42 protein-coding genes and 2 pseudogenes (1 of these 44 only partly in view) are annotated in these 57,671 nt (G+C 45.3%); 33 read left to right on the top strand and 11 right to left on the bottom strand.

All coding sequences use genetic code 11. The annotated features are described in order from the left end of the window. The first annotated feature begins 115 nt into the window (after positions 1–115). The 5 genes from ABTV53_RS18700 (at position 116) to glsA (ending at position 5,820) form a co-directional block, all read left to right on the top strand. A complete protein-coding gene (locus ABTV53_RS18700; RefSeq protein WP_433754278.1) occupies positions 116–1,768 on the top strand; it encodes a LytS/YhcK type 5TM receptor domain-containing protein in 1,653 nt (550 codons plus the stop codon). A gap of 10 nt (positions 1,769–1,778) precedes the next feature. Then, on the top strand, positions 1,779–2,579 hold the full coding sequence (locus tag ABTV53_RS18695; protein WP_433745173.1) for a LytR/AlgR family response regulator transcription factor: 801 nt from the start codon (positions 1,779–1,781) through the stop codon (positions 2,577–2,579). 180 nt (positions 2,580–2,759) lie between these two features. Next, on the top strand, positions 2,760–3,995 hold the full coding sequence (locus ABTV53_RS18690) for an L-lactate MFS transporter (protein WP_433754276.1): 1,236 nt from the start codon (positions 2,760–2,762) through the stop codon (positions 3,993–3,995). Between the two features lie 260 nt (positions 3,996–4,255). Beyond that, positions 4,256–4,738 carry a GNAT family N-acetyltransferase gene (locus tag ABTV53_RS18685; protein WP_433745170.1) on the top strand — a complete coding sequence of 161 codons (483 nt, stop codon included), beginning with the start codon at positions 4,256–4,258 and terminating at the stop codon, positions 4,736–4,738. Positions 4,739–4,878: 140 nt separating this feature from the next. After that, the gene (gene glsA / locus ABTV53_RS18680; protein ID WP_421886108.1) at positions 4,879–5,820 is read left to right on the top strand and encodes a glutaminase A; all 942 of its coding nucleotides are present in this window, start codon (positions 4,879–4,881) and stop codon (positions 5,818–5,820) included. Positions 5,821–6,031: 211 nt separating this feature from the next. On the opposite strand, the gene ABTV53_RS18675 is transcribed toward glsA, so the two are convergent. Together ABTV53_RS18675 and ABTV53_RS18670 are read right to left on the bottom strand one after the other, a co-directional pair. Beyond that, positions 6,032–6,373, bottom strand: a complete 342-nt coding sequence (locus ABTV53_RS18675) for a YolD-like family protein (protein ID WP_421886111.1) — start codon at positions 6,371–6,373, stop codon at positions 6,032–6,034. After that, positions 6,370–7,614, bottom strand: a complete 1,245-nt coding sequence (locus ABTV53_RS18670) for a DNA polymerase IV (protein ID WP_433745166.1) — start codon at positions 7,612–7,614, stop codon at positions 6,370–6,372. The genes ABTV53_RS18675 and ABTV53_RS18670 overlap by 4 nt, the downstream gene beginning before the upstream one ends. 857 nt (positions 7,615–8,471) lie before the next feature. Between ABTV53_RS18670 and ABTV53_RS18665 the strand changes: the two genes are divergently transcribed. From ABTV53_RS18665 to ABTV53_RS18640, 6 genes are all read left to right on the top strand, one after another. Beyond that, complete coding sequence (locus ABTV53_RS18665) at positions 8,472–10,697, top strand: hypothetical protein (RefSeq protein WP_433745164.1); 2,226 nt, start codon at positions 8,472–8,474, stop codon at positions 10,695–10,697. Positions 10,698–10,723: 26 nt separating this feature from the next. Further along, positions 10,724–11,932 carry a HEAT repeat domain-containing protein gene (locus tag ABTV53_RS18660; RefSeq protein WP_433745161.1) on the top strand — a complete coding sequence of 403 codons (1,209 nt, stop codon included), beginning with the start codon at positions 10,724–10,726 and terminating at the stop codon, positions 11,930–11,932. A gap of 22 nt (positions 11,933–11,954) precedes the next feature. After that, positions 11,955–13,355 (top strand): glycosyltransferase family 2 protein, encoded by a 1,401-nt coding sequence (locus tag ABTV53_RS18655; RefSeq protein WP_433745158.1) that lies wholly within the window; start codon positions 11,955–11,957, stop codon positions 13,353–13,355. Positions 13,356–13,424: 69 nt separating this feature from the next. Then, a complete protein-coding gene (locus ABTV53_RS18650; protein ID WP_433745155.1) occupies positions 13,425–14,228 on the top strand; it encodes a response regulator transcription factor in 804 nt (267 codons plus the stop codon). Between the two features lie 81 nt (positions 14,229–14,309). After that, positions 14,310–15,677 carry a nucleotide sugar dehydrogenase gene (locus ABTV53_RS18645; RefSeq protein ID WP_150364294.1) on the top strand — a complete coding sequence of 456 codons (1,368 nt, stop codon included), beginning with the start codon at positions 14,310–14,312 and terminating at the stop codon, positions 15,675–15,677. 8 nt (positions 15,678–15,685) lie between these two features. Continuing rightward, positions 15,686–16,612: a hypothetical protein gene (locus tag ABTV53_RS18640; protein ID WP_433745152.1), complete on the top strand. Its 927-nt coding sequence runs from the start codon at positions 15,686–15,688 to the stop codon at positions 16,610–16,612. 327 nt (positions 16,613–16,939) lie between these two features. On the opposite strand, the gene ABTV53_RS18635 is transcribed toward ABTV53_RS18640, so the two are convergent. Next, entirely contained in the window at positions 16,940–17,554 is a 615-nt protein-coding gene (locus ABTV53_RS18635) for a hypothetical protein (protein ID WP_433745149.1), read from the bottom strand. A 252-nt stretch (positions 17,555–17,806) separates the two neighbouring features. Between ABTV53_RS18635 and ABTV53_RS18630 the strand changes: the two genes are divergently transcribed. From ABTV53_RS18630 to yaaA (ABTV53_RS18575), 12 genes and pseudogenes are all read left to right on the top strand, one after another. Continuing rightward, the gene (locus ABTV53_RS18630) at positions 17,807–19,024 is read left to right on the top strand and encodes an MFS transporter (protein ID WP_433745146.1); all 1,218 of its coding nucleotides are present in this window, start codon (positions 17,807–17,809) and stop codon (positions 19,022–19,024) included. A gap of 281 nt (positions 19,025–19,305) precedes the next feature. Further along, positions 19,306–20,376 (top strand): cell wall hydrolase, encoded by a 1,071-nt coding sequence (locus ABTV53_RS18625; protein WP_433745144.1) that lies wholly within the window; start codon positions 19,306–19,308, stop codon positions 20,374–20,376. A gap of 320 nt (positions 20,377–20,696) precedes the next feature. Further along, positions 20,697–21,371, top strand: a complete 675-nt coding sequence (locus tag ABTV53_RS18620; RefSeq protein ID WP_433745142.1) for a hypothetical protein — start codon at positions 20,697–20,699, stop codon at positions 21,369–21,371. A gap of 68 nt (positions 21,372–21,439) precedes the next feature. After that, positions 21,440–21,829 carry a hypothetical protein gene (locus ABTV53_RS18615; RefSeq protein WP_433745140.1) on the top strand — a complete coding sequence of 130 codons (390 nt, stop codon included), beginning with the start codon at positions 21,440–21,442 and terminating at the stop codon, positions 21,827–21,829. Between the two features lie 63 nt (positions 21,830–21,892). Further along, on the top strand, positions 21,893–22,177 hold the full coding sequence (locus ABTV53_RS18610) for a hypothetical protein (RefSeq protein ID WP_433745138.1): 285 nt from the start codon (positions 21,893–21,895) through the stop codon (positions 22,175–22,177). Between the two features lie 117 nt (positions 22,178–22,294). After that, positions 22,295–23,047 (top strand): annotated as a pseudogene (gene yaaA, locus ABTV53_RS18605) (peroxide stress protein YaaA). A 396-nt stretch (positions 23,048–23,443) separates the two neighbouring features. After that, a complete protein-coding gene (locus tag ABTV53_RS18600; RefSeq protein ID WP_433745135.1) occupies positions 23,444–24,322 on the top strand; it encodes an SPFH domain-containing protein in 879 nt (292 codons plus the stop codon). 214 nt (positions 24,323–24,536) lie between these two features. Then, positions 24,537–25,289, top strand: coding sequence for a peroxide stress protein YaaA (yaaA, locus tag ABTV53_RS18595; RefSeq protein ID WP_433745132.1), 753 nt, complete (start codon positions 24,537–24,539; stop codon positions 25,287–25,289). A 360-nt stretch (positions 25,290–25,649) separates the two neighbouring features. After that, positions 25,650–28,946 carry a hypothetical protein gene (locus tag ABTV53_RS18590; protein ID WP_433745129.1) on the top strand — a complete coding sequence of 1,099 codons (3,297 nt, stop codon included), beginning with the start codon at positions 25,650–25,652 and terminating at the stop codon, positions 28,944–28,946. A 31-nt stretch (positions 28,947–28,977) separates the two neighbouring features. Beyond that, a complete protein-coding gene (locus tag ABTV53_RS18585; RefSeq protein WP_433745126.1) occupies positions 28,978–33,783 on the top strand; it encodes an RHS repeat-associated core domain-containing protein in 4,806 nt (1,601 codons plus the stop codon). Positions 33,784–33,794: 11 nt separating this feature from the next. Next, positions 33,795–34,166, top strand: coding sequence for a DUF7674 family protein (locus ABTV53_RS18580; RefSeq protein ID WP_433745124.1), 372 nt, complete (start codon positions 33,795–33,797; stop codon positions 34,164–34,166). A 1,052-nt stretch (positions 34,167–35,218) separates the two neighbouring features. Beyond that, on the top strand, positions 35,219–35,842 hold the full coding sequence (yaaA, locus tag ABTV53_RS18575; RefSeq protein ID WP_433745122.1) for a peroxide stress protein YaaA: 624 nt from the start codon (positions 35,219–35,221) through the stop codon (positions 35,840–35,842). Between the two features lie 320 nt (positions 35,843–36,162). On the opposite strand, the gene ABTV53_RS18570 is transcribed toward yaaA (ABTV53_RS18575), so the two are convergent. Further along, the gene (locus ABTV53_RS18570) at positions 36,163–36,729 is read right to left on the bottom strand and encodes a DUF4879 domain-containing protein (protein WP_433745119.1); all 567 of its coding nucleotides are present in this window, start codon (positions 36,727–36,729) and stop codon (positions 36,163–36,165) included. A 609-nt stretch (positions 36,730–37,338) separates the two neighbouring features. On the opposite strand from ABTV53_RS18570, the gene ABTV53_RS18565 reads away from it, so the two are divergent. The 4 genes and pseudogenes from ABTV53_RS18565 to ABTV53_RS18550 all read left to right on the top strand — a co-directional run bounded on the left by ABTV53_RS18565 (position 37,339) and on the right by ABTV53_RS18550 (position 39,650). Beyond that, complete coding sequence (locus ABTV53_RS18565; RefSeq protein ID WP_433745117.1) at positions 37,339–38,481, top strand: WXG100 family type VII secretion target; 1,143 nt, start codon at positions 37,339–37,341, stop codon at positions 38,479–38,481. Positions 38,482–38,502: 21 nt separating this feature from the next. Further along, positions 38,503–38,919, top strand: coding sequence for a hypothetical protein (locus ABTV53_RS18560; protein ID WP_433745115.1), 417 nt, complete (start codon positions 38,503–38,505; stop codon positions 38,917–38,919). A gap of 40 nt (positions 38,920–38,959) precedes the next feature. Next, positions 38,960–39,209, top strand: a pseudogene (locus ABTV53_RS18555) (hypothetical protein). Positions 39,210–39,368: 159 nt separating this feature from the next. Next, positions 39,369–39,650 carry a DUF6809 family protein gene (locus ABTV53_RS18550; protein ID WP_433745112.1) on the top strand — a complete coding sequence of 94 codons (282 nt, stop codon included), beginning with the start codon at positions 39,369–39,371 and terminating at the stop codon, positions 39,648–39,650. A 166-nt stretch (positions 39,651–39,816) separates the two neighbouring features. On the opposite strand, the gene ABTV53_RS18545 is transcribed toward ABTV53_RS18550, so the two are convergent. Beyond that, positions 39,817–41,178 (bottom strand): right-handed parallel beta-helix repeat-containing protein, encoded by a 1,362-nt coding sequence (locus ABTV53_RS18545; protein WP_433745109.1) that lies wholly within the window; start codon positions 41,176–41,178, stop codon positions 39,817–39,819. A gap of 552 nt (positions 41,179–41,730) precedes the next feature. Beyond that, entirely contained in the window at positions 41,731–43,323 is a 1,593-nt protein-coding gene (locus ABTV53_RS18540) for a catalase (protein ID WP_433745106.1), read from the bottom strand. Between the two features lie 200 nt (positions 43,324–43,523). Between ABTV53_RS18540 and ABTV53_RS18535 the strand changes: the two genes are divergently transcribed. After that, positions 43,524–45,488, top strand: a complete 1,965-nt coding sequence (locus ABTV53_RS18535; protein ID WP_433745104.1) for an ATP-dependent DNA helicase — start codon at positions 43,524–43,526, stop codon at positions 45,486–45,488. Positions 45,489–45,677: 189 nt separating this feature from the next. On the opposite strand, the gene cysK is transcribed toward ABTV53_RS18535, so the two are convergent. From cysK to ABTV53_RS18515, 4 genes are all read right to left on the bottom strand, one after another. Continuing rightward, a complete protein-coding gene (gene cysK, locus ABTV53_RS18530; protein WP_433745101.1) occupies positions 45,678–46,634 on the bottom strand; it encodes a cysteine synthase A in 957 nt (318 codons plus the stop codon). 211 nt (positions 46,635–46,845) lie between these two features. Beyond that, positions 46,846–47,229 (bottom strand): hypothetical protein, encoded by a 384-nt coding sequence (locus ABTV53_RS18525; RefSeq protein ID WP_433745098.1) that lies wholly within the window; start codon positions 47,227–47,229, stop codon positions 46,846–46,848. Between the two features lie 466 nt (positions 47,230–47,695). Then, the gene (locus tag ABTV53_RS18520) at positions 47,696–47,929 is read right to left on the bottom strand and encodes a hypothetical protein (protein ID WP_091018200.1); all 234 of its coding nucleotides are present in this window, start codon (positions 47,927–47,929) and stop codon (positions 47,696–47,698) included. After that, positions 47,926–48,963 (bottom strand): nucleotide-binding protein, encoded by a 1,038-nt coding sequence (locus ABTV53_RS18515; RefSeq protein ID WP_433745095.1) that lies wholly within the window; start codon positions 48,961–48,963, stop codon positions 47,926–47,928. Before ABTV53_RS18515 ends, ABTV53_RS18520 begins: the two co-directional genes overlap by 4 nt. Positions 48,964–49,823: 860 nt before the next feature. Here ABTV53_RS18515 and ABTV53_RS18510 point away from each other — a divergent pair. Beyond that, a complete protein-coding gene (locus ABTV53_RS18510) occupies positions 49,824–50,558 on the top strand; it encodes a YitT family protein (protein WP_347386666.1) in 735 nt (244 codons plus the stop codon). Between the two features lie 116 nt (positions 50,559–50,674). On the opposite strand, the gene ABTV53_RS18505 is transcribed toward ABTV53_RS18510, so the two are convergent. Then, positions 50,675–51,145: a DUF2188 domain-containing protein gene (locus ABTV53_RS18505; protein WP_433745091.1), complete on the bottom strand. Its 471-nt coding sequence runs from the start codon at positions 51,143–51,145 to the stop codon at positions 50,675–50,677. A gap of 200 nt (positions 51,146–51,345) precedes the next feature. On the opposite strand from ABTV53_RS18505, the gene ABTV53_RS18500 reads away from it, so the two are divergent. The 4 genes from ABTV53_RS18500 to ABTV53_RS18485 all read left to right on the top strand — a co-directional run. Further along, positions 51,346–52,146, top strand: coding sequence for a lipid II flippase Amj family protein (locus tag ABTV53_RS18500; protein ID WP_433745089.1), 801 nt, complete (start codon positions 51,346–51,348; stop codon positions 52,144–52,146). Positions 52,147–52,720: 574 nt separating this feature from the next. Continuing rightward, positions 52,721–53,326, top strand: coding sequence for an anthranilate synthase component II (locus ABTV53_RS18495; RefSeq protein WP_433745086.1), 606 nt, complete (start codon positions 52,721–52,723; stop codon positions 53,324–53,326). A gap of 27 nt (positions 53,327–53,353) precedes the next feature. Then, on the top strand, positions 53,354–55,150 hold the full coding sequence (gene pabB, locus ABTV53_RS18490; RefSeq protein WP_433745084.1) for an aminodeoxychorismate synthase component I: 1,797 nt from the start codon (positions 53,354–53,356) through the stop codon (positions 55,148–55,150). Between the two features lie 17 nt (positions 55,151–55,167). Beyond that, positions 55,168–57,671 carry the 5' portion of a condensation domain-containing protein gene (locus tag ABTV53_RS18485; protein ID WP_433745081.1) on the top strand. Its footprint extends 1,273 nt past the window's final position, so the window shows 2,504 of its 3,777 coding nt (coding positions 1–2,504); its start codon is at positions 55,168–55,170; its stop codon lies off the right edge, out of view.

Here is a 57,671-nt window from a genome sequence, read left to right as displayed (position 1 = left end):
GTTGCATACGAGCATACGGATAATGGTCCCGGATGTTAGGTGAAAAAGGCGTGACTGTGTTGGTATTCATTTATTTCAGACAGATGTGGAGGAAGTAGGGTTGGAGATGTTTACGATGCTGCTGGGTTTATTTGAACGGGCGGCGCTGCTAATTATATTTTTATTCTTTCTGTCGAGGGTGCCGAGATTTAGGCAGATTCTGCAAAAGGGAAAATTAAGGTGGCAGGAGTATATTGCGGTTACCTTGTTATTCTGTGCTTTTGCCATTTTTGGGACGTATACGGGCATTAATGTTGAAGGTTCACTGGTGAATGTGAGGATTATCGCCGTGTTATCGGGTGGTATTTTGTTCGGAGCGCCTGTGGGTATTATTACGGGGATTGTATCTGGGGTGCATCGGTATTTGATCGATATGGATGGAGTCACAGCTATACCGTGTCTAATCACGAGTATCCTGGCAGGTCTGGTCTCCGGGTATATACATAAGTACACGCCCAAGCCTAAGCGATGGATTATCGGTATTGGTGCCGGAATGATCTGTGAAGCGCTCACGATGTTATTGATCCTGCTATTTTCCTATCCCGATCCACTGGGTGCCGATATTGTTTCGAAGATTGCGCTGCCTATGATTCTGGGTGAAGTCAATATTGGGCTGATTGTGCTCCTGGTGCAGAGTGTTGAAGGGGAAAAGGAAATGATTGCAGCCCGTCAGGCGAAGCTGGCACTGGAGATTGCGAACAAGACTTTGCCGTATTTTCGTTCCATCGATGAGGATTCTCTGCGCAAGATCTGCCGGATTATTCAAGAGGATATTCAGGCTGATGCGGTTGCGATTACAGATACTCGGAATGTACTGGCTTATGTAGGATTTGGCGAAGAACGCTATCATATTGGTAATGAAATTATAAGTGAGATGACCAAGAAGACGATCTCCAGCGGGGAGATCACGATCAGTAATGATGTTATTGATGAAAAAACACCGGATATCCACTCGCTGTTAATCATTCCGCTCAAAGAACGAGGAGACATTACGGGTGCGCTCAAAATCTATTATCGCAAAGCGTACAAAATTACGTATCCTTTGCAAACGATGGCTGTAGGTCTGTCGCAGATCATTTCGACCCAGATGGAGGTATCACGTGTGGAAGAGATCAAGGCTGCTGCCAACAAAGCTGAACTGCGTGCATTACAGACAACCATCCATCCTCATTTTCTGTTTAATGCGCTAAATGCGATTGCTTCATCCATCCGAACCAAGCCGGATCGTGCGCGGGAGTTGATTGTGAATCTATCCGGTTATATGCGTTACAATCTGGAACTGTCGGATGAGTTAATTGATATTCATAAGGAACTGGAGCAGGTCCGTAATTATGTAGAGATTGAGAAGGCACGCTTTGGGAGTCGACTTAACGTGATCTATGAGATTGATGAGGTCGCGGTGCATATTCCAAGTCTTGTCATCCAGCCGCTCGTCGAAAATGCAATTATTCATGGCATTCTCAAGGTCAAAGGACCCGGGACTGTTCGAATTCGGGTACAGGATTATCCGGAGTTTGTGCGAATCAGTGTCAGTAATACAGGGGCAGGTATCAGTGCAGATATTATTGAACGTGTCTACCATGACCGTATGCCTGGTAACCAGATCGGGCTATATAATGTGCATCGCCGGGTCAAGCTGATTTACGGACAAGGTGTGACTATTACAAGGCTGGAACAAGGAACCGATATTTTATTTGATGTGCCCAAAGGAGATGTCGTAACAAGGTGATGATGGATCAATGAGAGCTCTTATTGTGGAAGACGAGATTCTGGCAAGTGAAGAATTGAATTATTTAATCCAGGAACATAGTCAGATTGAAGTGGTGGATCGCCTTGAAGACGGGCTGGATGTACTGAAGTTTTTGCAGGAACAAGAAGTGGATGTTATTTTTCTCGATATCAATATTCCCTCGCTGGAGGGCATGATGCTGGCCCATCATATTGGGAAATTTGCAACAAAACCCTATATTGTTTTTACTACGGCGTACAAGGAACATGCAGCAGAAGCCTTTGAGTTGGAGGCATTTGATTATATTTTGAAGCCTTATGACGAGAAGAGAATCGCTGCGATGCTCCATAAGCTGGAGCTCGCATTCAAACGTGATCATACGCCAGTGGAGCAACATGTTGAGGATGGACCAGTTACTATGGTGGACGGATCTGCTGCACAGGGAGATCTGTTACGAGAACGAGATACGAATTCTCATACGGACAGAAGAATTAATCTGCTGCGGAATGACAATATTATTGTTACGGATACGGCAGATATCTACTATGCGGAAGCACAGGAGAAAGTGACGAAGGTATATACCAAAAATGGGGAGTTTACCATGCCAGTGAGCATATCGGATTTTCACAGCCGTCTGCCACAGGATACGTTCTTTCGCTGCCACCGTTCTTACGTCGTAAATCTGTCTCAAATCCGCGAAATTGTACCTTGGTTCAACAATACGTATCTGCTCCGTCTGCGCGATCTGGAGGCTGAAGTACCTGTAAGTCGCGGGAAGGTCAAAGAATTCAGGCAACTCATGCGCATCTAGAAGCATTTCATTCCGCATCTGATGCAACTCATGCTCAAATCGGTGTAATGAATCCCCTTTCATGTATGATTAGCTTGTGAACGCATTCATGCATATGACATCGGCAAAGGGGAGATTACGATGAAAGCAACCATTTCATCCGTTTCATCAACACCTGAATCAACATTTGCACCTACAAAAATGAACCGCTGGCTTATTGTTTTGGGGACCATCATTGTACAAATGGGTCTTGGAACCATCTATACTTGGAGTTTATTTAATCAACCGTTGTCTGATCGTTTCGGATGGGACGTTAGCTCGGTCGCGATAACTTTTTCAATTACCAGTTTTGCTCTGGCATTTGCCACATTGTTCGCAGGACGGTTGCAGGAACGTTGGGGCCTTCAGCGTCTGATCCGTGTAGCCGGGGTTGTGCTTGGACTGGGTCTGATTCTAAGTTCCCAAGTTACTTCGCTATCACTGCTTTACATTTTGGCTGGATTTGTCGTTGGTTTTGCAGATGGTACGGCGTATATTACGTCGCTGTCCAATCTGATCAAATGGTTCCCGGAGCGTAAAGGTCTGATCTCGGGGATCTCGGTCGGAGCCTTCGGTACCGGTAGTCTATTGTTCAAATATGTGAACTCGGCGTTAATTGGTGCCGTGGGTCCTGCTCAGGCATTTATGTACTGGGGCATTATCGTTCTGGTTCTGGTCGTTGCGGGATCATTCCTGATCCGTGAAGCGGTTGTTCGTGAACAGGCTCCGGCAAGCAAGGAAGGATCCAAACAAGTCGTAGCCCGTCATGACTATACAGTGAAAGAGATGCTGCGTACAAAAGAAGCGTATATGCTGTTTGTTATTTTCTTCACGGCGTGTATGAGTGGTCTGTATCTGATCGGTATTGTGAAAGATATCGGTGTACAGCTTGCAGGTCTTGATGTAGCTACCGCTGCGAATGCAGTGGCCATGGTTGCGATCTTTAACACGGCAGGACGTATTATTCTCGGTGCGCTGTCGGATAAAGTAGGACGGATGAAAGTCATCGCTGGTGCGCTGCTGGTTACAGCCGTAGCTGTCATGACACTGAGTCTGGTTCCACTAACCTTCGGGATTTTCTTCGCCTGTGTCGCGGCCGTTGCATTCTGCTTCGGTGGTAACATTACGGTATTCCCGGCGATTGTAGCTGATTACTTCGGACTGAAAAATCAGAGCAAAAACTATGGTGTGATCTATCAGGGATTTGGATTTGGTGCTTTGGCAGGATCATTCATCAGCGCCCTGCTGGGCGGATTCCATCTAACCTTCATTGTGATTGCTGTACTCTGCGCTGTTTCGTTGTTGCTCGCACTGATTATCACCCCTCCAGGTCAAGGTCGTCGTGCACGTCAACGTGAAAAACAGATGAACCTTAAGCCTTCATCACGAGCAAGCTAACAACATGCACCGGAAGTACGGAACAGAGAATATTTCTTCATCTTAAATAGCAAATTAAAAAACAAAGTAAACAAAGCGGTCTCCAGTTGAGGCCGCTTTTTGGTATCTAGGGTATCAGATTGCCAGTCGGTTGACCTATTGGACGATCTGGTTGCCTGCAAGCGTGGTACCTTGTGTGCATTCCATCATTCGCTTCTGTTATACTCTAGGTGAATTCAACAACACCAAGACCAAGTTATGTACCCCAGAGGAGGCATATCATGAAATTCATTAAATACACACAACCTGATTTTGATGATTATTATGCACTGGTATCCAATATGGAAGTGATGAAACAGATTACAGAACGTGTAATGCCGGAGCAAGAGGCGAGAACGCAATTCGAGTCCATGCTGGATTTTAATGAGCGTTCCACTTGTGGCCATTACCGGGTATTTAGTGAAGATGGTGCAGGTGTGGCGTATGCCAAATTGATTCCAGATCAAGAGGACCCGACCAGAGCAGAGATAGGGTACATGATCCTGCCTGAACATTGGGGCAAAGGCCAAGGCACGTCCATAGCGTCGCGGTTGATTATCCAGGCACAAGCCGCAGGCATTGGATCGCTCTATGCCGTTATCGATCCGGCTAACGCTGCTTCCCGCCAGATCTTGACCAGACAGAACTTTGTATCCACCTGGACAGGTGATTACGATGGTCTTCTTGGTGAGATTATGGAGTTAGATCTTCAAATGAAGCGATAAAGGAAGGGTTCTGAGGGTAATCAGATCATATAGGGCATCTTGCATGGATGCAGATGGGACGCATTATCATGATGCATAAGCTCACCATGCACATTACATGCAAGATGTTTGCTTAGATAGAGATGTGGAGGAGATGACATATGAGCAATTCGACCATGGAACGTCTGAATGCATTGCTGCCGGAGTGGCTGGAGACCAGTCGTTTGCACACCGGGCAGGGTAAGGTGGCTTCTTATATCCCGGAGCTTGTCAAAGCCTCTCAGGATGAGCTGGGTATACATATCATGGACGCTGAAGGGAACCATGTGTCGGCAGGGGATTGCGGTGTGCCATTTACGATGCAAAGTATCTCCAAAGTATTTACCCTTATTCTGGCCCTAATGGATCATGGGGAAGAAGCGGTCTTCTTTAATGTAGGAAAAGAACCTACAGGCGACGATTATGATTCGATGATCAAGCTTGAACTAGTCGAACCCGGTATTCCATTTAATCCTTTGATTAATGCAGGTGCGATTACGGTGTCCTCCCTCATTGCAGGTGATTGCAAGGAAGAGAAATCACGCCGCATTCTGGAGTTTTTCCGCAAGCTGGCGAATAATGATCAGCTGGGCTATAACGAAGAGGTATTCCAGTCCGAATCGGAGAGCGGTCACTTGAACCGTTCACTGGGTTATTTCCTGAAGCATAATGGCGTGATCAAGGATGACGTGGAAGATGTACTTGCCGTGTATTTCCGTCATTGCTCCATTGAAGTCACCTGTGCTGATCTGGCACGAATGTCACTTGTTCTGGCTTATGATGGAACAGATCCGATTACGGGCAATGAACTGATTCCTCGCCGATATGTACAGATTGCCAAAACCTTCATGACGACCTGCGGGATGTACAATGCGTCAGGCGAATTTGCCATTGAGGTCGGTTTGCCTGCTAAGAGTGGTGTATCCGGAGGGATTTTGACTCTTGTACCGGGACAATTCGGCATTGGTCTTGTCGGCCCGGCTCTGAATCGCAAAGGAAACAGTATTGCTGGCGTGCACCTGCTCGAGCGTCTGTCCAAGGAATTCGACTGGAGCTTTTTCTAAAAGTTTTCGAAAAAAAGTCATACCCTAAGATGTAGCCGATGAATCACTTATCCGATATTTTGCTTCTTTAGAACGAAGTGAATGGTCAGGATATGTCTCGTCGGCTGCTTTTGGTATTCACCAGAAAGTGTAGGAAGACAGTCCTGCATGGCAACGGCAATGCTGCATCTATCATGGAATATCCACAAGATCGGGGTGGGGATATATCCCTTCAGTCATTGGCTAGGGCCACGTCTGTAATGAGGTTCATCTGAATATCCCGGGACCCATCTTCCATCAGTAGTCTGAGGGTACGGGCAGGACGGTCCAGCCGAAGCACCTGACCGGTGTAACGGATATCATCATGTTCGTGAAACAAGGCAATGGTGACCTTATCTCCAAGCATCATCGAGTTGCTGAGTAACCGGGACATTTCTTCCGCCGCCTGGGCATCCAGGGATGGGCGGGTGCGGGGAGCAAGTTGTTCCTGATGAAGAATGTAGGCTTCCCGGTGTTCGGGGAGCATCATACGTGAGGATTCGAAGATACCGTTTTGCTGCAATTTTTTACTCATTTATAATGACCTCCAATTTTATGAGAACGTTCATGGGCTTGCGCGGACGAGCAGAGGGAGGATGCCCGCATGATGGCGGTCTCTCCGTACCTGCGCTTGATATCATCTGTCGCACGTTCCAGTTCTCTTTTGCGTTCGCGGTCATCGAACCAGGACAGCTGCACTTCGGAATCGGGTACAAGTCCGGTCAGTGACACGCTGATGCGGCGGATGGGTAATCCGTCCCAATGGCGCAGGAACAGAGCTGCTGCCGCATTGTATACTTCATCCGTAATGTTCGTGGGTTCATTCACCTTCATCTGGCGGGAGAAACCGGTTGGCCGATCATAATCCTGTCCGCGACATCCAACCGAGACCACATGGCCCATGAGTGATTTGTCCCGGGAACGCCGACTGACGAGTTCCGCCAGTTCGAGTAGTACGACTTTGATATCTTCCCAGGAGTCATAGTCCCGGGGCAGCGTCATCTGATGTCCGATTCCCTGCTGCTGATGAGCATACGTCCCGGGTTTGACCGGGGAATCATCAATACCACGGGCGATACGCCATAGTACCTCGCCATTCACCCCCCAACGTTCTCTTAGCCGTGACAGTGGGGTCTGGGCCAGATCACCGATCGTATGGACCCCCATCTTATAGAGATGCTGCGCCATGCGGGAACCGACCATGAACATGTCTCGGACGGGTTTCTTCCAAATGGTAGATGGCAGATCGTTGCGAGGCAGCGTGCAGATGCCTCCAGGGACTTTTTTGGCATACAGATCACAGGCCATCTTGCTTACCACCTTGGTGTCACTGATGCCGATCCGAATGTAAACACCCGTCTCATCCATCACCCTCGATTGAATGCTGCGGGCAATCGTCTCGGGACTGCCGAACAGATCCAGGCTTCCGGTGACATCGAGAAACTGTTCGTCAATACTATAGGGTTCCACCAGATCGGTGTAAGACTGAAGGATACGCGTAATATGAAGGGACACCCGAATGTACTCAGCCATCCGCGGGCGAACTACAACAACATCCGGGCATTTGGCGAGTGCTTCGCCCAGTCGTTCTGCTGTTGTAATTCCATAGGACTTGGCGAGTGGGCAGGCCGCAAGAATAATCCCCGAACGGCGCGCCGGATCTCCCGCAACAACGAGGGGGCGGTCTTTGTATTCGGGATGTGCAGACTTCTCCACACTGGCATAGAATGACTGGCAATCGGCCAGCATGATGACACGTCTGTCTTGGCGGGGCATAAGACTTCTCTCCTTATTCGTGATGCTAAGCTCTTCTGTTAAGAAGCAATTAATTTCATTTGAACATTGATAATTAACAGTTTATTTACAGTATGGAACAAGTGTTCTTGTTTTATAAGCATATCCGACAATTCGAAATGCAGCAACCGGAATTATTTTGCAAATTGGACACAATTATGGGTTAGTTATATTAGAGGCAAGAATTAGGAAATAAGATGTGCTTTTTTACATTTAATGTGAGAGATCCATGACCTCTGGGTGATGACCGGGCGTTCATTTAGGTTTTTGTAAAAGGGTTATAAATGGGCACAGTCCTATAGAGGGGGACTGATGTCCTTTTTTGGTTTTCTGCATTTTTCAGAAAACCTTGATGTGACGCGGAATATCGCTGATGCGTTATCGGACTATAGTATCAATTTTGTAATCTTTATGGTTAATACTGTAAAAAGGTCCGCAACTTTAAAATATAACTCGCGTTTAATGGGGTATGTGTTCAATCGGCAAACGTTGCCTGTACCCGCGTTGCACATAACAATAAAGGTTCCAGAAGTGCAAGATCAGCAGGGTATCTAATCCATGCAATTCCAGCAGATATTAGTGTTTGGGAATCAGACGTATCCTGGAGGCTTTCGGATGCTAGTTGATGGCGCTTTTTACGAATTATGGGCAGAATGTTCCATTTCATGTTTGCTTCCATCAGCCTAGTTACAAATGCAGAGTCTTAGCGCTATAGTGAGAACTACACCGCTGACATCTCTACCAAGCGGACATCCGAAGCGGAATGATTCGTAAACTTCATGTTGGACCATTCGATGTTGAAGCAGGATGCATATTAGAGAGGTGAGCAATCTAACGACATGAGCAGACAAAGACGAAGACGCTGGCTATTAACGGTGTTGACAGGAGCTGTGGTGGTGACCGGTGGGATATTTGCCGGATGGCACTATATGCAACCCAAGCTCGTTACGTACACAGCGGAGAACGGCACGGAGATGAAATTCAAGACCGATGGAGACCGGTTCATGGAATACGGGCCAGATGGAACGTGGAGGGAGATGTTCGTCAAAGGTGTGAACCTGGGCGCAACTTCACCGGGGCATTACCCGGGAGAATTCCCGCTCACCAAAGAGGATTACTTGCGGTGGTTCCAGCAGATCGAGGATCTGGGAGCCAATGTAATCCGGGTATACACGGTTCACGAACCGATTTTTTACTCCGCATTGGTCGAATATAATCGCGGCCGGGAGCAACCGTTATATTTTATACAGGGCATATGGTCACCTGAAGAAGAGCTGATTGAGAAACAGGATGCCTACGCGGCCCATATTGAGCAGACGTTCAAGCAGGAGATTGAAAAGGCCGTATCTGCTGTCTATGGCGATGCGGACATTCCTGCCAAGCAGGGAGAGTCCAGCGGCAAATACAAAACGAATGCAGGAAAATATCTGATGGCCTGGCATGTGGGGACGGAATGGGACCCGGCGATGGTAGACAACACAAACGCAAAACATGCGGACGTGCCGCAGTACAAGGGAGTTCATTTCTCGGCGAGTCCAGAAGCGTCACCGTTCGAGAACTGGCTCGCAGAGCTGTTGGATCATACGGCGGTCCTGGAGAAGAAGTATGGATGGGAACATCCGATGACCTTCACCAACTGGGTAACGACCGATGTGCTGGATCATCCCGGCGAGCCGCTGTATGAAGAGGATCTCGTCAGTGTGGATGCCCGACATATTCAGCCGGAGGCGTGGCAGGGAGGTTATTTTGCAGCCTACCATGTGTACCCTTATTACCCGGATCTGTTCCATATCGATAAAACGCTCCAAACGATCAAGGATGAGAACGGGGAGTACAACACGTACAAAAGTTATCTGCGCAAGTTAAAAGCCAAGTTTTCCGATATGCCTGTAATGATTACAGAGTATGGCGTACCCTCTTCTCTTGGTATTTCCCATCTGGGTATGGGAGGACGGAATCAGGGTGGACATAACGAAGTAGAGCAGGGAGATATTGACGCGTCACTGACGCAGGATATCTATGATGAAGGATACTCGGGAGCCATTGTATTCATGTGGCAGGATGAATGGTTCAAAAAAACATGGAACACCATGCCACTGGAAATCCCGGCTGATCGCCGTGCATATTGGCTGAACGTGCTGACAAACGAGAAGATGTTTGGTCTGCTTGCCATGGACCCGGGTAAACAGGAACAGTTGACCATCGACGGATCACTGGATGATTGGCAGGACCTGAAGGATGAAGAAGTCACCACCTGGCAGGGCCAAGTGGATGGCATTCAGGAAATGAAGATGACCCATGATGAAGCCTATCTGTATATTGGGCTGACCTTGGATCAACCTTTTGACCCGGATCAGACGGTGCTGCGAATTGGCACAGATACACTTGCTGGAGGCAGTCAGCCTGATACGTTACTCCCGGGCCGGACGCTCAGTGATGGTCTTGAGACAGTGATTACACTGGGACAGGATGAGGAATCTCAGGTGGAGATCGCCAAGGACTATGACTTTAACCAGCGACTGTATGGCAAGAAAGGATACGACATGCTGCCAGATCAGCAGTCCAATTCCTCAGATCCGTTCCACCCATGGAATCTGGCCGTCAGCCTGAGGATGACACCGCCGGATACCCGATCTGCTCATCCATTCATGAATGAAAAGGTCGGAACATTAAAACGGGGGACGACGGCTCCCGGCCAGTCCGATACGGATTCATTGACGGCATGGCAGTATAACGGCAATCAGGTGGAGATGCGAATTCCCTGGATGCTGCTTGGGTTCGGTGATCCAAGTTCACTGCATGCGATCAACTATGGACCGCTCAAGAATGGACGTGAGTTTTCCACAGTTGCTGTGGAAGGTGTTACCCTCATTCCATGGTTAACGGACCGTGCCACGAAGAACGTATCCTGGCCTGGGGGTGAACAGACGACACTGGACCTGAAGACGTTGCCGATATATAGCTGGCAGCCTTGGGAGCAGGTACAGTATAGTGAGCGGCTCAAGCTAAGCTACGAAAAAATGAAGAAGAGCTATGAAAAAATTCCTAGTTTTCAGATCGAATAAATGAGTATAAAGGAGGACCTTTTCACATGTTTCCAAGTTTGGCTTTGGCCTATCTGTTTTTGTACATCTGTATCGCACTTGTTGTTGTAGGCGTCATTGTATTGTTTGCCATGAAAATGTCCCACAATGGCAAACGACGCAAGACGGCGTTTTATGAATTGAAGCAGCGTGACTACTTCACCTATCTACAAACAGCCTTGACGGAGAATAGTCCGCTCAAATTACCACCAGGCAAACTGGCTCCGCTGGAACGCAGAGTCATTCAGGACAGACTGATTGAATGGATTGACCAGTTCAAGGGTGAATATCGCGACAAATTAATTGCACTATGCCGTGAAGCAGGATTCGTAGAGCATGATCTGAAGGAATTGGGCCGTTTGCGTTATGGTCGCCAGATTGATGCAGCTTATCGCTTGGGTGGCATGCGTTGTCCCGAAGCCGTTCCAGGTTTGATGGAATTGCTGAAGGATGAGAAACCGGGCCCGATGGCCATTATGATTGGTCGTTCCATCTCCAGATGTACGACTCGGCAAGGTGAACTGAAAGACATGCTCGCGTTGCTGTTAACCAAAGGCAAGTCCATTCATCATCTGGCAGCAGATATTCTGCTTGAAACAAGTCTGGATACGAGCAGAATTCTAATTGAATTGCTGGAAGACCGGAATCCTGATTTTGTCAAAGTCGGACTGGTTGCCATGTGGGGACAGGCTGTACCCGAAGTGATGCCTGCACTCGACAGACTGGTAGGCGCCGAACATCAGGATGTACGTGCCGAGGCGGTGAAGCTGTATCTTAGCGCAAGTCCGGCACTCCGGGATGAGACCATTCTGAAGCTGATCCAGGACCCCGATCCGGAAGTTCGCGCCGAAGTGGTACAAGCGCTTGGTTCGAAGCATGCATCTGGAAGCATTCCATTGCTGCGTAAAGCGCTGCGGGATGAGGACTGGAGAGTTCGCTATAACAGTGCGGAGAGTCTGAGCAAGCTCGGCGAACCGGGATTCGAAGCACTTTGTCAGGCTGCGGTGCAAGGTACAGGTGCTGAACGCGAGATTGCGATGCAGCAGATTGAGAGTACCATGCAGCACACGAGAACCGATGACAGAGCTGTAGAGCAGATGATTGCACATAACAAAAAAAGACTGCTGTACGATCGCTATTTTGGCCCTGTCCGAGAGAACAGAACCAGCAAGAAACGCACAGGTGTCGCTACGGTAGGAGGGGATTACACTGCTTAGGGATCTACTATTAATCTACGGCATGGTCGCAATCTACTATGTTGTTTTTGTAAATACGCTCTATTTTTCCATTCTGGCCTTATCGTTCCGTAACATCTGGACGATCTTCCGGCGGTCGCATTATTCCAAATACAATACATTGTCAGGATCGGAACTGGTGCCTTCCGTTTCTCTGCTGGTTCCGGCGTACAACGAGGAACTGACGATTATTGAAAATGTGAACTGCCTGATGACGCTGAATTATCCAACGTATGAAGTCATTGTTGTAAATGATGGGTCCAGTGATGCCACGCTGAAGATCCTGTTGGAGGAATATCGTCTGAAGCCAGTACCCAATACGAAGATTCGAGGTAAGATCGCCTGTCAGAAAATTCGCGGGATCTACCATAATCCGGAGTTCCCGGATCTGTATGTCATTGACAAGGAAAATGGCGGGAAGGCCGATTCCCTCAATGCAGGAATCAACCTGTCCCATTATCCATTGATCTCTTCCATCGATGCCGATTCGTTGCTGGAGAAGGATGCCCTGATCCGCATGGCACGCATGTATATGGAGAATCCGGAAGAGACAGTAGCCATCGGTGGCGATGTAAGGATTGCCAATGGCTGCAAAATTGAAAACGGGGCAGTGCAGGATGTGTCGCTGCCACGCAAGATTTGGCCCATGTTCCAGTCGATTGAATATCTCAAAGCCTTCCTGGGCGGACGGATTGGCTGGAGTCACATGAACGGTCTGATCATTGTCTCCGGTGCCTTCGGTATGTTCCGCAAGGACGCTGTTATCGCCGTAGGTGGATATCGGGATGGTTATCCCGGGGAAGACATGAACATCATCATCAAGCTTCACCGTTATATGCTGGAAAACAAATTGAAGTACCGCGTTGCCTTCTGCCCTGAGGCGGTGTGCTGGACACAGGCACCGGATTCCTACCGGATCCTGTCCAGTCAGCGCAAGCGCTGGGGCCGCGGGAATCTGAAGAACATGCTGGAGAATCGAGGCATGCTGTTCAATCCCAAATACAAAGTGATGGGTATGGTAACGATGCCGTATAACGTCATTTTTGAAGCACTGAACCCGTATTTCCGAATTACCGGACTGCTGGCTCTCGCTGGATACGTCCTTCTGGATATGACCCAGTGGCCGATCCTGCTCCTGTTCGGACTGTTGAACTTCGTGAGTGGTTATCTGCTGAGTGTAGGCGCACTTGTCCTGGAGGAGATTGCGTTCAAACGTTACAACAAACTCTCCGACCTGGTCAAAATGCTGGTTTACTCTGCGCTCAAATTCGTGGGGTACCATCAGCTGGGCGTACTGTGGAGATTGCAGGGACATATACAGTTCATGCAAAACAACAACTCATGGGGAACCATGACACGTCAAAGCTGGTCCGAGGATGAGAAGAAACCAAGCGAAGCCGCTTGAGTACAGAGATCGTGGTAATACAAAAACAGCAACTTGTATAGATAATCGAGGAGAAGGGTGGAAAAGAACATGCCAAATACGGCGACATTGCAGCGTGAGGCTGCCGTTAATGTGTACCGAAGTGTAGAACAGGGATTAAAGGAAACGGGTGCCGAAACATGCGGCTTAATGTTCATCCATTGTGCAGGACACGCTCAACCTGAGCAGCAGGTCAGGACACATCTGGAACAGACGAGCGAGTCTGCCTTCCAGGTGTGGAAGGATGGGGCCACACAGGCGATTGCCGTCCTGCTGCCAGGGTTGTCACTGGATGAGGTTCATTATAAAGGACTTCGGATCAAGCATGAGCTGCAAGAGACCGTCCCTGGTGCCGATCCACAGATTACACTAGCCAGTTTCGCAGAGGGAGAGCGCCCTTCGAAAGCAACCATTCAGCATATGGCTGAATCCTCGAAGCTCGTGGATTCGTCGGAGATTCATATCTACACGCTGGACAATACGGCGGACGAGCCGGAACGCATTTTGATTGTGGACAACGATCCGACGGTACGCGAATTCCTGCAGTTGCGACTGAAGATGCAGGGATACGAAACCTATGAAGCTGTCGATGGACTGGCTGCACTGGAGTTGATCGAGAAGGTCACACCAGACTTGGTGCTCACGGAGCTGAATCTGTATGGCATCGACGGTCTGCCGTTCATCCATCATATTCAGAAGCTGGAGATGGAGCAGCCACCCAAAATTGTCGTGTTGACCGAGCAACGTGTGGAGCAGACGATCAGTCAATGCTTCCGCAGCGGAGTGGATGATTACATGACCAAACCGTTCTCGCCTGTAGAGCTGGATGCCCGAATCAGACGCTGCCTGCATTAGAAGATTAAAAAAAAGCAATAGACAACCATCTATTTACACGGATTTGAAGCACCATCAAATACACTACCCGGAGGGAATATCATGGAGAATCAACAATTCCACACATTACTGAATGCGATTGAAAATAAAGAAGCTGTACTCGGCGTTGTCGGGCTCGGTTACGTAGGACTTCCACTTGCTGTGGAAATGGTCAATCAGGGTTTCACGGTAATCGGAATTGATCTGGATGCGTCCAAAGTAGAAAGTATCTATCAAGGAGATTCCTATATTCACGATATTTCGTCTGATGAGTTGAAAAAAGTCATGCAAAGCGGTCGTTTCCAGCCAACGACAGATTACAGCATGCTGCGTGTGATCGACGCACTCAGTATCTGCGTACCAACACCGCTTAGTGAGAATCAGGACCCGGATACGTCTTATATCGAGACCGTTGTGGATCAGATCAAACTGCATATGAAACCAGGCATGCTAATTACGCTGGAGAGCACCACTTATCCGGGTACCACCGAAGAACTGATCCAGCAGCAGCTGGACAAGATCGGACAAGAAGCAGGTAAAGACTATTTCCTTTGCTTCTCGCCTGAACGTGTGGACCCGTCGAACGGACGTTTCACCACATTTAATACACCGAAAGTAATCGGGGGCACGACTGAAGCTTGCTTGAAACTCGGAACAGCACTGTATAGCAAATACGTAGAAACCGTAGTACCGGTATCTTCACCAAAAGTGGCGGAGATGTCCAAATTGCTGGAGAACACATTCCGTAGCGTGAACATTGCCTTTGTGAATGAAATGGCGATGATGTGCGACCGCATGGGCATCGATATCTGGGAAGTTATTGATGCTGCGGCGACGAAACCATTTGGTTTCATGCCATTCTATCCAGGCCCAGGTATCGGTGGACACTGCATTCCGCTTGATCCGATGTACCTGTCATGGAAGGCCAAAGGCTTCCGTTTCTATAGCAAATTCATTGAGCTGGCGCAATCCACCAATGACAACATGCCATATTATGTATTGAACAAAACATCAACAATTCTGAACGAATACGCCAAATCCGTACGTAAATCCAATATTCTGCTCCTCGGTATGTCGTACAAACCGAATATTGCCGACCTGCGTGAATCACCAGGACTGGAAGTGTATGAACTGTTCAAGGAAAGTGGAGCTAACGTAAGCTACTACGACCCACATGCGGATTCCTTCAAGGACAAACATGGCGAGACCGTACACAGCGAAGTGTTCAATCTGGAGCAATTCAAGAAGTACGATTGCATCGTGCTGATCACCAACCACAGCGATTTGCCTTACTTTGATATTGCCGAGATGGGTGTACCGATTCTGGATACACGTAATGCATTCCGTTCGTATACTCATCCGCATATCTACAAGATTGGTCACTCGGTACAGCATCCTGTGCTTGAACCAAGTGAAGCGTTGCTCGTCTGAGGAAATATATGAGGCAACGGGGCAAACTGGTGGGGATGGCGAAATGGGCCATTCTGGCTGTGGTGTTGTGCCTGCTGCTTCTGTCCTGGATGTTTAAGTGGTTCTCCACCGAGGAACACAAAGCGACCTGGCTGTGGGACGCGTCCATTATTGCGGAGCAGACGCCGGAGATTATTGCTTTTTCCAAAGAACAGGGCGTAGATACCATCTTCCTGCAAATTCAGGATGAGGTGCCTGATGCAACATACCGTAAATTCATTGCGGCTGCAGGACAGGCTGAGATTGAAGTGCATGGACTTAATGGTCATGCCGACTGGGCTTATGATGAGAAGCGGGATGAAGGTCTTGCTTTTATCGAGCGAGTACGAGCATACAATGCAGCATCGGCCAAGAATGAACGCTTCCAAGGCATTCAACTGGATGTAGAGCCGTATCAGCTGAAGCGCTGGGAGAACGAGGAGAGCAGCGTCATTGCAGAGTGGCAGAACAACATGAAGGCCTGGACGAAAGCCGGCGAGGATGCCGGACTGTACATGAGCGCTGCGATTCCGTTCTGGCTTGATGCCCGTCAGTCGGCTGAAGGTGAGGGTACATTCAGTCGCTGGGTCATCTCCCACTTCGATGCGGTCGCCATTATGGCGTACCGGGACAGTGGGCAGCAGATGTATGATTTGTCCAAGGAAGAACTGGACGAAGCGGATGATCTCGGCAAAAAAGTCTGGATCGGAGCGGAACTCGCGGATACACACGAGGGGGATCACCTGACCTTTTTCCGTAAACCGGTTAGTAATATGAATGAAGAGATGGCAAAAGTGTTTGATCTGGGTTCCTCTCATTCCTCTTTTGCAGGTGTGGCTGTGCATCATTATGAAGCATGGTATGCCAAGGAGAATGGTATTCCGCTTGCGCGCAAGGATGAGAAGAAGGAAAGGTAATAAGCAAGGATATAAATATCGTACAGGAAGATATAGCTACCGAATCAAAGGTGTGTTTCAAAGGTTAGGGTATCATCCCTTTTGAGTCAGAATCGCAGGCATTAGTCCTTTGCTGTCTGTATCTCAGGAGGGATTTTTACATAGGACAAGAGAATTAGAGTGTTAAAGATTGTCATTAGTCATATGAGCCTGAGCTTGCTCAAAGGATATTACCTGTTATTTTAATGGCGGTACATTCATGGTAGCAGTTATTCCAGTTGTTTAACATCATTTCAGCGTCAAAAAAAGAGGCATTTTCATTTCATCTGCCTCTTTTTTGATCTTTAGTTACTTCGGTTGTGAGTACTCTTTATCAAGATCCGATGAATTGGGAGCCAAATGATTACTATAGTTCCATCCAGAAGGTTGGAATAATACATCTACATCTTTTCCCCATTCTCCATAATACTTCATTAAACCCAAATCAGTTTCTTTCAATTCGCCAACATGGTCTGCACTTACCCACTTCCCTTTATGAAATAATAGGCCATGTTGTCCTTCGGATCTTGTACCTTTAGCCCTGTAGTATATTTTTAGTTCCCAATCTCCTTTTTTGTCCATATAACCTGGGTTGTGGTAATCGATTTCTTTCTGAATTGTTATTGTATCGACCGAAACATCATTCACAAAAATTTCTAGTTCCTTATGGGAGTCGTCCGGAATCTCCGCTTCTAAAAACCATGTTTCTCCCAGTACCTGTATGCAGGGATCATCTGGTTTTAAATCTGGCTTTCTGGATTCTTTAATAAAAATTTGAGCAGTCCCTGGATCTTTGACATATATAATATTCCCACCTGGGTATTGATCAACTATTTTAGCTTCATCGCACGGGTCAGGAAGTTGACCTAAGATTACCGCATGAATAACCCCATTTTTCGCGAAAGCATTTGCAACTGTATACACAAGTATTCCTCCTTTGTTGTTCTCTATAATAAACTTAACTAAGATGGGAGTTTCTATTCAAAATAGGACTCCTGTTCAATACAGAAAATGGATGGTGATTTGGTTAGACCGTCTTACAGCGGGTTCACTCAAGGGGTAAGGTATCGCAGAACTCGGAAGGAAAAGCTTATTTTGCATTGATTTCTGGAGCATTCTGCATAATAATGATCTAGTGTCAGAATGACTACATAGAGATCAAGGGAGCTATAAGTGATGAGCAAACTGGAAGTGTTGCGGAATCCCAAGCAGCGCAAGCTGCTGTTCAGTGCCGGCATGAGCTGGCTGTTTGATGCAATGGAAGTTGGTATGATCTCCTTTATCGTGGCTGCACTCGCCAAGGAATGGAGTCTCAGTCCCGGACAAGTCGGGGTGCTTACAAGTATTAACTCGATCGGTATGGCACTTGGTGCTTTGCTTGCAGGTGCACTTGCGGACCGTTTTGGACGGAAAGCCATTCTGATGTGGACCTTGCTAATCTTTACGATTGCAAGCGGTCTGTCTGCATTGGCGACCGGATTTGCCGTATTGTGTGCACTGCGTCTGGTTGCAGGTATTGGACTGGGCGGAGAGTTGCCCGTGGCATCCACACTGGTATCGGAGTCGATGCCTACTGCGGAACGGGGACGTGCCGTTGTATTATTGGAAAGTTTCTGGGCTGGGGGCTGGATCGTATCGGCGCTCATTGCCAACTTTGTCATCCCGGAGTACGGATGGAGAATTGCCTTTGCCATCGGTGCACTTCCGGCGTTCTATGCACTGTATCTGCGTCGTGCCATTCAGGACCCGCCGCGCTACAAGAATCATACGAAGCTTCATAAAATCACGTTCCGCGAGAAAGTCGCTACCGTCTGGTCAGCACCACATCGCCGTACAACGTTGATGCTCTGGATTTTGTGGTTTACCGTCATTTTCTCTTATTATGGCATGTTCCTGTGGCTGCCTTCGGTTGTAATGGCAAAAGGGTATACGTTGGTTAAAAGCTTCCAGTACGTGCTGATCATGACGATCGCACAGCTGCCAGGTTACTTCACCGCGGCGTACTTCATTGAACGTTACGGTCGCAAGTTTGTACTAGTGGTGTATCTTACGTTGACTGCGTGCAGTGCGATTGCATTCGGACTGGCTACAACGGAAGCGACGATCCTGGCCGCAGGAATCTGTCTTTCCTTCTTCAATCTGGGAGCCTGGGGTGGTCTGTACGCCTACAGCCCGGAATTGTATCCGACTTCCGTTCGTTCGACAGGTGTGGGTCTTGCCACATCGGTTGGCCGCATCGGTGGCGTACTTGCCCCATTAATGGTCGGTATGCTGGTTCAACGTGAAGTGGCGATCAGCCTGATTTTCACGATTTTCTTCGTGACCATCCTCATTGGCGCAGCAGCTGTACTGTTCTGGGGACGGGAAACGAAGGGTCAAGAGCTGGCTGAGTAATTGTCAATATATACTACGCAACTTTTGTACGGGTCTGCCTGCCTACGGAAATAACGGGTTGGATAAGCGATATAAGGTTGATACAAGAAGAGGTATGAACATGGTGTGACCATGGGCTCATGCCTCTTTTTGCTATGTTCAGCATCGATTTTTTACTGCGTCATCGGTCCGATAGACTTCATTTTTTCTATATCCTATAATGACACTCGGGATGTAGGACCGCGAGGATTCAGGGGGAAGAAGTGGGATCTGGATTCAGAAAAGTGGAGGGTAACGAAAAGATGCAGATCAAGCGTGAAATGGATCAGATGCATGAATTCAATGAAAACAATACGATGGGTGAAGCGACTCGTGCGAACAGCATAAATGGAAGCCGCAACAACGTGATTGACATGGTGCGAGTACATGGGGATAACAACATACATGTAACTTACAGTGATAATAACAGTAAACAACTGAGTGAGATGAACGGAATGTATGATGTGTATGTTGTGGATAAAAGTAAACCTACGAAAGAGATGGAGGTCACTAATATTATGAATAACATGACGATTACGAAAAATATGGAGTACACGGGCAGTGAGGATGTACGGATTAGAGCCGGTAGCACAAATGAGGGGTCTGATATGCAGTTGGGTGCTGACTTTATAGAGCCTATTACCGTTAGCCGAAAAGTAACCCATCGGAAAGGGAGAAAGGCAGGCAAGAGAGCAGGACGAGTGGGTATGCTTCTCGGTACTTGTGCAATGGCTGTCGGGTTGACGGTAGCAGCGCCTTCTGCGGGAGCACAGAAGCTGGAACAGGGCGTTCGCAGTGAACATGTGCTGCAATTGCAGGAGCAATTAAGTGATCTGGGGTATTTTGACGCTGGAATGACCGGTTATTACGGTTCGATTACCAAAAGCGCTGTCCGCGAGTTCCAGCAGGCGCAAGGACTGAGTGCCGATGGTGTTGCAGGTCCGGCAACATTGAACAGGTTGAACAAAAAGGCCAAAGCCGAAGGCGAGACCTTGCGCCAGTTGGCGAAGCTGATCCATGGTGAAGCGCGCGGAGAATCTTTTGAAGGGCAAGTCGCTGTTGGTGCGGTTGTTCTAAACCGGGTGCATTCAAATGAATTCCCGTCGTCTATTTCGAAGGTTATTTTCCAGAAAGGGCAATTCACGGCTATAGACGATGGGCAGTTTAATACCAAGCCAACCCAGACCTCATACAGGGCTGCTCGCAAGGCATTAAATGGCGCTGATCCGACGAATGGAGCGCTGTATTATTACAATCCGAAGATTGCTACTTCGGTGTGGAGTAAGAGCAGGCCGACGTTGCTGACCATTGGGCAGCATGATTTTACGAGATGAGATAAGTAGAGATAGGTAGTGTAATATTTGGAATGATAATGATGAACCTCGGCTGTACACTGCTGAATGCAGACGGGCTACCGGGGTTTGTTTTATGTTTTGTTTATACAGTGAAGATTGTAGGGATTACTTATTGAATGATAGGTTCAGTTCCCAAGCGATAAAGAAGAAGTTTCTGTTCCTTAATAACCAGGGTCGGATATGAGTTGATGCATAGAACCGTATTAGTGAAATATATATAAAATGGATTTGAGGAACAGATCGAATAGGCTGGATCGAATGTGTTAGAATATAGGAATTATGGAAGTTGGAGGAGTGCAGTGGGAATACATAATGAGTTAAGTCAAATTAGAGTCGAAAACCAATCAACTACTAAACAAAAAGTTTTTTCAATTGTATGTGCGATAACGATCGGAGTAATTTTAGGTTTAGCGGCAAAGCTTGTGGATGCTCAGGGAGTTCACCCCGTATTTGACGCGATTGGTGGGCGTCTAGGTATTTGGATTTTTGTTGCCACACTTATATCTGTTTTTAGCTATTCTCCTAAATTAGCAGCAGTTAAGATATGCTCCTTTTTTGTTTCACTGCTAACTGTGTATTATCTATACACCGTGTTTGCTCTACATTTCGTTCCAATGAGAGAAATTGTTTTTTGGGGGATATGTGCAGTAGTATCTCCGGTGTGTGCTTATGTGATGTGGTATGCACGTGGGAATGGATGGGTATCTAGTTTAGTTTTGTCCACTCCAATCACAGTGCTACTTTCCGAAGGGTATCAATTACGAGACGCTTACTTGCCAGAGCATACTCATTATTATTTGATCCCAATACTTATGGGAATATATCTGATCATGGTCATTGTTTTACTATTAATAGTTCCTACGAGCAGACTTAAATTTTTGATTATACTACCAATATCCATAGTGTTGTCTTTCATCATGATATACTTTAATGTTCTACGGCGGTTATTCGGTGGATTGAACGGAGTGTTATAGATCGCCATAACAGGATTAACATTTGAAAAGATGAGAGCTACTGCAAAAAAAGTGTGACCATAATATTCTTGAAATTCATAATAAAGGGGGATTTATATAAAAAAAGAGTATCGTTTTTTTTGCTTTTTCTTCTTCTATTGACAGCATCCGCTTGTTCAAACAAAGTCACTTCATATACAGGAGAGAGTGAGAATTGGCGTGTCTCATGTACAGTTCAAAGTAATAGCTCTGTAGCAATTTATGAATATGAAATTAGGTACTTAGGAGATAATCCTTCATTAATTGAAAAAGTTAAAACCAAATTTATGAGCGAAAATATTCATTCTACAGGAGAAGTTCCTTTTAATACTGTGATCAGAGGAAAAGCTGAAGGGATGTCCCCATTTTTGGATGAGAATGAATTTATAGTTCAGATTGATTGGGAAGGAAACTCGGAAAAGATAGTGGTTAATAAATAATGGTGTTACTAGGCAGAGATATTAGTGATAATACAAATTACAGGCTAAGTGAGGTGAGTAAAAATGAAGTTGCTAAAGACCTCATTAGTTATCGTTGCACTAGTGGTCATCGCTTCTTTCTCATGGTATGGCTCGTATAAGAGTGACATGAAGCAGCTGGAGGATGACTTGAGAACATATTTAACCGCCGAAAAAGGAATAGATGGGAATACGATTATAAGCATCACCGCTCGTCGAAGCAAAATGCCGATGTATCCTGTTGTCGTCAAATTCAAGGACAATCCGCAGGAATATATCTACTATAGAGCAGATGAATGGATTCAGCTGACGCCTGATCCGAATGAATAACTCAATCATACTTACTAAGATAATAGAGGATAATATGCTTCACCATTGGATTTACCCATCCAATCCTGTACAATGAATAACGACAAAACAAAGGTAGATTAAGGATGGATTAGCACGATGAGAATTATCATATCACCAGCTAAAAAGATGAAGATCGATACCGATCTTATGGCTATCGCGCAGATGCCGCATTTTATAAACGAGTCAGAACAGCTATTGAGTCTGCTTCAAGAGTTATCCTATGACGAGCTCAAAACGTTGTGGAAGTGTAACGATGCAATCGCCGAACAGAACGTGGAGCGGATTCAGAATATGAATATAAAAGCAAATCTGACACCAGCAATATATGCCTATTAGGGCATTCAGTATCAATATATGGCTCCGGGTGTTTTTCAAAATGAGGAACTGGCGTATCTTCAGCAGCATTTACGCATATTATCCGGTTTTTATGGCCTGTTGCGGCCTTTGGATGGGGTTACCCCTTATCGGTTGGAGATGCAGGGCAAGCTGCAAGGTCTAGGTTTTAAATCGCTCTATCAATTCTGGGGTAGCAAGTTGGCGGATCAGCTTCAATCTGAAAGCAGTTGTATTCTAAATTTGGCTTCCAAAGAGTATAGCAAGAACATCACACCTTTCCTGAAGGAGGAAACCCGGATGATCACTTGTGTGTTCGGACAAATGGTCGATGGGAAGCTTGTTGAAAAGGCAACGCGGGCCAAGATGGCCAGAGGTGAGATGGTACGATATATGGTAGAACGGAAGATCACAGATGTGGAAGATATCAGAAGTTTTGATCGGTTAGGTTTTGTTTACTCAGTAGAGAAGTCGGATGAGAGCACGTATGTATTTATATATTCAGAGGGAAAGTAGCCTGTTGTAAAATGGTTTAAAATTTTGGTTCGTATAGGTTAAACATTCGTGAAATGCCATCAACCATTTGATGGCTCTTTTTTTTGTAAGACTAAGGCAGCCTTATTCGGAATATGTTGGTATCTACAGAGGTCTACAGGAAGCAACGCTGAATATCATTGAAACCTAATATGAATTTACAAAGTATATATAAAGAAGGATATAATTAGTTGCTATTTATAAATTTGTACTCGGTTACATCCATAGAGGGGAGGACGAATATGCCATTTATTGGGGGAATCATTCTAATCATTATCCTAGCTTTTATTCTATGGGCATTAATGATCCCGCTATTCAATAAAATAGGTAGTAGAATTCTGAAGAAATACAATAAATTCAAACAAGAGGAGAATGGTGATGAAAAATTCAAAGACGTTTAGGGTAGGAGCAATCACGGTGGCATTGGTTATTATTGTGGGAGCGCTACTGGTGACCTTCTTTGTCACACGAATTCCTAACGGATATGTTGGGGTTGTCTATTCACCCAATGGAGGGGTAAAAGATAGTACACTGAGTCAAGGGTGGAAACTGGTTGGAGCGTTTGATAAAGTAACGAAATATCCGATCCGAATTCAAACGGTGGAATACAGAGACATTCAGATTGCAACTTCTGACGGGAAAAACATCACCATCGATTTTGCTTACAACTACCAGGTAGAACCAAGTAAAGTATCTTCTATATTCAATACATTTGGGCCAATTAGCATTCAAGAAATAGAGGATACATATCTCAAAACACGTTTCCGGGACGCAGCTCGTAAAGGAATTTCCAAGTTTACAGTCATTGATGTGTATGGTGAAAAGTCATCTGAAGCTGGCGTCGATGTTCAACAACGTTTCTCTGATGACGTTAAAGAGTTAGGTTTTATTGTATCCAACGTTACTGTAGGTGTTCCTCAACCTGATGCCAAGACTCAGGAAGCCATCGATAAACGTGTCGAAGCTTCTCAAGAACTGGAACGTAAAACGACTGAACTCGAGATCGCCAAGAAAGAAGCAGAGCGCAAGCGAGTGGAAGCACAAGGTAATGCAGACAAACTATTGATTGAAGCAGAAGGTCAAGCTAAAGCCAACAAAGAGCTTCAACAATCCTTATCGAGTCAACTCGTTGAATATGAAACCATCAAGAAATGGGATGGAGCCCTTCCATATGTAAGTGGGTCCAACACGCCAATGATTCAATTGCCGACTACCAAAACAGAGCAAAATAGCGGTGCGGGGAGCGTAACTCCCTAATTAGCGCTTGAAAAGTACTTAATACTTTCTCATGCAATTGAAATTATTGATTCTAATGAACAAGCCGGTCCAATTGTGGGCTGACTTGTTCATTTTTGAGTCTTTTTAAAGATACCGCAGGAGAAACTGTGAGCTTCACCATTGGATTCACTTAGCCAATCCTGTACAATGGATAACGACAATAACAACGGTAGATTAAGGATGGATCAGCACGATGAGAATTATCATATCACCCGCTAAAAAGATGAAGATTGATACCGATCTTATGGCTATCGCGGAGATGCCGCAATTTATAAATGAGTCAGAACAGCTATTGAGTTTGCTTCAAAAGTTATCCTATGACGAGCTTAAAGCGATGTGGAAGTGTAACGATGCAATCGCCGAACAGAACGTGGAGCGGATTCGAAATATGAATATAAAGAATAATCTGACCCCAGCCATATATGCCTACGAGGGCATTCAGTATCAATATATGGCTCCGGGTGTTTTTCAAGATGAGGAACTGGCGTATCTTCAGCAGCATTTACGTATTTTATCCGGCTTTTATGGCATGTTAAGGCCTTTGGATGGGGTTACCCCTTATCGGTTGGAGATGCAGGGCAAGCTGCAAGGTCCAGGTTTTAAGTCACTCTATCAATTCTGGGGCAGCAAGCTTGCAGATCAGCTTCAAGCGGACAGCAACTGTATTCTGAATCTGGCTTCCAAAGAGTATAGCAAAAATATTTTGCCGTTTCTGAATGAGGAGACCCGGTTCATTACATGTGTATTTGGACAAATGGTCAATGGGAAGCTTGTTGAAAAGGCAACCTGGGCTAAAATGGCCAGAGGTGAGATGGTACGTTATATGGCAGAGCGTAAGATTACAGATGTGAACGACGTAAGGAACTTTGATCGTTTGAATTTCGCTTTTTCAGAAGAACGATCCGACGAGAGTACGTTTGTTTTCATACAAGCAGAGGGAAAGTAGCCAGGTGTCCGCTGATCATGTACTAGAATGATACCTATTTGATTCACTTAAAGTCGCCAACTGGCGGCTTTTTTATTTTTCATATAATAACTCTAAGTCCTAATCTAGTTAGGAAAGATTAACTCAATTGAAAAAGCATTTGAACTGCATCGAACCTTTATTCTGTTTCGTGTTAGGACAATTACAGGTTATATTTTAAATTGTTATCTGAAATATAAAAGGAAAAAAGTCCCTTAATTTAGGGACTAATTTACTATATCCTAAAATAAGGAAAATGACGATAATAATTTATTAGGCTCCATTTATACATCTGCTGAGGGAGTAAATGGAGAAAAAACATAAAGGAGGAATATAAATTCCATGAGTTTAAGAAAAGGTTTCATTGTTTTTCTGATGGCTTTGTTGTTGATTGGAACCATGTATCCGACTAGCGGTTATGCGCTTTCGGATCAATCGGACGCCATAATAACAACTGATAGTAGCGCGGAGAATGTTGATGTTTCTATGGAGGAATCAGCTTTAACAGACAACGAATATCTGGAAGATATTGATCCAGATTTCTATGAAGAACCGGAAGGTGTAGACGAATTTATCGAAGAACCAGTAGATGAACCGACGGTTACTGATGATACATACGGGGAGAACTCTTTCTCTGCTCAAGCAATGGCCATGGCAGATGGGACTTTGACCATGAGTCCTGGAGATTCCTATACGTTCACGAATAATGGAAGTGCAACAAGATCGTTGAGCACCAATGCGGCGACCTCAAGAAGCAGTGCATACGATTACGTTATTTATAGACCAGATGGCAGCATCATGGGCGAAAACATGGACTCTACTAGTAGTTTATCGGTAGGTTCAGGTTATACAGCTGTGATCACCTCGACGGGTCAGAATCCTTTTACAGTGACAATTCGTTCAGAATTTTCTTACAGTGTATCAGCTAACCCTGCCATGCTTAGGGTTACGTTATCCAAAGGAGAGAGCTATCGATATTTTAATGAAGGGACACAGTCAAGAGTTCTAAGTGCCGATACTTCCACAGCTCAGGACAGGAAGATAGACTACGCTTCTTACAAAGAAGATGGTAGTCTTGTAGCTTCTAATTTTGAAACGACGGGCAAACCTTCACTTGCAGGAGGGAACGAAATCATTATTACTGGAGCGGGCTCACAGCCTGTTAGTGTTGGATTTCCCTATGAAGTCTATACCGGTGAATGGAGCGATGAGCCAGCCTATACGCGTACAACTCTGTATCAGGGCGATAGCTATCAATTCACTAATATCAGTTCCAAATCCGATGCACTCCAAACGGATGGAACGACCAAAGATAAGCATGATTACGTTGTTTATCTTCCGGATGGAACGGAAAGTTCAACAGGTACGAATACGACCACTAAGCCTACGGTAGCAGCAGGAAGAACCGCCGTTGTAACCTTGGTTACAGCAACGCCTGTAACATATGGTGTGCCCTATCGGACATTTGATGTCCAAAAAGCCGGTGGTGATGCGATTACTCGAATCACTGTATATCCTGGAGAATCTATGATTTTCAGTAACAATGGTTCGTTGGCTAATCCGATAAAAAACAATGCAAGTAGTACCAATGGAGCCGTTTTTGACTATGTTCTTTATACAGCAGAAAACGTCGTTCATTCGGATGGATTCAACAAAAATACTAATCCGATCATTCGCTCACAAGGTTACGCAGTCGTGACCGTAGTTGGGCAAGTCCCAATTGAGTTTAGTTATACGGATGATTTCTCGGTTGAAGAAAGCATGGAACCTGCATACCATCGCGTAACACTCAAACAGGGAGAAAGCGTGACGTTTTGGAATAACAGTACCGATCGGGAATATCTCGACAGTGATGCGTCCACCAGTCAAGGGCGAATATTTGATTACGTCACCTATTATCCGGATGGCACAGAACGGAGTACAAGAAAAGCAACAGCGGTTGAACCAGTTGTTTACTATGGAAATAAAGCAGTAATCACAGGCGTATCTGCAGAGCCTGTAACCATAGGTGCGATTTACACCATTTTTGATGTGGAGGATCGACCAAATGAAGCACTAACTAAGATTACGGTATCACCGGGTCAATCGGTAAAATTCCATAATGGAGGCTCACTCAGTAACCCAATACGGAGTAATGCCAAAAAATTAGGTGCACTGTTTGATATTGTGGTGTATAAGGCAGACGGCAGAGCACATAGTGACAAATTCAATAGCAATGTAAGTCTCGCTACCATTCCTTCTGGTGGTGAAGCCGTCGTTACCGTAGGGGGAAGTACACCTGTAACATTTGAATACACGGATGATTTCTCAGTAGTGGATAGCCAGGAACCAGCTTATCTGCGCGTAACGTTGAACAAAGGCGAGAGCTATGCCTTTACCAACATAAGCTCAGATTCGAAAAGGGTCCGAAATGATGCTTCCAGCAGTGAGGGGCGGGTGTATGATTACACGATTTACAACGTTGATGGAACAGTATCAAGCAGTAGAACAGCAACAGCGACCGAGGCATATGTCCTAGGTGGTAAAAAAGTTGTTGTTACCAACATCTCGGATCAACCCATAACGTATGGTGGGATTTACCGTGTTTTCCGTGGTCAAGATGATCAAGTCCCTTCACCAGAAACAGATATCACTGTCAATCAAGGGCAGAGTGCAGTATTTACAAATCCGGATTCAAAACCTGCTCAAATTGAACGAATCGCAGGAGTAGCATCCGTTGTGGATTATACAGTTTACGATAAATCTAATAAAGCATTGTATTTCGTGGAAGGTATGAGTCATGCAACATGGGATATTCCAGCAGGTGCAACGCTTGTTGTTACCGTAGTATCTACAGAACCTGTAACGATTCAATATCAATCTCCTGTGACAGCCAGCTCCAGTCAGGAGCCTGCACTTATCAAGCGGAATTTGACGCCAAATAACACGCTCTTGTTCTCAAATACTTCACCTTATGAAGCTATACTCGTTGGTTCTCCTTCAGAAGGAGGAACCTATGATTACGTTATTCGAAATCAGAATCAAGCTGTTGTTAAGGAAGGAAAAAACGCTACAGGAGGACAATTTGTACCTGGAAAGTCTGACATTCAGGTGCATAACGTGTCATCCCAAACACTGAAATTTGTAGGTGCTTATCGGCACTTTACGGTCAAGGAAGTGGAAGTGGAGTTTCTGACTTTGTATGAAAACACAGAGACGGCGCTTCCGACAGTTCAGCAAGGGAATGTGTACTACCGTTTCAGTCCGTATAGCTCTGACAAGTATCGGATTGCCATAAAGGAATCAGGTGATTTTTCCATTGAACCTCGGATCGAATTGTATTCAGATAAGGAATTGAGCATTCCGGTAGCTGCTTCAATAGAGCAAGAGCAGGTATATGGTGAGCAATATACGGTTCTTGAATGGGAGCTTGAAGGTGGACAGAATTATTATCTCAAGCTAAGTGAAAAAGAAGGAAAACCGATTCAGGGAGCCATAAAAGCAGCATGGATGAACATTCGTAATGACAATAGTTATGAGTACGGCTATGGCAATCAATTGCTTAAAGTCGTTCTATTTACAGGAGATCAAATTGTGTTTGAGTATGATCGCAACGGTAATTTAACGAAACGAACGAAAAAGATTTTCCCATTTAATTAATGATTGTCTAAATTGAGGTTGAGGTGATGGAGTGTTTAAGAAAATAACGATTATTTGGTTATGCGTCATATTGGTTCTTAGTGGGTTCGGTTCTTTTGGATATGGAGGACAAACAGCAGCAGCGGCAGAAGGTAGGGATTCCCTCCCTTCCGCTACCTACATTACAATCCATAGTTTAAAAGAGCAATTTGGTATCAAAGAAGATTGGATCGAGAAAAAACTAGATCAGGGTTACTCGTTGTACCAGTTGTATAAAGCTTTACAGACAGATCGCACAGGCGGCGAGGCTGCTGAAAAATGGCTAGAAGCACAAGAAATAAGCGAACCGATTCAAATGGAGGGGCTACGCCCTTCCGGTTCATCACAGCAAAACAACTTTTCGATTAATGCTCTTAATGAGGATACTCCAGGTACGGGAACGACCTTGGACGAAACTGGACTTAACCATGTCGATATCCGAGATGACGCATCGCTTTATATGACGTCTTATGGAGCGGAGTCCATCTCTACTGCTACAGGGGAAATGATGATTCAGAGTACTGACCTTTCTCTACCTGGACTCATTCCGTTTGATCTGACACGCGTCTATGACAGCGCTAGAGCCACTGGGCAACTTGGCGTTGAATATGACGAAACGACACAAACGTATTCCAATAAGGTTACGCCACGCAAGGAAGAACTTTCTGCTGGATTGGGGCAAGGCTGGCGTTGGGACATTCCTTTCATGGAAAAACGTGGCGATAATCAGTATATTCAGATTCCAGGCGTGGGCAATTACCGCTTAAACGCGAACCTGGAACTGGAAGGTTACGTATGGAATGACTTAACCGTTAAGCGAGATGCGACCGTGACTTTTAATGGCGTATCAAGCGGTTATCGTTTATCCATCCGTAACGGCTACGATTATCTATTTAATGAAGCCGGAGAACTGTTGCAAATTACAGATGGCTACCGCAATACCGTGAATTTTGACTATACGACATTGAACGGAAACCAAGCTATTGCACGAATTGAAAACAGCGAAGGTCAGGCGCTGACATTTGCTTATGACAACCTGAAGGTTACTGTACAGCTTGCCGGAACAGATCGGAAAGCAACGTACACGCAACGCGAGGACGAAGGCATTCGCATTTTGCGAGAATACACGGATGCTCTCGATCGGACAACGACGTATACGTACTATTATCCGGAATCCAAATTCAATTTCCTGCCTGACTTGCAAAGTAACCAAAATGCTCAAGGTGTGATGCATACAGCGTTGCTATCGCGTATTACAAGCCCTTCATCAGCTATAACGGATTATGCATATATTCCGGAGTTAAAACAGATTGGCGAAGCTTCCTCCCATTTCGTATTCAAAGTAAGAGAGCGCAAGAGCCAGTTTAGTACAACGGAAGGCGAAGGCGTTCTGGACAAGGTTAACTTTGAATATTCTGGAGAAGACCTGGAAGCATACGGTCAACCCGCATCATGGACAACAAAAGTGAAAGCAGAGAACACTGTAGATATTTGGACGTTCTCCAAAACGTTTAGCGCTGCAGCGCATCCGGATTTGGTTCGCGCAGATAAGCACACGTTAACTGGAGATGACGTGACTTATTCCACGGAGTTGCAGTACGATAACCAGACGAAGCGAAACCTTCCGACTCAAATGACAGAGTGGGTAAGCGAGAATGGCCGTTCGGGCGAGAAGCTAACCACGACCATGACCTACGATGCCAACGGCATGGTGACGTCCGAAAAACAAAGTACAGGACAGGAATCTACCTATGCGTACGAAACTGGCAAAGCTCCGTATAACTGGATTAAGCCAGTGCGGTCTACCACGAAAATTAACAGCTCGTTAGAGAGATACACCGAAACAGCCTATAACAGCCAAGGTTCCGTTCTGCGTAGCACAACTAAAAATGGATACGGCGGGCAGTTGCTCACTGAATCGGAAGTGAAGCTGGATGATAAAGGAAGAGTCATCAGCACCACGGATAAAGGCGGCTATTTAGCTAAAGACAGCATAGCGACGTTGAGTTATCAGGCTAATGCAGGGCATTTGGTGAAATCCAAGTCCATAACCGTGAACGATGCTGCTGGTAAAGCAGAAGCCCTCGTGGAATCGTATGATTATACGAATGCTGGTGAACTGGAAAAGACAACCGATGCATCCGGGGAACAGGAATCGTATCAGTATGATAAGGAAGGGCGACTTCTACAAATCGTGCATGCTGATGGTACGAAATCAACTACGGCGTACGATGATGTTAAGAATATCATTACAAACACATCGCCAGATGGTATTGTCACGACTGAGCGGTATAATCCGTTAGGTCTTTTGGTAGAAGAGCAGACGGCTGAGGCTACGTACAAATACGCCTATGACCGCGAAGGTAATGTTACGGCTATTGAGGATGCTGAAGGCAATGTGACGAGAGTTGTAGTCGACGCGTTTGGACAAGCGATAGAGACGAAGTATCCAGACGGTACCACCGGAACAACCACCATTGATGCTGTGTCCCAAACGGTAACCTATAAGGACGCTGCTGACAATCGCACACGGGAGAAGAAGGATTTACTTGGTCGAGTGACGGCGGTAGAAGAATATCGGAATGGTGCATATGTTCCGTTACAACAAACCGAGTATGATATCGATGGTAACGTAATTGCATCTGTCGATGGTAACGGTCAACGAACGACTTATACGTATGATGCGCTTGGACAAATCACGACGGTAACCACACCGAAGCAAGAGACAAGCCGCTACTTCTATAGCTATCAGGGCCAAGTGACACAGATCGTATCACCGAATACGCAAACAGTCACAAAACAGTATGATGAATTGGGAAGACTCATTAAACAGACGCATCCGAGTCCAGCCGGGTATGCGACAACGTTATATTACGATAAGAAAAGTAATCTGATTAAAAAACAGGATCGACTTGGGAAAGTAACAGAGTATACGTATAACAGTGACAACATGCTCACAGGTATGAAAGCACCGGATACGAATGTATCCTATACGTACGACGAGATTGGCCGCAGAACATCGATGACCGATGATCATGGAAAGACCACGTACAGTTATAGAGCAGCAGATGGGATGTTGAACGGACTGACGTTCCCGGATGGGACACGACTTGATTACGAAAACAATACCCAGCAACGTCTAGGATATACCTTAACGGATGCCAAAGGACAATCCTTGCGCATTCACGGCGAAGTAGATGCCATGAATCGGGTAACCTCCATGGATATTACTTCGGGTTCAGGAGGGGCTTCTGCACTCGCAGCATCGGGAACGACGCCTGTGGATCGTATGACATTCAGTTATGCTTCCAATAGCTTGCTAGAGAAATTATCGTTTGGCAAGGGCCTCAGCACAAGCTACCAGTTCAATGGCTATGACCTGTCGGGAATCACGATCTCTCAAGGGACATCTGCGGTGCAACAGTTCGCCTATGAATATGATGGGAATAAAAACATCACGTCCCGTACACAGAATGGGGAAACCGATCAATACACATACGATGAATTAAGCCGGATTCAGACTGAAACGGGCACGCAAAAAGAAACGTATACTTATGACCCGAATGGTAACCGATACAGTACCGGAAGTGGTAAGGTATACGGTCTAAAGGATGCACAGTATACGTATGACAGCCAGAATCGTTTGATTAAAGCAACGGGTGAAGGCAAAACGGTAACCTACAGCTATAATGGAGATGGGCTGTTGTATGAACGTACGAAAGGCGACCAAACGATTCGTTATTATTACGATGAAGAAGCCAAACTCATGGCTGAGGCCGCTGTAACGTCTGGAAAAGCAGAGCTGACATATGCCTATATCTATGATCTGTATGGGCAATTATGGGCCCGCCAGGACAAGCAAACAGGTAAACTGGAATACTATCAACTGAATGGTCATGGCGATGTCGTTGGGGTCGTGGACGATGCAGGCAAAGTGCTGAACAGATACACCTATGATATCTGGGGCGGACCGTTAACAACAGAGGAAACCGTACCAAATATGCTTCATTATGCCGGAGAATATTGGGATGATACGGTAGGTCTGCAATATCTGCGAGCACGCTGGTATGATCCAGGCATGGCACGTTTCATTGGTGAGGATACGTACGAGGGAGAATTGAATGATCCATTAAGTTTGAATTTGTACTCCTATGTAAGTAATAATCCGTTGAAATATGTAGACCCGAGTGGGCATAAACTTTTTCCAACAGGTACAGGGTATACAAATCGACAAATTGTAAATCATTGCTCAAATGTGGGTATAAAGACTTGCTGGAATGAGTTTTATTCAGGTTCTATAAAAGCTTCCATGGCCGTAGCAAACTTTATGGTTATTGATGACATTAACACAATCCGTGATGCGAATGCTTCAACTTTCAGCAAAACTCTTGCTGCTGCTAACTTTATACCTATATCTAAGTTTGTAAAAAGTGGAAAACTGTTTTATAAATTAGTGTCATCTTCAGGAAGAGAGATTGAGAGAGCCATTGAGTTCTCCACATTACTTTCTAGTAAAAAAACGGGTCATATTGGAGAACTTCTAAAGGACTCTGCTCAGAATCCAAAATTAAAAGAGGTAATTAACCAGCTATGGAGACCTGAGAAACCAGGTTATATAGGGAATGGAGGTACAGCTGATTTTGTAAGGAAACAAATTAAATATGGTTTGTCACTAGGACAGACAGATCATATAGTTAAAGCTAAAGAAAGACTGAAAAATTTACAGAAGATTATGGCTTCTGGTAATTTAAATGAAAATGATTATGCTCTTGCAAACGCGATTTATAGTGATTTGAAAAAGGCTTTGAATGGAAAATAGGAGGTTGAAGAATGGAAAGTGACATTTTAATAAATCATTTCTTGAGATTGTTCCCTAAATTCCACGATCGTTACTTAGAGCACTTGGATTTTAATCAAGAGTTTCTAGGACATGTGTTTTTTGGAGATGAAGTGTCTACTTATGTTGAAGAATTGCTTCGTGAAAATGCTGACATAGAACAAATTGAAAAGTTCTTTAATTTTTTTGAATGGATGGCGACTCAAACAAGTCTTTATATTGTACAAGTGTTATCTACTACAATATTATATAATCTTGGTGGGCATACGGATATTCTAAAAAAAGCACAAAATTATATGAAGCCACATACTAAAAAACTCTCTCAAGAAATAGAAGATTTACATTCAGGGAAATACTTTTCATAAAATAATTTACTTGAGTTTATTTAGAATTGTATGTTTCATTGCAGATCAAAGCTGATTTTAATCATTGGGGAATTCTGAGGAATTCCCTTCTTTTAGGTGATATATATAAAAATTAAGGATGTTTTGACACACCACCTAGTAAATAGTATTGGAAAAATTCATTATCAAATACATACAGAGGACAAGTATCAGAATAATCAGACATTGGGGATAGTAGTGTAGCATGTAGTTTCAAGTCTGGTTTGGAGGTGAAGAGTGTCGACTTGGATTAAATTTATATGGATTGCAACTACCTTAATTAATTTATCAGTATTCGTTTGGTTTTTAGTTGGAGCAACGTCTAATTTTCAAAGATCACTAGATTTGGTTGGTATACCGATCATTCTTTTCTATGGAATACCTTCACTTATTGTTAATATAATTTCGATTGTGATTCTCATAAGGAAATGGAATGCTCAGTTAAGTGTAAATACCATGATTGTGGGGGGAGTGTTCATCTTTATACTGTTGTTCTGTACTCCAGCTTTTGTAACTGCATTACAAAATACGGTGAAATCAGATCAAGTAGAAAGTGATACGGTTAGTTACATATCTGATCAGAAGTACTAGTACAATATCAAATTAATTAATATGTCACAGAGAAAAATCAAGTTAATTTAATTGTAAAAGATGTTTCTGTAAAGCTGAAAAGAAAGCTATTCCATTAGATATGGACACTGAAATGATAATAGCTTTAACCACTGAATGGGATCCAAATTGGAAGTGGACTGTATTAGAACCTAATGGTTTGTTTTAATCGCTCCGCAGAGAATTAAATATTACAAAAAAATATAAAATGCTAACAAAAAAAATTGATGATGCGTTCTTTAATTTTGATGAACAAGCCAGTCCGGTAGTGGGCTGGCTTGTTCATTTTTGTAGTTCTTTTTGAAGTACCACGATAAAAAAATGCCCTTCAAATTGGAATTATAAAACTTTGCTGAATTAAAGGATGAATCAGCATGGTAAGGATTATTATTTCACCTGCTAGCGAGGAGAGCTGAACTCAAGCGTTGTGGAAGTGTAACGATGCAATTGCCGAACAGAACGAGGAGCGGATTCGGAATATGAATATAAAAGCAAATCTTACGGCAGCCATCTATGCCTATGAGGGCATTCAGTATCAATATATGGCTTCGGGTGTTTTTCAACATGAGGAACTGGCGTATCTTCAACAGCATTTACGTATATTATCCGGCTTTTATGGCATATTGTGGTCTTTGGATGGGATATCCCCTTATCGTTTGGAGATGCAGGGCAAGCTGCAAGGTCCGGGTTTCAAAACGCTCTATCAATTCTGGGACAGCAAGCTGGCAGATCAGCTTCAATCGGAAAGCAACTGTATTCTGAATCTGGCTTCCAAAGAGTATAGCAAAAATATTTTGCCGTTTCTGAGTGAGGAAAGCCGGTTCATTACATGTGTATTCGGACAAATAGTCAATGGGAATCTGGTTGAAAAGGCAACCTGGGCTAAAATGGCCACAGGTGAGATGTTACGGTATATGGCAGAGCACAAGATTACAGATGTGAAGGGCGTAAGAAACTTTGATCGTTTGAATTTCGCTTTTTCAGAAGAACGATCTGACGAGAGTACGTTTGTTTTCATACAAGCAGTGGGAAAGAAGCCTTCTGTGTAATGGCGGGTTCCTGTACAAAGTCGCGCCATTAATGTCCACAATAAGAAAAGACGCAGGGAGTTATATCCCTGCGCCTGATCTGGCAACAAATCCGTGTCCATCAATCCAGATGCGATAAAAAAGACTCTAAAAATGCTTTTCTAATTCAAGTTGGACTGAGCCTTTAGCTCTTGTTAACGGATGATTAGCTCGTTCCAAAGTCGCTTAGGTGCGATCCGATTCGTATCCGAAGCTGATGAGCCTTTGGGCTTACTTCCCGTATTCCTCATGATAGAACCAGGATAGCCAATTCCTCCAATATTCAGATTACATCCTTCCTGTTAACGAACATTAATCCAAGCGGTCCACTGTGTTGGAATGTTAATGGAATAGACCGTACCTACAAATTGTCCGCCTGTTGTATTAGGGGATTCATAAACCCAAGAATGGGCAAAAGCATCTACGACACGATCACCGTCCAGATCAATAGCTTCAGACCAGTTGTTTGTCATAGTATTGCCAGCGAGTTTGCCGTAGTGACTACTGTCATAACCGATCTGGAACGTAATACACTGAATCCAAGCCCCACCATGATCATTGGTTGTGGACAGTGGGTTGTTATTGAAGCCGTAAATTTCTTGACCGCCATTCGGAGATACGACACCGTATACATTAATGTGAGATACTTTCGGAGCAGGCGCAAACAGAACTGGACCACCCGCATTATCAGCCTTCTGCGATTCAAATTCAGCCTTAGCCGCTTTCACAGCTTCACGGAATTCTTTGGAATTAATAATTTCTTCCTTTGTCAACGGTTTGGCTTGAGTCACGTCACCGTCTGCATAAGCAGCAACATTAAACGAAAGCACTAGAACAAGAATAAGAGTTAAACTGAACAATTTTCTCATAGCAATAAATTCCACCTTTCTTGTTATGGGTATTCTTTTACAAAAACATGCGGTTACGACAAATAGACCTGCTTGCAGATTAAAGCTTCTTGCCCTCCTCTCTTATGAAAATGGCAGAACTCTACAGGCTAGAAAACTCTATGAAGTAGGAATGTATATGTAAAATGAATGCCTGCCAATGATTATGTGTTGCAGACAAAATGGTAAACTCATTTTTAAAGTATTGATATCTTAGTTATGGTAGGCCCTGATACTCATGGTGAAAATATAAGATTTCAAAATAGATATTTAAATTGTAATATATTCCATTTATACAAACATATAGTACCTCTATCTATCACTTTAAGTCAAGTATTTCATTAATTCTATTATTTATTAAATCATGCTGCTCATCGCAGTAAATTGCCATAGTATCCTTTAGTCGTTAAATTGAAGGACAATCCTCAGGAACAATATATACCTACAAAGAGATCCTATGGGGCTGAAGGACGGATATAAATCATTCTGAGCGTAGATTCATGCATGAAATCAGGAGGTTAGCCGGATGTAATTGCCATTAAACTTCTGCTAACATGGTTTTACCATATATTGGATGAGCGGTGAAAATGGATGAGTACCATTAAAGTTACCCCGGAGCAACTACATCACGTGTCGAATCAAGTGGATCAGGCGAGACAACAATTTGAGCATATACGAGAAGATCTCACAAGACAGATCATGTTCCTTCAGCAGATGTGGCTGGGTGTGACGCAGGAGCGATTCTACTATGAATTTGAGCAGTCGCGCCCTGTATTGCAGAAGGCGCTGGAGAGTATGGTGGGCATCTCCAAGGAACTCAAGGATATCGCCATGTGGTTTGAGAATGTCGATGCTGAAAAAGTGAGTCTTGGCAGTGCTGTTGGTGCTCTAGGTGCGGGAGTAATGATGGAGACCTCAAGATATTATGCCGGTTCGGATGATAAGGGCTACCGGATGGCACAAGTCAATATGTTTGGGAAGCTGATGTGGATGCCTGTGAATGAGAATGGTGTTACGGATCAGGTAGCCTTGCAGGCATATAAGAAGGATCAGGGGCATTTGGATTTTAATCGGATGCAAGCTACGGATGCTGAAGCGCCAGGGGAAGATATTTATGCGATGCAGATCAAAGCTTTTGAAAATGGAATTCATCCCTTCACAGGCGAGCCTGTATCCGATAAATATGCTCAGATGATGTTAACTTCTCTAAAGTTCAGCCAGCTATTTATGGCATTTCAGATGGTTCGCGGTATTATGCCGGGTGGCAAAGGTCCGTTTCGCTTGCCTTCTTCTCATCCAGCTGTGGCGAAGATTAAAAAGAATTTGGAAGCGGCTGAAGTGAGGAAAACGAATGGACAAAAGAGTGGTTCTGGGGTTACAGGACAGGTTCCTGATATCGGAGAAGTTAAATTGAAACCACTTGGGACTAAAGGGGAAGGTGATGCACTAAAACGTACCTTTGAAATAGACGGAACTAAAGTAGAAATTAATAGTGGACATGGTTACCGTGGAAGTGGGCATCGAACAGGAAATGCTCAAGATATTGGCACCATGGATCAGATTGAATCCGTTATACTTAAAGATATGGAATTAGCCAATAAGGCAAATATTGATTTCCCTAGACCTCCTAAAACGATTGAGCGAACCATTCAAGTAAATGAGAAAACGATGGGTTATACCGTAACACAAACGCCTGATGGTACTTTAAGGGTCTCTACCTATTATCCTAAATAAAAAATAAAGGGGACATTTACCTTGACTATACAGAAGACAGTGGAAGAGTTGCATCAGTTGATTGACCAGGATTGGTCGAAATTAGATCAGTCAGAATTAAAAACAACGAGAGAGACTGTAGAATCTCTATCCAATGAATTGCTATCTGAGATAGATCATACGAACAACTCAGATCATTTATTAGAAGCCATTAATTATGAGCTTACGCATTTTTTTCTACCGATCCCTTGTGTGATAAAGATGTATCAAAGATTGATTCTGTTGAATCCATCCAACCTGTCCTACTATGAATGGTTTACCGATTACCTTTTACAGTATGGACCCGATTGGCAGGAAGAGGCAAATGAGTTAACCGAACTTTATACAAAAAAAGATTTTCAGGATGCTTGTGATTTCGCACAAAAGATTGAGCAAGTTAAAGATTTTGAGAGTAAATAAATGTCTAGACATCATCTCAAATGTGACTGAGGGGAAATTAATGGCTTCCTTTGTATTATTATTGAAAGATTATGAAGATGATGAAAAGGTAATTTATCGGTTTGGTCCAAATGAACATCATGGGTAAGATTGAACTAAATAAAAAGAAGGAAACCATTCAAGAAGTGGAGCCAGTAGTAAACGCTAAAAACGAATCGAAGTTTTATTTCGATAGAGCAGCTCAAAGATTGACAAGATGTCTATATAGAGAAAATGGAACATTTCCCGATAAAACAACATTTGAATCGTAAAGCAATACAAGCCTGGATAGGTTATCTCATTTTCGAGTAGGGCTTAGACCTAAGAGCTTTACGGAGGATTTTGGTATTAATATATACTTAGCGGATTTCCCGCTAAATCCCCATCTCACCTTATCCTTTGAGTTACAATCTTCCTGAGGTGACCTTACCATGAAAGATAACATGTCAAACCTGATCGAGGATTTGTTTCACGGAAACCTGCGGTTGGACGAGTCAATTCATCCTGAGCAAGAAGAGTATCAAGAAATCAATCGCCAGATATCGGACCTGATGAAGGACTACAAAACACAGCTTACCGAGAACGAATACGATGCCTTGGAACAACTGATCGACTTGATCGGACAATCCACGTCTATGTATGTGGAAGCGGCGTTTGAGCAAGGTTTTCGCACAGGCGGTAGACTGATGATCGAGGTTTTAGGCAAAACGTGAGTATCTATCAATTTCATAAGTCAGCAGGGTATGCATAGCAACTCAAAAATCCCCTTCTCCAACACCGGCAATCTGGCTGGCATAGAGATGGGGATTTTATGTTTATTCCGTAGCATCTTTTAATCTACATGTGCACTCAACACACATGTCCTACTCAAACTCCAACCTACCGTGCCCCAATATTCGTACCCGACGGTGTACCCGAGCCAATCAGATCACTACCACCTGCAAGCTTCAGGAAATTACCCAAGACAGGCGTTCCGTCCGCGCTACGTGTTACCGAAGGTACAAGGGAGACAAAGTCGGCTGCGCTGGCGAGCAGGCCTTTGTCGTTGACGCTCTTTTTGTTCTTCCACCAAACGTTGGTGCTGCTGACGTCGGTTCCGCTTGTTTTGTCGCTGGCGCCGCCTTGAAAGGACAGGTTGTTGGTGAAGATGTGGGTGCCTACATCAAAGGCAAAATTGCTTTGCCCGTTGTTCCAGGAGGTGTTATTTTTCATCTGGATCGAACCGGGATTGCTGTTGTAGGTGAAGCCGTGCTTTTTATTATTAAACGCAATGTTGTTCTCAACGATATGATTCACTGCAATCTTCTCACCGCCCAGCTTGAAGCCGTTGCCATCACTGTTGGAGGTAGAAGTACCGTCTGCGGTTGCACCGTTAGCGTAGGCGATGCTGTTACGGATTGTGACCGCGCCAATGGCACCTGTATCCATTTTGCTATACAGATCCCAGCCATCGTCCACGTTATAGGCCGCAATACAACCGTCGAAGACATTGCCCGGGCCTACGGTCAGTTTGGCCGCAAAACCGTCTGCATCCTCGCCGTCATCCGGATCATAGTTGTTGTGGGAGTACGAACGAATCACTTCATTATATGCGGGCCATTCACTCTTGGCAGCCGTGGAAGCATAACGTCCCATTTGAATACCCGTATCCCGGTTGTGATGGGCTTCGATCTGCTCCAGGCGGTTGTAGCTGCCTCCGATGAGGATGCCGTTGTCACCCGCACCCTTCACCTCAAGCCCTTTGACGAACCAGTAGTCTCCGAACATTTGCAGTCCACGATTGGTGGAAGCGAAGGCTTGAGCGGAGAAATCAAAGACCGGTTTTTCCGATCCATACGCCACCAGGTTTTTACGTTGGCTCGATGTGCCGCTGTTGCCACGTTCAATGGTAATGGTCTGGGAGAAGTTATAGGTACCGCCGCGTAGATAGATCGTTTTGCCTGGTGCGATCTGGGTCAATGCGTTAGCCAGTGACGTTGGACTGTTGATCGTACCCGGATTGCTAGCTGAGCCGCCAGGAGACACATACAGATCACCAGCAGCAAGTGCGATATTCGAAGTCGCCACCGATTCAGAGGGATTTTGCAAGCTGCTCTCAATCAGTTCCTCAGCTCCAACCGACCCACCACCAATCAGTAAAAGAGGGAACGCGGCGCTCAGACAGATCTGGGCCATTTTCGATTTCAGTGAACGTTCGGATCGGGCAGATGCATGAGTGGATGTGGATGGGAATAATTTCATTACGTAAACCTCCTTGGTTAATTGGGAATAGAATGAAGAGCATGTGGTAGACGAGTACCAGACCAAGATTAAAATGAAATAAGTCAGGCCCCTGGTCAGGTACAATCTCCAGGACACAGGTTTATGGTAAATGTTGTAAGCGTCATCATCAATAATCATCTGATCAGATGGAGTTACATGCAGGCAGGTCGGGCCTGGAAGCTTCCCATGCCTCTAATATCACTGGATTTATGTAATCTTTCCATTGGGTGATAGCTCTCATTTAACGAAGAATCATCTGAAATGAACGTAACGAAACCCGCTTTTCCATCCTCAGAGCATCCGTTTTACCTTTGATCCACTCCTATGAACTTCATATAATTTAAAATAAATAGCAACATACATCCTAAGTGAAGACTACACCCAAGTTAAATACGAAAAAGACCTGATCGCAGCTGCAACTGGCAACTTGACGATCAGGAATGCAATTTGCTTACTAAAAATACTCACCAAATATTTACACACATGCTTTAACCGTGTCAGGCTTATCAGTCTAAACGCGGTCCAGCTACCTTAATAACCATCCGTCTCACGACTGCGTTTCTCTGCTTGCTCCACGCTTGGTTCATGTTTCGGTTGGACTGTCGCACTATCATCGGTTGGTACAGAAGCCAATCCTTCAGAGACGCGCCGCCCGTAATCCGCATCAGCTTGGGTAAAATGTGAGATCATGCGCTCCCGGATATCCGGTTTGCATTGGGCCAATGCGCCGACCATGTTGCTGATCAGCTCATCCCGCTCCCAATCCTCGAATGCCCGATACGTATCACCTGCTTGTCCAAAGTCATTGGTACGCTCAATCTTCTCACGGACAAGTCGACCTTCCACCAGTGGTTCATGTTCCTTGCCACGAGGGGACGCTTCCTTTAAGCCACCAAGAGACGAAGGTTCATAGTTCACATGCGGGTTCTGCCCCGGTGCACGATCCACCTGATATTGCATCTGTCCGCCGCTTTGATTGGTCGCAACACGGTTCTTCGGTGCATTCACAGGCAGTTGCAGATAGTTCGCACCGACCCGGTGACGCTGGGTATCCGAATAGGAGAAGGTGCGTCCTTGCAGCAGCTTGTCATCCGAGAAATCCAGCCCATCCACCAATACACCTGTGCCAAATGCCGCTTGCTCCACTTCATTGAAATAATCCTCGGGATTGCGATTCAACGTCATTTTGCCTACAGGCAGAAATGGAAACTGATCCTGTGGCCACAGCTTGGTGGGGTCCAGCGGGTCAAAATCCAGCTCCGGATGCTCGCCATCCTCCATCACCTGAACGCACAGCTCCCATTCGGGATAGTCCCCTTGTTCAATGGCATGATACAGATCCAGCGTGGCATGGTTAAAATTCTGCCCTTGAATCTCGCTGGCATCTTTTTGCAGCAGGTTGCGAATGCCTTGATTGAGCGGTTCCCAGTGGTATTTGATGAGCACGCCTTTGCCGTCCTGGTTCACCCATTTGTATGTATTCACGCCTGATCCTTGCATCTGACGATAGTTGGCCGGAATACCCCAAGGGGAGAACAGGAACGTCACCATATGGGTAGCTTCAGGACTTAGCGAGACAAAATCGAAAAACCGCTCCATATCCTGTGCATTGGTCAACGGGTCTGGCTTGAAGGCATGTACCATATCCGGGAATTTGAGCGGGTCGCGAATGAAGAAGATTTTCAGGTTGTTGCCGACGAGATCCCAGTTGCCATCTTCGGTATAGAATTTCACCGCAAAGCCGCGCGGGTCACGCAGCGTCTCGGGAGAATGCCCACCATGAATAACCGTTGAGAATCGAACGAATACGGGGGTTTCTTTTCCTTTTTCCTGAAACAGACGTGCACGTGTGTACTTCGATACCGGCTCATCACCAGCCGTTCCATACGCTTTAAATACGCCATGAGCGCCAGCCCCGCGGGCATGAACCACCCGTTCTGGAATACGTTCACGGTCGAAGTGAGTGATCTTTTCAAGAAAATGATAGTTCTCCAGCGTGGTCGGTCCACGGCTGCCCACCGTTCGTACGTTCTGGTTGTCTGTGATGGGGTGACCCTGACGGTCTGTTAATGTGTCTGCCGCTGTGTCTGAGGAATGCTCAGGTTGTGAAGACTGATTATCCATGGAGCACCGCCTTTCCTTATAGTGGATTCTTGTATATATTTTCCCTGTAGGCAGGTTCTATACATTAGATCTCGCAAATAACCTAGCAAAAAAAGCTTGTCACCCGCCTCGCCGCGTGCGATAATTAACTTTTGCCCTGCGGCCTTTTTTGAACGGAAAATGAAAGAGGACCGCGTCTAAGAATGGAGGCTGACCTAGGATTGTCTACACAACGTTATCCTTTTGCATATGATCCGGCTGAACCTTTTGTATCCCGTCTGGGAGAATGGGTTGCCGATGTTTTTTACGATATTTTGCCAGAGTCCGGCTTCGAGGTACGGGATGAACAGATTTTTATGGCGTACCAGCTCGAACGGGCCTATGGAGATAAAAAGACCATTATGGCGGAGGCCGGTGTCGGAACAGGCAAGACGTTAGTCTATCTGCTCTACGCGGTCTGTTATGCACGTTATACGGGCAAACCGGCTGTGATTGCTTGTGCCGATGAGTCCTTGATTGAACAGCTTGTGAAGCCCGGCGGGGATATTGCGAAGCTGGCTGCACATTTGGATCTGGAAGTGGACGCACGTCTGGGCAAGTCACCAGACCAATACGTCTGTCTGAACAAATTAAGTGCGGTGCGATTTGCGGATGAGGATGCGCCTGTTATTGAAGAAGTGCATGAAAGTCTGCCGGATTTTGTGAACACGCCGGGTACGCTTCAAGCCTTCCATCCGTATGGAGACCGCAAACAGTATCCGCATCTGAACGATCGTCAGTGGAACAAAATCAACTGGGACCCGTTCCAGGATTGTTTTGTTTGTCCCAAAAGACAACGTTGCGGCCTGACGCTGTCGCGTGACCATTACCGTCGTTCCAAAGACATCATCATCTGTTCCCATGATTATTACATGGAGCATGTATGGACCTATGATGCGCGCAAACGCGAGGGACAATTACCACTGTTGCCTGATCACAGCTCAGTTGTATTTGATGAAGGACATTTGCTGGAAGAAGCAGCCCTGAACGCACTGAGCTACAAGCTGAAACACCGTATCTTTGAGGAACTCGTCACTCGCCTGTTAGAAGGAGAGATTCGTGAATCCCTCGCGGAGTGTGTAGATGAAGCGATTGAGAGCAGTGAACGACTGTTTGCGTTGCTGGATACGTATACGGTGGCGATTCCGGGATCGGAACGGAAAGAAGTTCGGGTAGAGCCGCCATTGCTGCGTGAGATTGAACGTCTGACGAGTGTGCTGGATGCGATCGGTGAGGAATTGGTATTTGAAAGTGGATTGTTCTCCCTGGATGGGTATCAGATGCGTGTTGTCGAAGAGCATTTGGACATGATTCAGTCTGCACTTGCGTTATTCCGTAAGGAAGACGGCTATATCTGCTGGGCGGAAGAGAGCGAGGATGAGACGACCTTATCGATCATGCCGCGCACCGTGAAGGAAATGCTGAACGAGCGTGTGTTCAACACAGGTATTCCAATCGTGTTCTCCTCCGCAACGTTATCTGTGGATAGTTCATTCCGTTATGTGGCGGACAGCCTGGGCATTGATGATTTTGTATCGTTCTCGGTGGCTTCCCCGTATGATTATGCGGACAAAATGAAGATGAAAATTACCGATGAAGCTGTACCGGGTCACCCGGAGAACGAAAATCGCTTGCGTGATGCGGTGTCGTTGCTTCAGGAGAGTGGAGGACGTGCGCTGATTCTGTTCCGTACGATGGAAGAACTCCGTGCGTTCAAGCAGGACATCGTTCATGTACCTGAAGCAGAAGGTTTGCGCTTTATGTATGAGGGCGATCGGGAGATCAGTGATCTGATTGCTGCATTCCAGCAGGATGAGGAAAGTGTGCTGTGTTCCGTTAATCTGTGGGAAGGACTGGACGTTCCAGGCCCGTCATTATCCAATGTCATGATCTGGTCGCTTCCGTATCCACCACAGGATCCTGTCTTCAATGCGAAACGCAGTGCGTCGGCAGCACCATACGAAGAGATCGATCTTCCGTATATGCTCTTGCGTGTGAAGCAAGGTCTCGGACGTCTGATTCGGACAAGCACAGATTCCGGTTCCGCGGTCATTCTTGATGAATCGCTGTATACCAAAAAGGAAGCCAAAGACCGCATTGCGGCCCTGCTTCCTGAAGGTGTGGAATGGACAACCCTGACACACTAATAGTGTTAAATGGTATAGCGAATATACTTTTTAATGTTTTTACATTTTTTAAAAGTGATAGTTGCCTTCATAAAGTCCTTGTTCTCTGCGGATTAAACATTCGTAGGGGAGCAAGGGCTTTTTTGCGTTGTTCAGGATATTTTTGTTCTTTTACATGTTTCGTTTTGTTGAATTCCTAGTGCGTCTTTGTTAAAAAATACCCATGCTCAGATACCGTTCCCCGGTATCCGGCGCAATGCAGAGCACCCGGTGCCCCGGCCCCAGTTCCTTCGCGATGCGAAGGGAGGCCCACACCGAAGCCCCAGAGGAAGGGCCGAGCAACAGCCCTTCCCGGGCAGCAAGCTGCCGCATCGTATCCAGTGCGTCCTCATCGGACACCTGGATGATGGCATCCCACACGTCGGTATTCAGGATGTCCGGAATGAACCCCGGACTTGTACCGACGAGCTTGTGTGGTCCTGGCTCGCCTCCGGACAACACGGGAGACCCTTTGGGCTCCACCGCATAGATGCGGATATCGGGCAACTGCTTGCGCAGTTCTTCTCCCGTCCCGGTAATGGTGCCGCCAGTTCCCGCCGTAGCGATGAAGGCATCCAGCCTGCCATCCATCTGCTGCATAATCTCGGGAGCCGTCGTGATCCGGTGAATATCCGGGTTCGCCTGATTTTCGAATTGCTGCGGAATGAAACTTCCCGGAATGTCCGCCTGAAGCTCTTTCGCTTTGCGGATCGCACCGGGCATCCGCTCCGCAGCAGGGGTGAGCACCACATCTGCGCCGTAGGCTTTCAGAATGTTGATGCGTTCCTTGGACATGTTGTCCGGCATGATTAGAATGGCTTTATATCCTTTGGCGGCGGCATTCATCGCAAGACCGATGCCCGTATTGCCACTGGTTGGTTCAATAATGGTTGCGCCGGGAAGCAAAAGTCCTGCCTGTTCAGCCTGAACAATCAGGTTATAGGCCGCACGGTCTTTGACGCTGCCACTCGGGTTAAAGTATTCCAGTTTCACGTATACGTCAGCAGAGTCACTGCCTGTGAGTCGGTTCAGTTTAACGGCAGGTGTCTGGCCAATCAGTTCGGTTACATCTGAAGCAATGCCTGTATGTCCGTGTGTTCGTTTAATCGAATGGGTATTCAAATCCATGAAGTACAGCTCCTTGATTGATAAGACGTTGAGAGTATATCCGGTTGCAATCAATTCATGCCTTATTGGAGTGGTTGGATATCTCTATTCCATCTTAATGAACGTACCCTTCCGTGGTCAACTTGTTTTGCTGTGCATGGATATTCTAAGGCTCAGACTTAAAGCAGCAATGAACATCAACAATTGGTGGTAGTGACGTTTTGTAATTGATTCAAGTCTGCGCCAAGTCCATCTGCAGATGCCGACTGAGTTCTTTTTTGACTTCATTGCGCGCGAATGTCCACAGCATATAAAACCGTTGCCAATACCCCCTGCACATATACAGAGTTTCGATACCCTCGGTTTTACGTTTCTCTTCCAGTACTTTGACACCACGGGTTCTCATCTGTTTACGAAGGACCAACATCTCCTTGAGCACATTGTTCTGAATGCGGGTCAGCGACAGAATGTAGACTTCAGGCATCTTCAGCAGCAGCGTATCCAGTGTACGAATATCTCGTTCAAGTACATCCAGCAATAGCGTACGTACAACCAAACCTTTGATTAGACGATGATCTTCATCCGCAGGGGATGGGGCGGAAGTTGAGGATGTCATATGTTCACTTCCTTAACCTTTAATTGGAATTTGTTATTTACAGAACATGTGTTCCTATATTATAATCAATATATGCAATGGAGATACACAATACAACCGAGAAATATTGGAAGCAAGCACTTACGTATTTTCCTGAGGATACAGTTTCGTGAATGAGGCTAAGGATTCAAGGACAAGCCCGATCCAAAATTAGGTATAATTTGTGGGTTTTGCAGGAAACCTAAGGCCATAAACCAAATAAGCCTTATGTAATGCAGTCTCTTACAGAAGTAATAACAAGCAATGAATAAAGCAATGAATTGCAATAATCATTCAAGGCTGGCATGCCTTAATATGATGACGCTATGACCACAAGAGAAAGCAGTTCACTCTACTTCAAATGAGCAACAAAAAAGCCCCTGCCTTGGGCGGCGGGGCCTATGGAATACTGCCGATTCAGCGGCAGGTTTGATGATGTGTTCAGAAATTAAGCAAGATATTGAGGCTTTTCGTAGAACGCCTCTTTTTCAAGGATGACCTTATAAGGTCTTTCCTTGCCCTTCAGGGAGGGCCCAATGGTCGTTAGCGGTACGGCCGGCTTGTGGAAACGATCTTCTTCCTTGGGTTCCGGAACCGGTCGTGATGATTCGGGCGCAGAACTGAGGCGTACCTTTTTTTCGTTGCCCCAGCGCTTGCTTATTTTTTTCGTTTCCGGTTTCATTCCGGTTCGCCTCCTAACAAATCGTTGATGGCGTTGAACAGTTGACGATTCTGTAGGTCAATCTGCTGAAATACCGCCTCATCCGCTTCAATATGTCCAATAATGTGAACGGTGATTACATACCTCTTGGCTACAGGATAGCATAGCAGATACTCTTTCTCAAGGTAATCATCATACAGGTTGATCTTGATTTTATTCTCCCGGTAAGAATCAATCACCAGGATGCGCTTGGGATCATCCGGTTGTTTGTCGTCATTAGCGGACAAGTCATACTTTCTTCCCGGTTCTCCAACATTACCACATAATTGCTCAATATAACCACTGTCATTTGTACGGTATATGGCTGTGCCACGTACAGCGAATGGAGGATGAGAGACAAAGGCAGTACGCAAGGCATCGCTCATTCGCTCCAGCATCTTGGCATCTGCTTTGCGTGTACGCAGCAATTCCCTAAAGAACCGCAGCAACTTGAGCAGTTGTAACCTCGCTTCTCCCTCAGTGCGTTTATGCTTCTCAATGATGTTTTCCAATTCTGGATCACTCCAGCGTCCTTGTTCCTCAATACTGTCTGCGATTTTGGAACATGCCACGGACACGGCTGGTGCCCACTTTCTGTCAGAACGGATTTCATATACGAGTGGATTTAACCCCAGCAGATCTGTAGGCATACGCAATCCTTCGACCTTGGTTGTGTCCTTGATGTCTGTAATATCCTCAGGAAGAATGAAAAAAATACGTTTTCGTCCCAGACGGCCCATAAACAGACCCATTTCCAGCATTGTATTATCCCGGACCGACGCGTAGTACTTCCCGCGAATTTTGGATATATCATCGGGATGAAAAATAAAAATGGCAAAGTCAGTCGTACGGACCTCTACTTCCAGATCGTCCATGGTATAGCTGCTTGGATTAAAAACCCCGGAATACCAAGGGGTAACTTCGGCTGAAAAACGTAAGTTTTCGTGTACTGCGGCTGCAATCGGCTTCGCTTCCAGCGAGCAGCCAATAAAGACTCTTGGCTTTAACGTTTTCATCAATCCGCCTCGCTTAAACGGTAGTGGGATTCAATTGTTATATTATACCATAAACAGCAGAGTAAGTCTGGAAACGTCTGAACTGGACAAAGAATAAGCCGATTACGTTTGTTATAGTGTATGTATGAAAGGAAAATGATTCCTTTAAAAAGCGCAAGAAAATAAAAAAAGGCCCCAATTTGTCACAGTTGGGTGACTGACAGTTATTTTTGGAAGCTTTGGTCATAGAATAAAGGAGCAGGTTGCACCATTAGCAAGCATTGCTTATCCTGGTGTTGCCGTATGACTGCTGGAGCAGTCCAAAGGCTGCTTTATGCCTGTTTTTGAGGGGTCTGCTGTTTAGACCCGGTCACGTTGGTGTTATATAATAGAAGAACAAGCAAGTTAGCTTTGGTGTTTAAACTGAATGAACTTGCAACTGCTGTAAGTTGGATTTACAATTTACACAGGAACGAAGAGTGCAGAACCCATCTGTAGAAGCGAAGCGTTCACCTGAAAGCTTTCTGAAAGAGGGGACTGTAATCGAAGTAGTAAGTGTACAATTAAATGTTCAAGCTTATGCATTGTAGTTATTTTTCAGTTTAACTGAGCACAGCTAACCACAACAGAACAGAAAGGATCAGGATACCATGAGTTCCCGAAGGACAATCTCCCCAAGGACGATCTGGAAACGTTACGATCTCTCATACACATAGCGCCCCTTGTAGAGTACACCAACCGGTTCAAAAAAACGGCTGACTCTGCGAAAGAGGGGATTGGAATGAATATTCGAAGGACGTACACGATGATTTCTTCCAGGCTTGCCTTTTGCAGGGTACGGTCGGTCTAAAAACCAACCTACAAACTGCGAGGGAACCTGAATGAAGAGAACATCGTTAACCTTACAACACGTTAAAACAGAGGCGATCAAATTCGCCATTATGCTGCTCGGTACATTTATTTTAGCTTTTGCCTATTATCACATTAACTTTCAGAATCATTTATCGGAGGGCGGATTTGTTGGTCTGGCCCTGCTCGGAAAATACGCAACAGGTTTATCACCTGCTATCGGTATGTTGTTACTGGACATTCCGGTCATGATCTTGGCTTGGTTCCTCAAAGGCTGGAAATTCATGATTCAGGCATTGCTTGGCGTCGGTGCATTTTCCCTATTCTATGACGGATTTGAACGATACTCCACACTGGTATTGTCGTTTAACGGAAATCTGTGGATTCCGGCAGTTCTATCCGGTATATTGACAGGAGTAGGCGCTGGGATTGTGCTTCGATTCGGTGGAGCGACAGGCGGAGACGATATTCTCGCCGTACTGGTTAGCCGCTGGAAGGGATGGAAGCTGGGAACAGTTTTCTTTGTCAGTGATGCTTTTGTATTGGGATTGTCGCTTTTCTTTCTTCCGGTAAAAGAAACTTTATATACGATTCTGGCCGTATGGATTGCCAGCAAAGTCATCACGTACGTCGTTAGTGTTCCGGCTCGCGGAACCGTGGTTACAACTTCGGCTGTGAAATTGCCGATGCCATCGGCTGCAGCCAAGGCAGTTAACGCTGCTGCTGTTTCACAACGGACTACGGTGGCTAGAGGGGTATCCCATTGACCATACGTTTCAGAACAACCATAACCTGGATGCATCATATTCAGTTCTTGATTCATATAAAATCCCTTTTGACTGCTTTTCAGCAGCAAAAGGGATTTTATTGTTTTCCGGTTCATTCAGGGCTTGATCGAAGAAGCAATCTGACCATCCTGATTATGAATAATCGCTCGAATATTTTGTTGGCTACTGAGTTCTTTGGCCTTATCTACAGCCTCTGCCTTCGTATCGAATGTGGACAGATAGGAAGACTTTCCTTCTTCCTTAATCGCCCACCCAGAGTCGGTAGGCACTACATGGATGTTGTCATGACTTTTGGACGAAGAAACGGGCTCAGAATGACGACGATCCGCGGAAGACGACTTTTTGTGCTCGGAATGTTCGGAAGAAGATGTGGAGTCCGATTTCGAACTTTCCGGTGTGGGATGATTCTCATCCCATTCTTCTGCCTTAGCTGTCGCTATGGCAATCGAGCGGCCTTCCTCATACCCGTCATCAAGCAGTGCATTGGCAATCTCAATTGCTTTATGTCTGACACGTGGTTCCAGGTTCTTCATGGATACCGGATAATCCTGTTTGTTCCAAGGCATATGAACCCCTCCTGTACAATAATGGATTAGTTGTATATTACCCTCTGAGGGGAGGAATAAACGATATACAGGAAGGTGAGTAGTAGTGATTAACGATGATCCAAAGGATCTCGTTTCTATACTTTTGCAAGCTGCAGGAGTATAATGCTGTCCAGGAAAGAAATAAGTTCAATAACAGGAAGATAAAGGAGTACATACATATGTTTAGTCTTAGTCTGGCAATCCCTATGTTGTTCACTATGCTGATTCATACCGCAGACAGCTTGTCGTATGCGCTCCGCCTTGGTGGTTTACGCACCCGCAGAATCGCGCTCGCCATTTCATTGGCAGGTATTTTGCTGCTGGTCTCTCGAACATCGAATATGGCCCAGGGTCCAATGGTAGGTAATCTGGTGGATACCGCAACACGTGGAGCCAATCCACACTTTGCAGCACAGCTGCACTGGTTAATGGGTGCGGCAACAATTGGAACCGCATTAGCCATACTATGTTTCCCAACCATGGTTAAGCTGTCTTCGAGAATGGTCGTACATTTTGAACAAGCTGGTTCTATCCCTGCGATGGTTCGAGGTATGCTGAAGCGAAGCAAGATTAGAAATGCTGCATATTACATTACCCCGCCATCCTGGAAGATGGCCAAACGATTGGTACAGCATGGGATGCCAAGACGGTTAATGATGCTGAACGTAGCGGTAACCGCAATCTACACCACGGGTGTCCTGTCCAGTTTGTACGCAGCGTACCTTTATCCAGGGCAGGCTGTAGCTGCATCCCAATCGACCGGGTTAATTAACGGAATAGCGACTATTTTGCTAACCATCCTGATTGATCCGCGAATTTCCCTGCTCAGTGACCGATCATTACGTGGCGAGATCCGTTTGGATCGTATGAACCAGATCTATGGTTGCATGCTCGTATCCCGTTTGTTCGGTACAGTTTTAGCACAGTTGCTATTAATTCCATTTGCGTATTGGATCGGTTGGATTGTAAGTATGATGTGATAGAGGCTGGCCTTATCAGGAATGTATCCATACATCCCGAGGGCCAGTTTTTTTTGTGAATTTTAGCTCAAAGTGATTCATAAAAAAGACAAAAAAACTCATTTTATATTGAAAATTTACATAATAAGTTATAAAAGTGCAAAATATTTAAAAGAACAGTGGTATACTTGTTTAATATGGGTTATTATGAAATGGGCCTTTATTTTCACTTTAATTCCCAACGTATGATAAAAATTACATGATACATAATGTAACTCTTCAGATAACTTCCATTTTTTACCGCAAAAAGGCAACCAGACAACGTTCTCTTTGCTTCTCCTTTACAAGTCACTTATTCCTAGGATAAACCTCTGATTCAATTTCACTAAAACTATAACGGGTGATACTCTGCTAAAATCACAAACAACGAACATAATTAAACCGAACAGTCTGTTTTTTTGGAATTTCAGGATATATTTTGACACAACTTCAATCAAAAAGGTTATATACATGGTGTTTTAAACCGAATAGTCAGTCTCTCAACTCGTAAGTCATCCTTTTTTTTCGAATTACAATATTGGAGGGATACCTGCTTATGATCGTCATGATTGATAACTTTGATTCTTTCACGTATAACCTTGTGCAGTACTTCGCTGATTTGGGTGAGAGCGTAAACGTGTATCGTAATGATGCGATTACGGTAAAAGAATTGGAAGAGATATCGCCGGATTATATCGTAATTTCTCCAGGTCCATCTAATCCGTCTAACGCCGGAGTTTCTCTTGAAGTGATTCGATATTTTGCTGGAAAGATTCCAATTCTTGGTGTATGTCTTGGCCATCAGGCTATTGCTCAGGCATTTGGAGGAAAAGTGGAATCAGCCCGGCATCTGATGCACGGCAAAACCTCGGATATCTCGCATGATGGTAAAACGTTGTTTGAAGGTATGCCTGCCGTTCTGAACGTGGCAAGATACCACTCGCTTATTGTCAATCCTGATCTCCCGGAAGAATTGGAAGTTACCGCATGGTCCAGCGATGGGGAAGTGATGGGGCTTCGTCATAAGAAATGGAGTATAGAAGGGGTTCAGTTCCATCCGGAATCCATTATTACACCATCCGGCAAACAGATTCTGGCTAACTTTCTGCAGAACTGTTCTCAACAAAAGACGGAATCCGACTCAAGTTTCGTTACGCTCTAAACCAACTTCTCAAGGAGGTATTCTTGAATGAATCAACCCGATGCCAATCCGTATATCTTATTTGATTTTGTAGGCGAGGATCGTTGTAAACAGCGCAAAATCTTCAGAAATCCTGTTGAAGTCATTAAAGCGACATCCATTGAAGAGGTAAAACCAGCGTTGCGCCAGATTCAGGACGCTGTTGATAAGGGATATTATGCCGTAGGTTATGTGTCTTATGAGGCTGCGCCAGCTTTCGATCCCGCTTTTCGAGTTCATTCAGATGTGGCTTTACCGCTCATATGGTTTGGTGTTTTTGAAGGGTATGATACAGGTTATGCATCTTCATCTGATGAATATCGCATCTCAGGATGGGAACCAACGGTTACAGAGAAGACCTATCATCAGAATATACATAAAATTCACGAGGCCATCGCGCGGGGAGACACCTATCAGGTCAATTATACGATGCGTCTTCGGTCGGAATATGAGGGTGATCCTTACGCTTTTTATACAAAGCTATGTGATGCACAACAGGCCGATTACTCAGCCATGCTGCAACTCGGTGATATTAGTATTTTAAGCGCTTCACCTGAATTGTTTTTCAAAAAGAATGGAAATCAGCTGGAGACTCGTCCGATGAAAGGAACAGTGAAACGGGGGTTCTACCAGGAACAGGACGACGAATTGGCTGACTGGCTGTATCAATCCCCAAAAAATCGGGCTGAAAATGTGATGATTACGGATTTACTCCGGAATGATCTTAGTGTTATTGCCGAGACGGGAAGTGTGCATGTCCCGAGGCTTTTTGATATTGAGAAATATTATACGTTGTTTCAAATGACCTCTACCGTTACAGCAAATACCAGGTCGCACCTACAGTTGGAGGACATGTTCTCAGCACTCTTTCCCTGCGGTTCCATCACTGGGGCACCGAAAATCAGCACAATGGACTTAATTTATGAACTGGAAGATACACCAAGGGAGATCTATTGCGGATCGATTGGCATGTTGAGTCCGGATGGTTCATGCGTTTTTAATGTAGCGATTCGGACCGTGTGGGTTGATCATCAGCGGAATCAGGCTGAATATGGTGTGGGCGGAGGCATCACCTGGGATTCGACAGCTTCGGATGAATATGCAGAGGCCAAAACAAAAGCGTTGATGCTAACGGAACAAAAGCCATATTTTGAATTATTGGAATCACTTCGATTGGAGAACGGGCAGTATTCCCTCTTGGAAAGGCACCTTGACCGGATGATGGATTCTGCAACCTATTTTAACTTTGAGGCGATTAGAGAGGATATTCATAACCAACTGACTGCTTATGCCAGCGAACATTCAACCGGCCTTCATAAGGTCAGAGTGTTGTTATCTCCATTAGGACAAATTTCGGTTGAGAGCACGCCTCTTATTGAAACAAAAGAAACACAGACGGTAGCTCTCGCGAAATCTCCAATTCTCTCCAGTCAGCGCTTCTTATATCACAAGACCACGTATCGGGACATGTACGATGTTCATCGTATGGCGTGTGGCGATGGCTATGATGTTCTGTTGTGGAATGAGCAGAGGGAGCTTACTGAATTCACAACAGGAAATGTTGTCATTGAGCAGCAGGGTAAAAAATATACTCCACCCAGAGATAGCGGATTATTAGCAGGCACATTACGAAATCAGCTCTTGCATGACGGAGTTCTTGAGGAAAAGGTATTAACGTGCAGAGACATAATCGAGGCAACAAATATATGGCTCATCAATAGTGTCCGTGGGTGGATCCCCGTTGAAGTTTCACAGGAAAGTCTGGACCTTTCGTTACATGAACTTACCATTACCTCAGGGCAGTGAAAGGAGAAACCGTTCGAATGTCATTTCATACTAGCCTCCAACGTTATATAAGACATGAGCTCCCGGTTCAACAACTTTCTATATCCATGCGGGCAATGACCTCTTCCGGGGTCTGGGATGAACACTGGACCCAACCGACTGCTTCCAGCGTATTGAAGGGTCAGGAACATTTCAAATATGGGAAGAGACCGAAGTTGTGGGAATCACAACCAACTCTTTCGGCTGCTGGGGAGCCAGCAATTCAGATAGGTAAACCGCTTGATTGTTCAGGACATCCTAAGACACTTGCTGAGGCTTTTGATCTGACCGTCAGGAATCATCCTAAGAAGAAATTGTATTATAAAAAGGAAAATGGGGAAGTCCGAATATCAGATTATATGGAATTGTCTCAGGATGCTGAACGCATCCTTCAAGGACTGATTCAACAAGATGTCCGGCCAGGGGATTCCATCATTTTGCAAATTGAACGGATAGATCACCTAGTAGCTGCACTCTGGGCTTGTATACTTGGCGGTATAAACCCAGCACCGCTGAAGCCAGCTCTTCACTTGCCATCCGATCACATGGATCACACAAAGCTGAAACAGGTGTGGGAGTTATTGGATTGTCCGCTCATTGTAGGAGATTCTGCTGGTACTTTCGAAGGGGAGGGCACACGTGAAGAAGCGGTAATTTCGGTAAATGAGCTGTTGCGGCATGAGCGTTCCCAGGAAAGGCACAGTAGTGACCCCCATGCCCCTGTCCTTACCCTCTTTACATCAGGAACAACAGGTACTCCGAAGTGTGTCCGGTATCAGAATCGCCAGATTCTTGCGAACATTATAGGGATTAAACAACATCTGGGCCTGACGTCGGATGAGATCACCTTGAATTGGATGCCTCTCTATCATGCTGGTGGATTGTTAACCAATCATATCCTCGGAGTTGTGCTGGGCAGTGAGCAAGTGTTAAGTTCCGTTGAGCGTTTTTTGAATTCGCCAATCTCATGGCTGGAAGATATAGAGGAGCATCAAGTCACATTCACCTGGGCTCCTAATTTTGCCTATGCACAGATGAATCAGCAGCATGAAGCCGTTCATGCCAGACAATGGGACTTGTCATCCATTCGGACCATATTGAATGTAGGTCAGCCGATTTCAGCTCGAACAGGCAAAGAATTCCTTCATCAATTAGTTCCGTTTGGGCTTAGAGCTGATAGTATTGTTCCTGCATATGGCATGACTGAATTTTCCGGCAGTCTCTGCTTCAGCAGAACGTTTAATCAATCCGAGACAGGTGGAATTCAGCATATTGTTAAGGGGTCGATGGATAGCGAATTGATCTTTGCAGATTCCCCCATTACGGACGAAACAATAGCCTTTGTCGAGATTGGAGAGGTGATTCCCGGCATAAGTCTGCGTATAGTAAATGATTGCAATGTTCCGCTTCCCGAAGCTCATGTGGGGAGAGTTCAACTCAAGGGAGATTCAATCATAACGGAATACTTCAAGAACAAGGAAGCGACTAACAACGTATTGACAGGCGATGGGTGGTTCGAATCAGGGGATCTCGGTTTTGTTAAAGATGGAGTGTTGACATTAACAGGCAGAGAAAAAGATGTGCTGATCATGAACGGCAAAAATCTATACAACTATGAGATTGAAGCCGTGATGAAGCAAGTATACGGTCTTGATGCTGACTACGTGGCAGCAGCAGGAATATCTGGTGGAGAGTCCGGCAATGATCAACTGTTGTTATTTTATACACCCCGGAATGACGATGAAGGATTAAATCTGTTCGTCATTCAGGAGATGAGAGGTAACATCTCGAGACAATTTGGCGTCAATCCAAGGTTTATCGTTCCGGTGAGCAAAAGGGAATTCCCTCGTACACCTACAGGTAAAATCCAGCGGCTACAACTTGTAGATTTACTACTCGATGGGCAATTTGATGAAACGCTCAATCGAATAGAGTGTATGCTGCATGAACGTCAGCAGGCTCAGATGATGATGGAAGAAGAGGTTGCAGCAACTTCTGTTGAACAGGCTGCTTGGGTACAGGCAGAAGAAGAGGGTTCCGGGGGAGCACAGATCCAGCAGGACAAGCTGTGCATTATTCACTACACATCAGAGCAGGATCATTGCCATGAAGCTTTGGTGTACACCAAAGTACGTGAATATGTAAAGGAACATAATGTACTTCTTGACCGAATTGAAGTGTACAGACAACCTCATATAGGTGAAGGAGCAGTGGTTTCTTCTAAGCACTATTCATTTCTTGAAAAGGCATTTCAATCGGTCTTGGGATTGACCCAGGTGACCTACCATGATGATTTCTTTCAGCTTGGTGGTGACTCCCTTCGCATGACTCGTCTGCTCGCGATGATCGCTTCCGAGTATAAGGTGCATATTCCGGTACAGCATTTTTTCAGACAAGCAACCATCAATGGAATTCTTCAGGAATTGCAGAATGCGGAACCGTTGAAGAATCATATTCCTATCCCGGTACAGCAGCAACGAACGGAGAAACTTCCACTTACATT

Source organism: Paenibacillus amylolyticus, assembly GCF_050990605.1.
GTDB lineage: Bacteria > Bacillota > Bacilli > Paenibacillales > Paenibacillaceae > Paenibacillus > Paenibacillus amylolyticus_H.
The sequence above is the reverse complement of the archived record's forward strand: the minus strand, read 5'-3'. Positions and strand labels throughout refer to the sequence as shown.

What these genes read in the sequence shown, in the direction of transcription:
- ABTV53_RS18610 (WP_433745138.1), top strand. Translation starts at nt 21,893, where the DNA reads ATGAAGTTGCTAAAGACCTCATTAGTTATCGTTGCACTAGTGGTCATC.
- ABTV53_RS18695 (WP_433745173.1), top strand. Translation starts at nt 1,779, where the DNA reads ATGAGAGCTCTTATTGTGGAAGACGAGATTCTGGCAAGTGAAGAATTG.
- ABTV53_RS18510 (WP_347386666.1), top strand. Translation starts at nt 49,824, where the DNA reads ATGAAGAGAACATCGTTAACCTTACAACACGTTAAAACAGAGGCGATC.
- ABTV53_RS18495 (WP_433745086.1), top strand. Translation starts at nt 52,721, where the DNA reads ATGATCGTCATGATTGATAACTTTGATTCTTTCACGTATAACCTTGTG.
- ABTV53_RS18550 (WP_433745112.1), top strand. Translation starts at nt 39,369, where the DNA reads ATGAAAGATAACATGTCAAACCTGATCGAGGATTTGTTTCACGGAAAC.
- ABTV53_RS18580 (WP_433745124.1), top strand. Translation starts at nt 33,795, where the DNA reads ATGGAAAGTGACATTTTAATAAATCATTTCTTGAGATTGTTCCCTAAA.
- ABTV53_RS18675 (WP_421886111.1), bottom strand. Translation starts at nt 6,373, where the DNA reads ATGAGTAAAAAATTGCAGCAAAACGGTATCTTCGAATCCTCACGTATG.
- ABTV53_RS18690 (WP_433754276.1), top strand. Translation starts at nt 2,760, where the DNA reads ATGAACCGCTGGCTTATTGTTTTGGGGACCATCATTGTACAAATGGGT.
- ABTV53_RS18500 (WP_433745089.1), top strand. Translation starts at nt 51,346, where the DNA reads ATGTTTAGTCTTAGTCTGGCAATCCCTATGTTGTTCACTATGCTGATT.
- pabB (WP_433745084.1), top strand. Translation starts at nt 53,354, where the DNA reads ATGAATCAACCCGATGCCAATCCGTATATCTTATTTGATTTTGTAGGC.
- ABTV53_RS18700 (WP_433754278.1), top strand. Translation starts at nt 116, where the DNA reads ATGCTGCTGGGTTTATTTGAACGGGCGGCGCTGCTAATTATATTTTTA.
- ABTV53_RS18625 (WP_433745144.1), top strand. Translation starts at nt 19,306, where the DNA reads ATGCAGATCAAGCGTGAAATGGATCAGATGCATGAATTCAATGAAAAC.
- cysK (WP_433745101.1), bottom strand. Translation starts at nt 46,634, where the DNA reads ATGGATTTGAATACCCATTCGATTAAACGAACACACGGACATACAGGC.
- ABTV53_RS18630 (WP_433745146.1), top strand. Translation starts at nt 17,807, where the DNA reads ATGAGCAAACTGGAAGTGTTGCGGAATCCCAAGCAGCGCAAGCTGCTG.
- ABTV53_RS18650 (WP_433745155.1), top strand. Translation starts at nt 13,425, where the DNA reads ATGCCAAATACGGCGACATTGCAGCGTGAGGCTGCCGTTAATGTGTAC.
- ABTV53_RS18665 (WP_433745164.1), top strand. Translation starts at nt 8,472, where the DNA reads ATGAGCAGACAAAGACGAAGACGCTGGCTATTAACGGTGTTGACAGGA.
- ABTV53_RS18540 (WP_433745106.1), bottom strand. Translation starts at nt 43,323, where the DNA reads ATGGATAATCAGTCTTCACAACCTGAGCATTCCTCAGACACAGCGGCA.
- ABTV53_RS18525 (WP_433745098.1), bottom strand. Translation starts at nt 47,229, where the DNA reads ATGACATCCTCAACTTCCGCCCCATCCCCTGCGGATGAAGATCATCGT.
- ABTV53_RS18660 (WP_433745161.1), top strand. Translation starts at nt 10,724, where the DNA reads ATGTTTCCAAGTTTGGCTTTGGCCTATCTGTTTTTGTACATCTGTATC.
- ABTV53_RS18545 (WP_433745109.1), bottom strand. Translation starts at nt 41,178, where the DNA reads ATGAAATTATTCCCATCCACATCCACTCATGCATCTGCCCGATCCGAA.
- ABTV53_RS18640 (WP_433745152.1), top strand. Translation starts at nt 15,686, where the DNA reads ATGAGGCAACGGGGCAAACTGGTGGGGATGGCGAAATGGGCCATTCTG.
- ABTV53_RS18505 (WP_433745091.1), bottom strand. Translation starts at nt 51,145, where the DNA reads ATGCCTTGGAACAAACAGGATTATCCGGTATCCATGAAGAACCTGGAA.
- ABTV53_RS18515 (WP_433745095.1), bottom strand. Translation starts at nt 48,963, where the DNA reads ATGAAAACGTTAAAGCCAAGAGTCTTTATTGGCTGCTCGCTGGAAGCG.
- ABTV53_RS18600 (WP_433745135.1), top strand. Translation starts at nt 23,444, where the DNA reads ATGAAAAATTCAAAGACGTTTAGGGTAGGAGCAATCACGGTGGCATTG.
- ABTV53_RS18655 (WP_433745158.1), top strand. Translation starts at nt 11,955, where the DNA reads ATGGTCGCAATCTACTATGTTGTTTTTGTAAATACGCTCTATTTTTCC.
- yaaA (WP_433745132.1), top strand. Translation starts at nt 24,537, where the DNA reads ATGAGAATTATCATATCACCCGCTAAAAAGATGAAGATTGATACCGAT.
- ABTV53_RS18645 (WP_150364294.1), top strand. Translation starts at nt 14,310, where the DNA reads ATGGAGAATCAACAATTCCACACATTACTGAATGCGATTGAAAATAAA.
- ABTV53_RS18565 (WP_433745117.1), top strand. Translation starts at nt 37,339, where the DNA reads ATGAGTACCATTAAAGTTACCCCGGAGCAACTACATCACGTGTCGAAT.
- ABTV53_RS18685 (WP_433745170.1), top strand. Translation starts at nt 4,256, where the DNA reads ATGAAATTCATTAAATACACACAACCTGATTTTGATGATTATTATGCA.
- ABTV53_RS18520 (WP_091018200.1), bottom strand. Translation starts at nt 47,929, where the DNA reads ATGAAACCGGAAACGAAAAAAATAAGCAAGCGCTGGGGCAACGAAAAA.
- glsA (WP_421886108.1), top strand. Translation starts at nt 4,879, where the DNA reads ATGAGCAATTCGACCATGGAACGTCTGAATGCATTGCTGCCGGAGTGG.
- ABTV53_RS18670 (WP_433745166.1), bottom strand. Translation starts at nt 7,614, where the DNA reads ATGCCCCGCCAAGACAGACGTGTCATCATGCTGGCCGATTGCCAGTCA.
- ABTV53_RS18570 (WP_433745119.1), bottom strand. Translation starts at nt 36,729, where the DNA reads ATGAGAAAATTGTTCAGTTTAACTCTTATTCTTGTTCTAGTGCTTTCG.
- ABTV53_RS18590 (WP_433745129.1), top strand. Translation starts at nt 25,650, where the DNA reads ATGAGTTTAAGAAAAGGTTTCATTGTTTTTCTGATGGCTTTGTTGTTG.